Source organism: Metabacillus sp. KJ11-3 (assembly GCF_055808295.1).
In genome coordinates this window covers 403701-461371 of record NZ_CM147865.1, presented here as the reverse complement: position 1 = coordinate 461371, position 57671 = coordinate 403701, and the positions used below count along the sequence as shown (strand labels likewise).

At 36.7% G+C, this 57671-nt stretch carries 59 protein-coding genes, 5 pseudogenes and 3 riboswitches (1 of these 67 only partly in view); of the genes and pseudogenes, 14 read left to right on the top strand and 50 right to left on the bottom strand.

Translation table 11 applies throughout. The features are described from left to right. Positions 1-329: the 5' portion of a DUF86 domain-containing protein gene (locus AC0L8O_RS02415; RefSeq protein ID WP_473446456.1), read on the bottom strand. 118 nt of this gene lie to the left of the window's left edge; 329 of the gene's 447 nt are visible here — the first part of the coding sequence; it begins with the start codon at positions 327-329; the stop codon falls past the left edge of the window. A gap of 12 nt (positions 330-341) precedes the next feature. Beyond that, positions 342-1592, bottom strand: coding sequence for an EAL domain-containing protein (locus AC0L8O_RS02410; RefSeq protein WP_473446455.1), 1251 nt, complete (start codon positions 1590-1592; stop codon positions 342-344). A gap of 241 nt (positions 1593-1833) precedes the next feature. Between AC0L8O_RS02410 and AC0L8O_RS02405 the strand changes: the two are divergent. Then, positions 1834-2085 (top strand): annotated as a pseudogene (locus AC0L8O_RS02405) (DUF3055 domain-containing protein); the annotation flags it as partial. A gap of 78 nt (positions 2086-2163) precedes the next feature. On the opposite strand, the gene AC0L8O_RS02400 reads toward AC0L8O_RS02405, so the two are convergent. After that, positions 2164-2439, bottom strand: coding sequence for a YutD family protein (locus tag AC0L8O_RS02400; protein ID WP_216776582.1), 276 nt, complete (start codon positions 2437-2439; stop codon positions 2164-2166). A 116-nt stretch (positions 2440-2555) separates the two neighbouring features. Here AC0L8O_RS02400 and AC0L8O_RS02395 point away from each other — a divergent pair, with 116 nt between their 5' ends. Further along, positions 2556-3242 (top strand): YhcN/YlaJ family sporulation lipoprotein, encoded by a 687-nt coding sequence (locus tag AC0L8O_RS02395; protein WP_473446454.1) that lies wholly within the window; start codon positions 2556-2558, stop codon positions 3240-3242. A 210-nt stretch (positions 3243-3452) separates the two neighbouring features. Here AC0L8O_RS02395 and lipA read toward each other — a convergent pair whose 3' ends face one another. Continuing rightward, on the bottom strand, positions 3453-4349 hold the full coding sequence (gene lipA / locus AC0L8O_RS02390; protein ID WP_026559041.1) for a lipoyl synthase: 897 nt from the start codon (positions 4347-4349) through the stop codon (positions 3453-3455). Positions 4350-4629: 280 nt separating this feature from the next. On the opposite strand from lipA, the pseudogene AC0L8O_RS02385 reads away from it, so the two are divergent. After that, positions 4630-5625: pseudogene (locus AC0L8O_RS02385) on the top strand (M23 family metallopeptidase); the annotation flags it as partial. Positions 5626-5664: 39 nt separating this feature from the next. Here the strand turns inward: AC0L8O_RS02385 and AC0L8O_RS02380 are convergent. From AC0L8O_RS02380 to AC0L8O_RS02250, 27 genes and pseudogenes are all read right to left on the bottom strand, one after another. Continuing rightward, positions 5665-5733, bottom strand: coding sequence for a MetS family NSS transporter small subunit (locus tag AC0L8O_RS02380; RefSeq protein WP_473448600.1), 69 nt, complete (start codon positions 5731-5733; stop codon positions 5665-5667). A 41-nt stretch (positions 5734-5774) separates the two neighbouring features. Next, a complete protein-coding gene (locus AC0L8O_RS02375) occupies positions 5775-7289 on the bottom strand; it encodes a sodium-dependent transporter (RefSeq protein WP_226529104.1) in 1515 nt (504 codons plus the stop codon). Between the two features lie 384 nt (positions 7290-7673). Further along, positions 7674-9227 (bottom strand): Na+/H+ antiporter NhaC family protein, encoded by a 1554-nt coding sequence (locus AC0L8O_RS02370; protein WP_473446453.1) that lies wholly within the window; start codon positions 9225-9227, stop codon positions 7674-7676. Positions 9228-9350: 123 nt separating this feature from the next. After that, positions 9351-9529: riboswitch (Lysine riboswitch) on the bottom strand. A 71-nt stretch (positions 9530-9600) separates the two neighbouring features. Continuing rightward, positions 9601-10338 (bottom strand): sporulation protein YunB, encoded by a 738-nt coding sequence (yunB, locus tag AC0L8O_RS02365; protein ID WP_473446452.1) that lies wholly within the window; start codon positions 10336-10338, stop codon positions 9601-9603. A gap of 87 nt (positions 10339-10425) precedes the next feature. Next, a complete protein-coding gene (locus AC0L8O_RS02360) occupies positions 10426-10728 on the bottom strand; it encodes a YunC family protein (protein WP_026559046.1) in 303 nt (100 codons plus the stop codon). A gap of 66 nt (positions 10729-10794) precedes the next feature. Beyond that, a pseudogene (locus AC0L8O_RS02355) lies at positions 10795-12193 on the bottom strand (bifunctional metallophosphatase/5'-nucleotidase). A gap of 53 nt (positions 12194-12246) precedes the next feature. Further along, on the bottom strand, positions 12247-13110 hold the full coding sequence (locus AC0L8O_RS02350; protein WP_473446451.1) for a DUF72 domain-containing protein: 864 nt from the start codon (positions 13108-13110) through the stop codon (positions 12247-12249). 260 nt (positions 13111-13370) lie between these two features. Then, positions 13371-14768 (bottom strand): Fe-S cluster assembly protein SufB, encoded by a 1398-nt coding sequence (gene sufB, locus AC0L8O_RS02345; RefSeq protein ID WP_102228598.1) that lies wholly within the window; start codon positions 14766-14768, stop codon positions 13371-13373. Between the two features lie 40 nt (positions 14769-14808). Then, a complete protein-coding gene (gene sufU / locus AC0L8O_RS02340) occupies positions 14809-15246 on the bottom strand; it encodes a Fe-S cluster assembly sulfur transfer protein SufU (protein WP_473446450.1) in 438 nt (145 codons plus the stop codon). Continuing rightward, positions 15239-16456, bottom strand: a complete 1218-nt coding sequence (locus AC0L8O_RS02335) for a cysteine desulfurase (RefSeq protein ID WP_473446449.1) — start codon at positions 16454-16456, stop codon at positions 15239-15241. The genes sufU and AC0L8O_RS02335 overlap by 8 nt, the downstream gene beginning before the upstream one ends. After that, positions 16456-17766 carry a Fe-S cluster assembly protein SufD gene (gene sufD / locus AC0L8O_RS02330; RefSeq protein WP_473446448.1) on the bottom strand — a complete coding sequence of 437 codons (1311 nt, stop codon included), beginning with the start codon at positions 17764-17766 and terminating at the stop codon, positions 16456-16458. The genes AC0L8O_RS02335 and sufD overlap by 1 nt, the downstream gene beginning before the upstream one ends. 14 nt (positions 17767-17780) lie before the next feature. Then, positions 17781-18566 (bottom strand): Fe-S cluster assembly ATPase SufC, encoded by a 786-nt coding sequence (gene sufC, locus AC0L8O_RS02325; RefSeq protein ID WP_473446447.1) that lies wholly within the window; start codon positions 18564-18566, stop codon positions 17781-17783. Positions 18567-18922: 356 nt separating this feature from the next. Then, on the bottom strand, positions 18923-19063 hold the full coding sequence (locus AC0L8O_RS02320) for a YuzK family famiily protein (RefSeq protein WP_198025681.1): 141 nt from the start codon (positions 19061-19063) through the stop codon (positions 18923-18925). Positions 19064-19295: 232 nt separating this feature from the next. After that, entirely contained in the window at positions 19296-19667 is a 372-nt protein-coding gene (locus tag AC0L8O_RS02315) for a carboxymuconolactone decarboxylase family protein (protein WP_473446446.1), read from the bottom strand. Positions 19668-19785: 118 nt separating this feature from the next. Further along, positions 19786-20637: a MetQ/NlpA family ABC transporter substrate-binding protein gene (locus AC0L8O_RS02310; protein WP_473446445.1), complete on the bottom strand. Its 852-nt coding sequence runs from the start codon at positions 20635-20637 to the stop codon at positions 19786-19788. Between the two features lie 12 nt (positions 20638-20649). Then, a complete protein-coding gene (locus AC0L8O_RS02305) occupies positions 20650-21318 on the bottom strand; it encodes a methionine ABC transporter permease (protein ID WP_473446444.1) in 669 nt (222 codons plus the stop codon). Beyond that, on the bottom strand, positions 21311-22336 hold the full coding sequence (locus AC0L8O_RS02300) for a methionine ABC transporter ATP-binding protein (RefSeq protein WP_473446443.1): 1026 nt from the start codon (positions 22334-22336) through the stop codon (positions 21311-21313). The genes AC0L8O_RS02305 and AC0L8O_RS02300 overlap by 8 nt, the downstream gene beginning before the upstream one ends. 94 nt (positions 22337-22430) lie before the next feature. Next, a riboswitch (SAM riboswitch) is annotated at positions 22431-22536 on the bottom strand. 186 nt (positions 22537-22722) lie between these two features. Further along, a complete protein-coding gene (locus AC0L8O_RS02295) occupies positions 22723-24036 on the bottom strand; it encodes an O-acetylhomoserine aminocarboxypropyltransferase/cysteine synthase family protein (protein WP_473446442.1) in 1314 nt (437 codons plus the stop codon). A 138-nt stretch (positions 24037-24174) separates the two neighbouring features. Continuing rightward, the gene (locus AC0L8O_RS02290; protein WP_473446441.1) at positions 24175-24492 is read right to left on the bottom strand and encodes an SCP2 sterol-binding domain-containing protein; all 318 of its coding nucleotides are present in this window, start codon (positions 24490-24492) and stop codon (positions 24175-24177) included. 107 nt (positions 24493-24599) lie between these two features. Further along, positions 24600-24929 carry a thioredoxin family protein gene (locus AC0L8O_RS02285; RefSeq protein WP_473446440.1) on the bottom strand — a complete coding sequence of 110 codons (330 nt, stop codon included), beginning with the start codon at positions 24927-24929 and terminating at the stop codon, positions 24600-24602. Between the two features lie 23 nt (positions 24930-24952). Next, a complete protein-coding gene (locus tag AC0L8O_RS02280) occupies positions 24953-25300 on the bottom strand; it encodes a toprim domain-containing protein (protein ID WP_026559061.1) in 348 nt (115 codons plus the stop codon). A gap of 185 nt (positions 25301-25485) precedes the next feature. After that, the gene (locus tag AC0L8O_RS02275; protein WP_473446439.1) at positions 25486-25722 is read right to left on the bottom strand and encodes a YusG family protein; all 237 of its coding nucleotides are present in this window, start codon (positions 25720-25722) and stop codon (positions 25486-25488) included. A 58-nt stretch (positions 25723-25780) separates the two neighbouring features. Further along, complete coding sequence (gcvH, locus tag AC0L8O_RS02270) at positions 25781-26164, bottom strand: glycine cleavage system protein GcvH (RefSeq protein ID WP_251681670.1); 384 nt, start codon at positions 26162-26164, stop codon at positions 25781-25783. Positions 26165-26289: 125 nt separating this feature from the next. Then, positions 26290-26649, bottom strand: a complete 360-nt coding sequence (locus AC0L8O_RS02265) for an arsenate reductase family protein (protein ID WP_251681668.1) — start codon at positions 26647-26649, stop codon at positions 26290-26292. A gap of 396 nt (positions 26650-27045) precedes the next feature. Then, positions 27046-28830: an acyl-CoA dehydrogenase family protein gene (locus AC0L8O_RS02260; protein ID WP_473446438.1), complete on the bottom strand. Its 1785-nt coding sequence runs from the start codon at positions 28828-28830 to the stop codon at positions 27046-27048. A gap of 62 nt (positions 28831-28892) precedes the next feature. Then, a complete protein-coding gene (locus AC0L8O_RS02255) occupies positions 28893-30068 on the bottom strand; it encodes an acetyl-CoA C-acetyltransferase (RefSeq protein ID WP_473446437.1) in 1176 nt (391 codons plus the stop codon). Between the two features lie 21 nt (positions 30069-30089). Beyond that, positions 30090-32474, bottom strand: coding sequence for a 3-hydroxyacyl-CoA dehydrogenase NAD-binding domain-containing protein (locus AC0L8O_RS02250; protein WP_473446436.1), 2385 nt, complete (start codon positions 32472-32474; stop codon positions 30090-30092). 185 nt (positions 32475-32659) lie between these two features. On the opposite strand from AC0L8O_RS02250, the gene AC0L8O_RS02245 reads away from it, so the two are divergent. Next, entirely contained in the window at positions 32660-32815 is a 156-nt protein-coding gene (locus AC0L8O_RS02245; RefSeq protein WP_078431330.1) for a YuzL family protein, read from the top strand. Between the two features lie 281 nt (positions 32816-33096). Here AC0L8O_RS02245 and AC0L8O_RS02240 read toward each other — a convergent pair whose 3' ends face one another. Beyond that, entirely contained in the window at positions 33097-34014 is a 918-nt protein-coding gene (locus AC0L8O_RS02240) for a proline dehydrogenase family protein (RefSeq protein ID WP_473446434.1), read from the bottom strand. 207 nt (positions 34015-34221) lie between these two features. Here AC0L8O_RS02240 and AC0L8O_RS02235 point away from each other — a divergent pair, with 207 nt between their 5' ends. Both AC0L8O_RS02235 and AC0L8O_RS02230 read left to right on the top strand, forming a co-directional pair. Further along, a complete protein-coding gene (locus AC0L8O_RS02235) occupies positions 34222-34497 on the top strand; it encodes a hypothetical protein (RefSeq protein WP_473446433.1) in 276 nt (91 codons plus the stop codon). A gap of 13 nt (positions 34498-34510) precedes the next feature. Continuing rightward, positions 34511-34840, top strand: a complete 330-nt coding sequence (locus AC0L8O_RS02230; protein WP_473446432.1) for a spore coat protein — start codon at positions 34511-34513, stop codon at positions 34838-34840. A 37-nt stretch (positions 34841-34877) separates the two neighbouring features. Here the strand turns inward: AC0L8O_RS02230 and AC0L8O_RS02225 are convergent, their stop codons facing one another. The 5 genes and pseudogenes from AC0L8O_RS02225 to AC0L8O_RS02205 all read right to left on the bottom strand — a co-directional run bounded on the left by AC0L8O_RS02225 (position 34878) and on the right by AC0L8O_RS02205 (position 38790). Then, positions 34878-35129 (bottom strand): YusU family protein, encoded by a 252-nt coding sequence (locus tag AC0L8O_RS02225; protein ID WP_473446431.1) that lies wholly within the window; start codon positions 35127-35129, stop codon positions 34878-34880. 13 nt (positions 35130-35142) lie between these two features. Next, complete coding sequence (locus AC0L8O_RS02220) at positions 35143-35892, bottom strand: IucA/IucC family C-terminal-domain containing protein (RefSeq protein ID WP_473446430.1); 750 nt, start codon at positions 35890-35892, stop codon at positions 35143-35145. Beyond that, complete coding sequence (locus AC0L8O_RS02215; RefSeq protein WP_216776364.1) at positions 35885-36703, bottom strand: ABC transporter ATP-binding protein; 819 nt, start codon at positions 36701-36703, stop codon at positions 35885-35887. Before AC0L8O_RS02215 ends, AC0L8O_RS02220 begins: the two co-directional genes overlap by 8 nt. A 31-nt stretch (positions 36704-36734) precedes the next feature. Then, on the bottom strand, positions 36735-37790 hold the full coding sequence (locus tag AC0L8O_RS02210) for a FecCD family ABC transporter permease (protein ID WP_473446429.1): 1056 nt from the start codon (positions 37788-37790) through the stop codon (positions 36735-36737). Continuing rightward, a pseudogene (locus AC0L8O_RS02205) lies at positions 37787-38790 on the bottom strand (FecCD family ABC transporter permease). Before AC0L8O_RS02205 ends, AC0L8O_RS02210 begins: the two are co-directional and overlap by 4 nt. 153 nt (positions 38791-38943) lie before the next feature. Here AC0L8O_RS02205 and AC0L8O_RS02200 point away from each other — a divergent pair. Further along, entirely contained in the window at positions 38944-39951 is a 1008-nt protein-coding gene (locus tag AC0L8O_RS02200; protein WP_473446427.1) for an ABC transporter substrate-binding protein, read from the top strand. Positions 39952-40067: 116 nt separating this feature from the next. Continuing rightward, positions 40068-40793 carry a ZIP family metal transporter gene (locus AC0L8O_RS02195; RefSeq protein WP_473446425.1) on the top strand — a complete coding sequence of 242 codons (726 nt, stop codon included), beginning with the start codon at positions 40068-40070 and terminating at the stop codon, positions 40791-40793. A 46-nt stretch (positions 40794-40839) separates the two neighbouring features. Here AC0L8O_RS02195 and AC0L8O_RS02190 read toward each other — a convergent pair whose 3' ends face one another. The 4 genes from AC0L8O_RS02190 to AC0L8O_RS02175 all read right to left on the bottom strand — a co-directional run bounded on the left by AC0L8O_RS02190 (position 40840) and on the right by AC0L8O_RS02175 (position 44830). Continuing rightward, positions 40840-42141, bottom strand: coding sequence for a TrkH family potassium uptake protein (locus AC0L8O_RS02190; protein WP_473448597.1), 1302 nt, complete (start codon positions 42139-42141; stop codon positions 40840-40842). A gap of 19 nt (positions 42142-42160) precedes the next feature. Continuing rightward, entirely contained in the window at positions 42161-42817 is a 657-nt protein-coding gene (locus AC0L8O_RS02185) for a potassium channel family protein (protein WP_026559079.1), read from the bottom strand. A gap of 129 nt (positions 42818-42946) precedes the next feature. Continuing rightward, positions 42947-43104: riboswitch (cyclic di-AMP (ydaO/yuaA leader) on the bottom strand. A gap of 271 nt (positions 43105-43375) precedes the next feature. Further along, the gene (gene tatA, locus AC0L8O_RS02180; RefSeq protein ID WP_026559080.1) at positions 43376-43552 is read right to left on the bottom strand and encodes a twin-arginine translocase TatA/TatE family subunit; all 177 of its coding nucleotides are present in this window, start codon (positions 43550-43552) and stop codon (positions 43376-43378) included. Between the two features lie 81 nt (positions 43553-43633). Beyond that, the gene (locus AC0L8O_RS02175; RefSeq protein ID WP_473446424.1) at positions 43634-44830 is read right to left on the bottom strand and encodes a D-alanyl-D-alanine carboxypeptidase family protein; all 1197 of its coding nucleotides are present in this window, start codon (positions 44828-44830) and stop codon (positions 43634-43636) included. A gap of 184 nt (positions 44831-45014) precedes the next feature. Between AC0L8O_RS02175 and AC0L8O_RS02170 the strand changes: the two genes are divergently transcribed. Genes AC0L8O_RS02170 through AC0L8O_RS02160 form a run of 3 tightly spaced genes read left to right on the top strand, consistent with a single transcriptional unit; the run spans position 45015 to position 46264 of the window. Next, a complete protein-coding gene (locus AC0L8O_RS02170) occupies positions 45015-45608 on the top strand; it encodes a TetR/AcrR family transcriptional regulator (RefSeq protein WP_473446423.1) in 594 nt (197 codons plus the stop codon). After that, positions 45601-45945, top strand: a complete 345-nt coding sequence (locus AC0L8O_RS02165) for a DMT family transporter (protein ID WP_473446422.1) — start codon at positions 45601-45603, stop codon at positions 45943-45945. The genes AC0L8O_RS02170 and AC0L8O_RS02165 overlap by 8 nt, the downstream gene beginning before the upstream one ends. Before the next feature lies 1 nt (position 45946). After that, the gene (locus AC0L8O_RS02160; protein WP_216776356.1) at positions 45947-46264 is read left to right on the top strand and encodes a DMT family transporter; all 318 of its coding nucleotides are present in this window, start codon (positions 45947-45949) and stop codon (positions 46262-46264) included. Positions 46265-46324: 60 nt separating this feature from the next. Here AC0L8O_RS02160 and AC0L8O_RS02155 read toward each other — a convergent pair whose 3' ends face one another. Continuing rightward, positions 46325-47116 (bottom strand): DUF2935 domain-containing protein, encoded by a 792-nt coding sequence (locus AC0L8O_RS02155; RefSeq protein WP_473446421.1) that lies wholly within the window; start codon positions 47114-47116, stop codon positions 46325-46327. Positions 47117-47261: 145 nt separating this feature from the next. Here AC0L8O_RS02155 and AC0L8O_RS02150 point away from each other — a divergent pair, with 145 nt between their 5' ends. Beyond that, complete coding sequence (locus tag AC0L8O_RS02150; protein ID WP_026559085.1) at positions 47262-48086, top strand: manganese catalase; 825 nt, start codon at positions 47262-47264, stop codon at positions 48084-48086. Positions 48087-48222: 136 nt separating this feature from the next. Here AC0L8O_RS02150 and AC0L8O_RS02145 read toward each other — a convergent pair whose 3' ends face one another. The 5 genes from AC0L8O_RS02145 to AC0L8O_RS02125 form a co-directional block, all read right to left on the bottom strand. Next, positions 48223-48663, bottom strand: coding sequence for a GNAT family N-acetyltransferase (locus AC0L8O_RS02145; protein ID WP_473446420.1), 441 nt, complete (start codon positions 48661-48663; stop codon positions 48223-48225). Positions 48664-48672: 9 nt separating this feature from the next. Beyond that, positions 48673-49527 (bottom strand): ATP-binding protein, encoded by an 855-nt coding sequence (locus AC0L8O_RS02140; RefSeq protein WP_473446419.1) that lies wholly within the window; start codon positions 49525-49527, stop codon positions 48673-48675. Positions 49528-49529: 2 nt separating this feature from the next. Continuing rightward, entirely contained in the window at positions 49530-49673 is a 144-nt protein-coding gene (locus tag AC0L8O_RS02135) for a hypothetical protein (RefSeq protein ID WP_473446418.1), read from the bottom strand. Between the two features lie 50 nt (positions 49674-49723). Beyond that, positions 49724-50146 (bottom strand): PAS domain S-box protein, encoded by a 423-nt coding sequence (locus AC0L8O_RS02130; protein WP_473446417.1) that lies wholly within the window; start codon positions 50144-50146, stop codon positions 49724-49726. A gap of 251 nt (positions 50147-50397) precedes the next feature. Next, positions 50398-51630, bottom strand: coding sequence for a S1C family serine protease (locus AC0L8O_RS02125; protein ID WP_473446415.1), 1233 nt, complete (start codon positions 51628-51630; stop codon positions 50398-50400). Positions 51631-51919: 289 nt separating this feature from the next. Between AC0L8O_RS02125 and AC0L8O_RS02120 the strand changes: the two genes are divergently transcribed. Together AC0L8O_RS02120 and AC0L8O_RS02115 are read left to right on the top strand one after the other, a co-directional pair. After that, on the top strand, positions 51920-52594 hold the full coding sequence (locus tag AC0L8O_RS02120; protein ID WP_473446414.1) for a response regulator transcription factor: 675 nt from the start codon (positions 51920-51922) through the stop codon (positions 52592-52594). Then, positions 52591-53925: an ATP-binding protein gene (locus AC0L8O_RS02115; RefSeq protein WP_473446412.1), complete on the top strand. Its 1335-nt coding sequence runs from the start codon at positions 52591-52593 to the stop codon at positions 53923-53925. The genes AC0L8O_RS02120 and AC0L8O_RS02115 overlap by 4 nt, the downstream gene beginning before the upstream one ends. 210 nt (positions 53926-54135) lie before the next feature. On the opposite strand, the gene fumC is transcribed toward AC0L8O_RS02115, so the two are convergent. The 3 genes and pseudogenes from fumC to AC0L8O_RS02100 all read right to left on the bottom strand — a co-directional run bounded on the left by fumC (position 54136) and on the right by AC0L8O_RS02100 (position 57652). Beyond that, a complete protein-coding gene (gene fumC / locus AC0L8O_RS02110) occupies positions 54136-55521 on the bottom strand; it encodes a class II fumarate hydratase (protein WP_473446411.1) in 1386 nt (461 codons plus the stop codon). Positions 55522-55691: 170 nt separating this feature from the next. Further along, on the bottom strand, positions 55692-56189 hold the full coding sequence (locus tag AC0L8O_RS02105; RefSeq protein WP_473446410.1) for a hypothetical protein: 498 nt from the start codon (positions 56187-56189) through the stop codon (positions 55692-55694). Positions 56190-56321: 132 nt separating this feature from the next. Continuing rightward, positions 56322-57652: pseudogene (locus AC0L8O_RS02100) on the bottom strand (FAD-dependent oxidoreductase). Positions 57653-57671: the final 19 nt, after the last annotated feature.

The following is a 57671-nucleotide window of genomic DNA, read 5'->3' as shown; positions in this document are numbered from 1 at the left end:
TCCTGATGATCGATTTCAATGTAATCTTGTACAAGTTTTTTTCTAAGCATAATAACCTGCTTTAAATTATGGGCATTTCCTTCATTCACTACTTTTTCATCCAGCAGAATGTCAATGATATCCTCATAGCTTCCAGGGTCTCTCATAATAAAGCCATCAATCATCGCATTACCAACATCAATGATCGTCTCAATAAACATATGACAAATACGCTCAAGTGCTGCTTTTTCCAAGTCACTGCTCCAAGTGGACTGATGTTCAAACTGTTTAATCTTTTTATTTAAAAAGTCTAGCTTTGCTTCAATCTGTCCCCGATCAACAAAATACAAAATATCACCTTCCTATAATAGAGCAACACGTTCTTTCTCCAAAATACCAGGCTTTGCATAGAAATAGCCTTGTGCCAAGTCTACCTGGTTTCTCTTCAGAACATCCGCTTCTTCCTTCTTTTCAATTCCTTCTGCTACTACAAGCGAACCTGTTTCACGAGCAATTAATATAAGGCCTTTTAACATCGATTCCTTTACCTTGCTCGTGTCAATGTCTTGAATAACTGAGCGGTCAATCTTGATAATATCAGGTAGAATTTCACTTATTGTATGTAAGCTTGAATACCCGGCACCTGTATCATCAACCGCAATTCGAAACCCCTTTTTGCGCAATTGTTTAATATTATCATGGAAAAAGTTTAAACCTTCAATGGAATCTCTTTCTGTTACTTCAAAAATCATCTTTTTAGGATTAATATCAGGATGACGTGTTAACAACTTGTCAAGGCCTGCTATGAATCGTTTATTCCCAAGAGTGATCGGAGTAAAGTTAAGGAATACATCATCCTCACATCCAACAGCATCAATTAATTGAAATGATTTTTCCAACACTAATAACTCAAGGTCATATATTAAATTTGACTGTCTGGCAAGGGAAAATAACTGGAGTGGATTTTCAAGTGCTGTCCCTTTAGGACCTCTTGTTAAAAACTCCCATGCTTTAATTTGATTGCTAGATAAATCAATGATAGGCTGAGCCAACAACGATATATCCCGTTTTTGAATAATCTCCCGCATTTCCAGTAGTGTTTCAATATATCGGGATTGTATTCGTTTTTCCGCCATGGCAACTGCTTGTTGCTGAGCTGTATATAAAGCTTCTTGTGTAGTGGAATATGTTCTTTCGATAAACATATATCCAACTTCAAAGGATTGCTTAAAATATGGATATTTAATAAACATATACTTTTCTAATTTCGGAAGAAGAATTCTAATTAATTTCTCAATATGTATAACACTTTGTTTGTCATCGTTAATTTTAAAAAAGATCGTAAGACCTTCACTATAATAATCATGCACAACTAGAAGATCTTCACGGAAAGGGGAATGCTCAACTACTTCCCTAAATCCTTCCCTAAGCACGCTTTTATATTCTTTAAGCTGTACTGGTTCGAATTGCTGGGAAAATTCACGTAGGTTTGAAATGGTGATCACAACGACAGCAACCTGATTTCCTTGTGTCATTGCTTGATAGACACCTTCTAAGATTGGGTCCCTTAGTACAAATTTTGGTGGATAATACTTTAATTTATTTTGACGCACAAAAAGTTTACTCCACTTTTTCAACCTGCTTATATGCTTATCACAAGACCCACTCATCATATGTACTCAACCCTTCTGGCATTAACCTATACATACGTCATATTTTATCATATTTTTCTGTCTTTCGACTGATTTCCCGGAAAAATTTATTACCTCAGACATTTATGTTAGGAAGAGGATTTGTTATGATAACAATAGTCTTAGGTTAAGATTAAAGGAGAGATACAATGTCTGAACGCTTTTTTTATATGATGATACTGTTGAAACTAAAACACGTTTCGTCAGTTTTATGGGGGATAACCAGCGATTTGATTTAGCAGTTATTCAAAGTGACCGATATTATGGAAAACAACTTGTATTGGATATACAAAGTAACCGTTTTGCCATTATTGGAGAAGATGACCTAAAGGAACCAGGTTATATAGAGCATGCCTTTAACTTAAATGAAGAAAATGCTGAGGAGCTTCGTGATTTCTTATTTGAGATCGTTTAATGTAAGAATAATTTTAAAAGAAAAATGTGAAAAACCCCCAATAAAAACATAAGAGGGGTTTTCACATGCCGAGTATACTTATTTCTTTACTTTTTTCAAAACAAAATATGCACAGCCAAAGTTACAATACTCAAAAATGTACTCCTCAAGGGTACTGATTTTTGTGTCGTATGTAGCTTTTTGGTTTTGATCATCGAAAAAGCCTCTTAGTCTTAACTGATTATATCCCCAATCTCCAACAATAAAATCATATTTATTTAAAATTTCACTGTATCTTTCTTTAAATGCTTCTTCATTAAATCCATCTTTTTCTTCTTTGACTAATTCAAAAAATTGATTCTGAACAGTTATCATGATTTTCACCTCATCCATATTCACTATTCTTATCATAATCGAAACAACCTCAACCATCAATTGCTATGCAATTTTCCTCTTCCTTTGGAAACGATAAAGACGAGGAGGTGCTACTGTTGATAAAAACAAAATTAGCAGCCACTGTTTTAGGTTTATCATTATTAACCGCTTGTCAATATGGCGCAGAAGAAGATACATCTTTCATGCATGAAAATGGAAACACCATTAATGTTAGTGACCGAACTGACTTGTACAATGAAGAGGGAGTTCCGAACAAAAACGACAAAGGGGCAAGCTTTGGATTTGTTCGTCACCAAAAAAGCGGAATTCCTCAAGATGTTGCCTACACACCAACTCCTGGAATGAACCGTGAGCAGGTAGCTAATACAATTAGTAGTCTAAGCGTTCAGCTTCCGAATGTAAATGATGTTGCGACATTGGTGACTGATGAAGAGGTATTAGTCGCTTATGACACGGACTCAAAGGATCGAAATGAAACAGCCGATCAAGTCAAAAAGACAGCATTATCAGTCGTTCCACGATATTATCACGTGTATGTGTCAGATAATCCTAATATGATTCAACAAATACAAGCATATAGTCCACTCGATTCAACAAGCCGTGACATTGATGAAATCCTAAACGATACAATTCACAAAATGCTTGAATCACCACAAGGCCGTGATCTTAATAAAGGGGAAAATGCAAACGGTGAGGGTTATGGAGAACTGAATGAGGATATTGATGACGATATGAAAGATGATTACGAAAAAGTCCGTTATGAAAAGGATAAAATGCAATAGTATCAATTGGTGAACTGCCCTCAGGGTAGTTTACTTTTTTATTTTCGCTGAAAAAACTTAGTATTCGCTGATATATTTACATTTTCGCTGATATATTTTGACATACGCCGATATAATATCAATTTAGCTGATAAATTTAGTGTATCTTCAATATCGGGAAACGAAAAAAGGAGAAAGAAACCAAAATCAGGCTTCTCTCTCCTTTTTCAATTAAGCATGAGCTTGTTTTTGTTTTGCTGCTGAGTTTACTTGCTCATCAGCATGATAGGAAGACCGAACAAGAGGACCCGCTTCACAATGGCTGAAGCCCTTGCTTAGCGCAATTTCACGTAGTTCTGCAAATTCATCCGGATGGTAGTACTTTTGGACTTTTAAGTGCTTTTTCGTTGGTTGTAAATATTGACCAATTGTCATAATGTCAACATCGTGTGCTCTTAAGTCGTCCATTGTTTCAATGATTTGTTCTTTTGTTTCTCCTAACCCGATCATGATACTCGATTTTGTAGGAATGTCCGGCTGCATTTCTTTCGCACGCTTTAAAAATTCCAATGAGCGGTCATATTTCGCACGAGCACGGACTCTTGGAGTAAGCTCACGAACTGTTTCAATATTGTGATTTAAAATGTCAGGCTTGGCGTCCATTAAAATTTTCAGGTTTTCATATACGCCACCCATATCGGAAGGTAATACCTCAATAGATGTGAATGGGCTTTTGCGTCTAATGGCACGAACTGTTTCAGCAAACACATTTGCTCCGCCATCTTTTAAATCATCACGGGCCACAGCTGTCACAACTGCATGCTTCAAATTCATAAGTGCAACAGAATCTGCCACGCGTTCTGGCTCTGCTAAATCAAGCTCTGTTGGAAGACCCGTTTTAACCGCACAAAATCTGCAGGCACGCGTACAAACTGCACCTAATATCATAAATGTTGCTGTACGACGAACTGCCCAACATTCATGGATATTCGGGCATTTCGCTTCTTCACAGACGGTGTGAAGATTTTTTTCTCTCATTAGTTTCTTAAGATCTGTATAGTTTTCGTTAGTATTTAGTTTTATTTTTAACCATTCTGGCTTACGTAAATATTCTTCCTTCTTCGCCATCTGATTCATCTCCAATATGTATTCTATATCGATTTTATTCCTCAAAACATTACCATATACGTTTACCACTTTATCATAAGGTCATGTGTTGGACAAGGAAAAGGAACGTATGTAATTTCTAACATTTTCTATTAATGAAATAGAAAATGAAAACCAAACTATAAAAAGAAACTTTGATATGGGTATTCCTTATTACCAGTATTACCTCTCATTTTCCTACTTAACCAAGAACAGGGTATCGAGCTGTCACCAGAGAATTTAAAGAAAGGAGCTCATTACAGTGAAAAAAGTGGTATCACTCATCATCATCTTTATGGTGATTCAACTTTCAGTCCAGACGAGTGTCTTTGGGGCTGAAAAGACAGATCAACAAAAAGAAAACGAAAAGCTAATGAGCTTATATAGAAAAGTTGAGACAATTACATCTATTCCATGGTATGTATTAGCTGCTGTTGATCAATATGAAAGAAATGTCCGTCACTCAAGAAAGGATATTCCTAAAGCTGATGGATCAATTGAAATATATATTAAACCTGAGGTATGGGCTGGTCCATTAAACCCAAATCCAGATGATAAAAATCCAGCAAGTATAGGTCTTTTTGGTGGAATTGGGGAAGATGGTGATGGTGACAAAATAGCCGATCCAAAAAATGATGAAGATGTTTTGTATTCATTTGCCCATTATCTGCAATCATACGGGACTGATTTAGAAAATCTAAAGATTGGCTTGTGGGATTATTACCAACGCGATAAGTCTGTGGGACTTATTCTAGGGCATATGAAATTGTATAAACATTATGGACGCTTAGATTTAGGAAAACACACTTTCCCTGTTCCGCTAGGTCATAATTTCAGCTATAAGAATACCTGGGGTGATGCACGTGGCTGGGGAGGGCGAAGAATCCATGAAGGAACTGATATCTTTGCAAACTATGGTGTGCCTGTTAAGTCAACATGTTATGGAGTCATCGAAATGAAAGGTTGGAACCGTTTTGGTGGATGGAGAGTTGGAATTAGGGACATTGACAATACCTATCATTATTTTGCCCACCTAAATGGTTTTGCAGATGGCCTTAAGATGGGACAGATTGTTGAACCCGGTCAATTAATCGGATCAGTTGGAAGCTCCGGCTATGGTCCTCCAGGAACAGCAGGGAAATTCCCACCACATTTACATTATGGATTATACAAAGATAACGGGCGAACTGAATGGTCATTTGACCCTTTTCCACATCTTAAGTCATGGGAAAGAGCAGATCGAGCGGAAAGAAGAAAAAATAAGAGGCTGATATCAAGAATATCAGCCTCTTCCTTACTACTTTCGTTTAGCTTTTACAACAGCATTCGCAATACTTGCTGCCATTCCGCCCCAAATAATAACCATACCTATAATCATCATGGCAATTGCGCTTCCACTCATGACGGTTAGACCCCCTTACTCTTACTCTTTGACATTGAAAGTGAATTGTCAGCTGAGTTGCGCTTAATTGTGAATAACACACCCACAAGCATCGCTCCAATTGCTACTGTCCATCCCCAATTAAATAAGAAGCCTAAAGGATAGTCACCGTAAGGAGCAGTTAGGTTATTTCGTAGGTTATCAAACATCATATAACCTAAGACTGCTGGTGTAATAAATCCTAAGCAAATTCTCCACCATGCTCCTACTCGAATATCAGACATTGAATTTGCGTGTGATTGAAGATTCTTAAGCTCTTTTGCAAACCACGCAATAGCAATTACTTCAAATAAACCTGCCATCGCTACTCCGAACTGATTAATAAAGTAATCTACAGAGTCAAGGAAATATAAACCGCCTTTTGTAGCATAAATTAAGGAGATTAATGCAGAAAGTCCACCACCAAATGCAACTGCTTTCGTTCTTGATACATTGAATTTTTCTTGCACACCTGCTACAAATGTTTCAACGATTGAAATTAAAGATGATAAACCTGCCAGCACTAGCGATCCAAAGAATAAGAAACCAAATAATCCATTAAGCGCTGGAAATTCGTTGATAATCTGCGGGAAAACAACGAATGCTAGACCTACTCCCGCTTCTACTACTTCACTAACCGGAACACCTTGTTGTGCTGCCATAAATCCTAATGCACTAAACACTCCGATACCTGCTAACAATTCAAAACCAGAGTTACTAAAGCCTGTAATAAATGCATTGTTTGTAATATCAGATTTCTTCGGTAGGTAGCTTGAATAAGTAATCATAATAGCAAAAGCAATTGATAAACTAAAGAAAATTTGACCATAAGCTGCTACCCATACTTTACCATCAGCAATTTTACTCCAATCAGGTTTAAAGAAAGCATCCAAACCTGCTGCAGCTCCTTCTAGCGTTAATGCACGAATAACGATAATACCGAATAATATAACTAGCGCAGGAATAAAGATCTTGTTCGCCACTTCAATTCCCTTTTTAACACCTGCGAAAAGAACACCTAGAGCTAAAACCCAAACAAGAACTAATGGTATTAATACACCTGGAACTAATCCTCCAAACTGCCCTGGTGTTTCAGCCAGTTTTAGGTAATCACCGAATAAGAAATCGCCTGGTTCTGATCCCCAAGTTAAGTTAAATGAGAACACCGAATAAGACATTGCCCAAGCAATAATAACTGCGTAATAAGTGGAAATGACAAATGAAATTGCAACTTGCCACCACCCGATCCACTCAGAACCCTTGCTCATTCGTCCCAATGACATAGGAGCCGATCCACGATATTTATGACCTATAGTAAATTCCATAACAAGTAATGGGATACCGGCCGTTAATAGTGCGAATAAATATGGAATGAAGAAAGCCCCGCCTCCATTTTCATACGCTGTTGCTGGAAACCTCCAAATATTACCTAAACCTACTGCAGAACCAATGGCTGCTAGAATAAATCCTGCCCTTGTCCCCCACTGTGGGCGATTATCCATCGTTTTTCCTCCTCTTATGTTTATCTTTTTAAAAAGTGGAAACAATTAGAAATTATATAATTTTCTGATTATTTATTATAATCTATACATAGTATAAATGGACTTTATTCCTATGTCTATAAAAAATTTCGAAAAAATACTATTTCAAAATGATATTTTCAGAAATATCAAATAGTTCACAAAACATATGGAAATAATTTATTCATTCTTTCATTTTTTATTATTTCTTTATTTATTTAGTCCATAAAAGCAAGAAAGAAAAATACTCCAAAAAATATTATTACAATTTATAATCATTTCATGCTCATCAAATTTTTATTATGAATAAATATTATTTATTCATAATAAATCACAACAAAGAGAGGGATAATAACACCCTCTCCTTTACTCACTCGTTTTGAATTTTTTTGAGAAAACCACAATAAATGCAGCTAATAAAACAATAATACTAACAAAACCAATAATACTATTTCCTGTTAAACCTAAAACTAAGTAACCAATTGCTGCAATTCCCCCACCTATTAATGCGTAAGGTAGTTGTGTCATAACGTGATCAATATGATGACTTCCTGCACCTGTTGAAGATAGAATTGTTGTATCAGAAATAGGTGAACAATGGTCTCCTAAAACTGAACCTGCTAGGACGGCAGCCATAGCTGGAAGTAACATACTAATATCTGTAGCAGCTGTAATTTCAGCAGCTATCGGTAACATAATACCAAACGTTCCCCAAGATGTTCCTGTCGCAAACGCCATAAATGCTCCTAAAACAAACATAACTACAGGTAAATATGATAAATTCAGATTAGATTTTTCTACTATTCCTGCCAAATATTCACCCGTACTCAGTTGGCCGATCAAATCAACAATAACCCATGCAAATAAAAGAATATAAATGGCCGGTAGCATGGATTTAATTCCTTCTTTCAACGCTAAAGGTAAATAATTAGCCTTTATTCCTTTCGCTAAGAACAGGATGATTGTAATAGCTAACCCAAAAAGCCCGCCAAATAACAGGGATGCAGAAACATCAGTATTTTCAAATATCGTAAAAATTGTTACATCCGCTTTATCTTCAATCGCACTATATCCTGTGTACAACATAGATGAAACTGTTCCAATAATTAGGGATATAATTGGCCAAACAAGATTTCCTATTGTACCTTTGTCACTAGTTGGCAAGTCTTCTTTCACTTCACCAAGTACCTCTTTAGTAGGATCAACAACTTGACCTGTCTCAATTGCCCGATTTTCATGAATTTTCATTGGGCCGATATTAATATTGAATACAGCAACAGCAAAAACTAAAGCTAAAGCTGAGATAACATAATAATTCATCGGAATCATCACCATAAAAGCACCTAATGGCGTATACTCTGATACTCCGTGTGTTGTTAGAATTGTCGCAATCATTGCTATAATATAAGCACCCCAGCTTGATACAGGTGAAACAACACAAACTGGAGCAGAGGTTGAATCAATAATATAAGCAAGCTTTGCTCTGGATACTTTTTGGCGATCGGTAATCGGGCGACTTACCTGCCCAACTGCAAGTGCATTAAAATAATCATCGATAAAAATTAAGATTCCGAGCAATGCTGCTGTTAACTGTGCACCAGCACGTGTTTTCACACGTTTTTTTGCCCACTCACCAAAAGCACGGCTCCCTCCTGAAATAGAGATAAGTGCTGTAACAATTCCTAAAATTAGCAGGAATAAAATAATATAAACATTCCATGTATTCACTTCTCCGTCAGAATAAAAAACACCTTGAATTGCCTTTAATATAATCATTCCTGTACCGGTAATTGAAAATTCTTCAATCAATAACGCCGCTGATATTATCCCTACTCCTAGAGATAATAAAACTCTTCTTGTCAAAATCACCATTAAAATGGCGATAATTGGTGGAATAATAGAAAAAATAGTTCCTGCCATAATGTTAAAAAGCCTCCCATTTATTAATAATGGAAGGCTCTGAATTGATCATAGGATAATTTGTCTTTCTTACATCCTAAAGAATAGAAAATAACAATTTTTCTTACTATGTTATCCTCCATCTCGATCAGTAGCCCTCCATTATAGATTTCTATAATGACAGTATTACCTTTATTTAAAGTAATACCAGCAAATGTAACCTGACTAGCAAACATTTACTTCGGCAAAAAACCCTTTCCAATATGATCTTCGATGTCATACTCACATATTGTACTCTTGTTTTCTGCGCCTCTACCTCATCATGAGATAAGGTGATGTAGGTCAATATTTAGTATTATAAAATTATTCTACCAAAATAGTTGATTAAGAACAACTATGGTTTTTTTGGTAATTCAATAGAATGGTCTGCACCTTCTCCACTGTTATAATATTCAGGTACTTCTCCTTGTTCTGTTTGGATGACAACCGGAATAGTATTTACTGCTTTTACTACATCTGTAGCAAACGGAATCACTACCTGTACACTTACTTCTACGAATATAGCAATTTCATGGACAGCATTATTAATTCCGTATTCCTCTGTTGTTCTTTTAATATCTGTAAATACATCTCCTATTAAATAGTACTCGATTGGTATTCCCGGTCCGAGTGTACTCAATATTGAGTTACCTGTAATTTTCCCTAAAGGAATTTCATAAATAATTCCAGTATTACTACCCTCTTCATTAAGCGTCATTCCATGGAAATTGTTTCTTTCTATTTCCCCAAGCTTTTTTGTTACATTATCAGTTACTCTTTTCTTTGCCATTGTTACAGCTCGTTGATTAAATGTGAATGAATTTACATTTCCGTCAGAATCTTTATCAATTGTAACTAAATTCTCTTGTTCTTCATTAGTTAATATTTCTTCTTCAACTGCATCATGAATGATCGTGGTTGCAACTTTATTTGCTTCTAACCTTGCAATCTTCATCATGGTGGATTCGATCTGAACGTTTACAATCCAAAAGCTTATGGAAGTGATCAATATAAAAATAACAGTTGTTAATAATACAACATAACGAAAAGGTAAAGGCCCTCTACGCGGGCGTCGTCCGCGAAATTTAGCCAAAACAAATCCCTCCTTTACAAGCTATGTTTATGCATGTATGGAGGGATGTACGCTAATTTTTTATGATATTTTTCTTTCCAAGATGCGCTACATCATTTTAAGTAGAGCATCTCTTCCTTTTGTACCGACGGTAATGCCACGCTTTTCAGCCTCATAAGTGACTGATTCTAAAGGGGCCTCGAGAAGTTGCTCAATGGTGCGGACTCCTACCGCACGCCCCGCAATAATTCCCCTATCTTTAAGCTTTTCATTTAATAATGCAACATCAAGCGCGCCGCACATAATATATCCCTTTTCGTTTGTGATTGCCATAAAATTTGTTTTAGGCAACGCAACCGTAATAGCAGTAAATTGGTTTCCATCAATGACGATTGGTGTCATAGTGACCATTATTTCTCTACACTCCTTTCTTGTTATATTTTTATGAACAAAGAAAGGATACGTGTAGATCAATGCCTATAGCTTCGTGGATTTCTTGCCTAATTTCCAGGCTAAAAGATCTCGAAGCAGCTCAGGCATATAAAAGATTTTCTCAGCATAGCCAATTTTCGGATATAATGGTCCAAATGTGAACATATCAATTGTTGCTACAGCATAAATGCGATCTGCTTGAATCTCTTCACCATTTATAAAGATGTCTGTTACATGCTCCTTACCATCCTGTAAAACTTTCATTCGGACATCAATTCCATCAAATACCATTCGTCCCATTACTTTCCCTCTAAATCCTAATCCCTTTAATTTTAATTGTTCCATGTTTTCATCTCTTGACTGGACGATCACTTCTTTTAAAACATCACCTTTTAAGAAAACTTTACATGGGTTAATAGGATGAGGGCATATTCGGTGGAGATCTTTTCTCGTAACGGGACCTTTTGGTAAGGGCTCTAAAATAATCCCGGAATTCACCATAGCTACTTCACCATCACACCATTCTTTAATGGCCTGAACAAGGATCTTCGGAAAAGTAGAGTCTTGAAACCAATCAAGAGATAAATTTTCTCTTGATGTACCTACAACTTCTGAAAGAATTTGATCACTTGCCAAACTCGTTTGCTGCAGCCATTGAATCGTTTCTTCACAAACCTCTTTTTCATGATCCATAGGATAAACACTTGCTTTATGAGTCATTATCTTTTTTTCTTCTGTATCGATTGTTAAGGAAATATGACCGATGTAACGCCCATATTTTCCTGCTCCTGCTATTAGAGTTTGGTTGATCTCTTTTCCCTCTGGTAGTACGTGATGGGTATGCCCCCTATAATAACATCAATATCCGGAAACTCATTTGCAATGATTTCATCATCACTAATTCCTAAATGGGACATAAGAACAACAATATCAACCTGATCCTTAACTTGCTGAATAGTTTCTGTTAAACTTTGAAAAGGATCTTTAACTTTCCAACCTAATAATTCATAAAATTTCTCATAAAAAACAGTTACACCTAATAATGCGATTTTCGTTCCATTATGTAATGTTAAAATATGATATGGCACAACCCATTTAGGTCTCTCTCCTACTTCTGTATAAAGGTTAGAAAGAATGACCGGAAACTGCGCATCCTCATAAAGCATATCAAGATCATCATGTGAAAACGTAATACCTTCGTTGTTTCCAATGGTCACTGCATCATACTGCAAATGATTTAATAAATGAACATTTGCCTTCCCTTTTGTTGCCTCCGTAATTGGATGAAAGCGATCAGCATGGTCACCAATATCGAGTAAAATCATTTGTTCCTGTTGTTCGGCATGATATGTTTTTTTGTCTTTAGAAACTGAACAATGGATGGCCAGTTTTCAAAATGACTATGTAAATCGTTTGTATGATATAGATGAACCGTCTCTAACATATTCCTCTCTCCTTATTTACTGTGCCAACTACATGAGACCATACAAAAATGACCTAGTCTTCATCTGAAAACAAGCTTAACTGTTTTTCAGCAAGTCCGGAATATTGTATTCCTAATAATGATATCATCATCTTTGCATTGTCAGCTGCATCACCACCAGAGTTATTATTAAAAAGCATATAAATTGTTTCTGTGGTGCTTTTGATCTTTGATAGATGTTCTTGCCATTTTTGCAATTCCTGTTCATTATATCTGTATAAATATCGTACATCCCGCCAGTCATCACCATTTGCAGGCTTGTTCCATCCATATACATTACGGCCATGAAGTCGAATCAAGGTCTTATGGGGATTTGTTGGCTGTAGTACAGTAGGAATCGATCTTTCGCCAGCCTGCGGTTCATCAACGATACTATGAATCCACCCCTCAGACTCCATAAAACGTAATGTTTTTTCATAGTAAGTTGGTGAAAACCAGGAACGATTACGAAATTCTAGCGCAACCTCTGTATCTCCCATTATTTCTCGACACCATTTTAAATAAGCGACATTCTCCTTCGTACAAGAAAACCATGGTGGAAATTGAAACAGCACCATTGCAAGTTTATTGGATGCCTTTAACGGTTCGAGTGACTTGAGGTAAGCATTGAACATATCAATTTTATTGTCAAAGGGAATTTCCCCCCGAAGATGACCAGTCATTCCTTGATAGGCTTTTGCAATAAATTGAAAGGTTTCAGGTGTATCTCTGACCCACTTCTTCATATTATACTCTGGTTGAATGGCATAAAATGATGAATCAATTTCTACCGTTGGAAAATGAGCAGAGTATTCTTGTAATTTACTTTTTGTATTTGAATTCACGTAGAGAGAATCATGATCTCCCCAACCGGTTAATCCTATTTGAATGGTTGACATTCAGAATCACCCTGAAATAAAGTTTTGATTTTCTACCCATACTATACCACGTTCATAGATAGAAAGTTTAAGAAAAGCGCAAGCGCCTTGAACAGCCTCGGGCAAACAAAATGTTTTAGAATAGAAGGCATTCTTTGCCTTCTATTCTAAATTGGCTAGGCGCTAGAGCTAGACACCTACACTAAGTACACATTATATCCTTTATTACCTGTTAAAAAAAGGAACCGACATAATTGTCAGTCCCGTTTTGTTCCATTATATTAACCGATAGAACCTTCCATTTCGAACTTGATCAGACGGTTCATTTCTACTGCATATTCCATTGGAAGCTCTTTTGTAAATGGCTCGATAAAGCCCATTACGATCATTTCAGTTGCTTCTTCTTCTGAAATACCACGGCTCATGAGATAGAATAATTGCTCTTCAGATACTTTTGATACTTTTGCTTCGTGCTCCAGTGAGATATTGTCGTTTAAAATCTCATTGTATGGAATGGTATCAGATGTTGATTGGTTATCCATTATTAGTGTATCACATTCAATATTTGATCTTGCTCCTTCAGCTTTACGTCCAAAGTGAACAATACCACGGTATGTTACTTTACCACCTTGTTTTGAGATGGATTTAGATACGATGGTTGATGATGTGTTTGGAGCAAGGTGAATCATTTTGGCCCCTGCATCCTGGTGTTGTCCTTTACCGGCTAAGGCAATTGATAGAGTCATACCTCTTGCACCTTCACCTCTAAGGATAACTGCAGGATATTTCATTGTTAATTTCGAACCAATGTTACCATCAATCCATTCCATTGTTGCATTTGCATCACAAACCGCACGCTTTGTTACAAGATTAAATACATTGTTTGCCCAGTTTTGGATTGTCGTATAACGGCAATATCCTCCGTCTTTTACAATGATTTCAACAACTGCACTATGAAGTGAGTTTGTTGTGTAAACTGGAGCTGTACAACCTTCAACATAGTGAACATGTGCGCCTTCATCAACAATGATTAACGTACGCTCGAATTGACCCATGTTTTCAGAGTTAATACGGAAGTATGCTTGTAAAGGAGTATCCACTTTTACGCCTTTTGGTACATAAATAAATGATCCACCAGACCATACAGCTGAGTTTAATGCAGAGAACTTATTATCTGCCGGTGGAATAACTTTTCCGAAATGCTCGCGGAAAATATCTTCGTTTTCTTTTAGAGCTGTATCCGTATCTTTGAAAACTATTCCAAGCTCTTCAAGATCTTCCTTCATGTTGTGGTAAACAACCTCTGATTCATATTGAGCTGATACACCAGCTAAATACTTTTGTTCAGCTTCTGGAATACCTAATTTATCAAATGTAGCTTTGATTTCTTCAGGTACCTCATCCCAAGAGCGTTCCGATTTCTCAGAAGGTTTTACATAATACGTAATTTCATCGAAATTTAATGACGCCATATCTCCGCCCCATTGCGGCATTGGCATATTATAAAAATGCTCTAGTGATTTCAAACGGAAATCAAGCATCCATTGTGGCTCATTTTTCATACGAGAAATTTCTTCCACTATCTCTTTCGTTAATCCTCGTTCAGAACGGAAGATGGAAACATCCTTGTCAGCAAAACCATACTTGTAATCGCCGATTTCAGGTGCCTTTTTTGCCATCTACATTCACTCCTATCCAGTTAGATTTATAAGCGTAAAGTTATTCGTTGCCTTCTTTCACGCCTTTTTCCATTGCCTTCCAAGCAAGTGTCGCACATTTAATACGAGCAGGGAATTTTGCAACTCCCTGTAATGCTTCAATATCACCTAAGTCGATATCATCATCATATTCTTTACCAAGCATCATATTCGAAAAGATTTCAGAAAGCTTTAGTGCTTCATCTAATTTTTTCCCTTTAATGGCTTGTGTCATCATAGATGCTGATGACATAGAAATGGAACATCCTTCTCCTTCGAACTTCGCATCTTTTACCACATCATCTTCAATATCAAGTGTTAAACGAATGCGATCTCCACAAGTAGGGTTATTCATATCGACCGTTAAACTATTATCTAGAATCCCCTTGTTACGAGGGTTTTTATAATGATCCATAATCACTTGGCGGTAAAGTGTATCTAAGTTTACATGGTTAGACATTACTGAAGTACTCCTTTGTCTTTTTAATACCTGCAACTAATTTATCAACTTCTTCTTCTGTGTTGTACAGGTAAAAACTAGCTCTTGCTGTGGCAGATACCTTTAACCATTTCATTAATGGCTGTGCACAATGGTGACCTGCACGAACAGCAATTCCCTCAGCATCTAAAACTGTGGCAACATCATGTGGATGAACATCATCGATATTAAATGTTACTAACCCGGCACGATGTTTAGGTCCGTAGATAGTCATTCCATCAATCTGACTTAATTGCTCTAAAGCATACTGAGCAAGTTTATGTTCATGTGCTTCAATTGCTTCTAAGCCGATATCCTCAAGAAAATCAATCGCAGCACCGAGACCGATAGCTCCGGCAATAATAGGTGTACCAGCTTCAAACTTCCAAGGAAGCTCTTTCCATGTTGATTCTTGCAGACCAACAAAATCAATCATCTCTCCACCAAATTCGACTGGTTCCATGTTTTCTAATAACTGCTTTTTCCCATAGAGTACACCAATTCCTGTCGGTCCACACATTTTATGTCCTGAAAATGCATAGAAATCACAATCTAAATCTCGTACATCTATTTTCATATGAGGGGTACTTTGAGCACCGTCTACAACCATAACAGCTCCATTTTTATGAGCAATTTCAGTTATTTCCTTAATTGGATTAATCGTTCCAAGCACATTTGAAACAAGCATAACTGAAACGATTTTTGTATTTGAAGTGACTGTTTCTTCAACATCCTTGAGAGCAATCGTTCCATCTTCTTGTAAAGGAATGTATTTTAATGTGGCACCAGTAATTTTAGCTACCTGTTGCCACGGAATGACGTTTGCGTGATGCTCCATATACGTAATGACGATTTCGTCGCCTTCTTTTACATTGGTAAGCCCGTAGCTTTGCGCCACAATATTTAATGCTGTTGTTGCACCACGAGTAAAGATGATTTCCTGCATAGACTTTGCATTAATAAATCTTCTTACCTTTTCACGTGCTCCTTCATATCCATCAGTTGCCTTCGTCCCTAATGTATGAACTCCACGGTGAACATTTGAATTGTATTCTTTATAGTAAGTTGATAAAGCATCTATAACAGCAATTGGCTTCTGAGATGTTGCGGCACTATCTAAATAGACAAGATCGTTGCCGTTTACTTGTTGATTTAGAATCGGAAAATGGGTACGAATATCATGGATATTCATTACTTAACTTTCCTTTCGATAACCTCAACTAACTGCTTCTTCACGCCTTCAATAGGAAGCTCTTTAACAACCGGAGCCAAGAAACCATGAATAACTAAGCGCTCAGCTTCAACTTGAGGAATACCGCGGCTCATTAAATAATAAAGCTGAATTGGATCTACACGTCCAACAGAAGCGGCGTGACCTGCTGTTACATCATCTTCATCGATTAATAAAATTGGGTTTGCATCTCCACGTGCTTTTTCACTTAACATAAGAACACGTGATTCTTGTTCTGCGTTTGATTTTGTCGCACCATGTTCAATTTTACCGATACCATTAAAGATGGAAGAAGCACTGTCCTTCATAACACCGTGCTTTAAGATGTAGCCTTCAGAGTGCTTCCCAAAATGAACAACTTTTGTTGTGAAGTTTTGCTTTTGCTCTCCACGACCTACAACAACTGTTTTCGTATCTCCGAAAGATCCGTCACCCATTAAGTTTGTTACATTCTCAGAAATAGTGTTTCCATCATTCATTAAACCTAATGCCCACTCAATTCGGGAATCACGGCCGGCAACTCCGCGACGGTTAACATAAGTAGTCACACCCTCAGCTAATGTATCAACTGCACCGTAAGTTACACGTGCATTTGTATTAGCAAATACTTCAGAAATAATATTGAACACACCTTCAACCTTTTCAACAGTAGAAATATAGTTTTCTACATAAGTAACAGAACTGTTATCATCTGCTACAACAATAACGTGGTTGAATAATGTTGTATTCGGGTTATCATGTACAAACACCGCTTGAATTGGTTCCGCAACTTCTACATTTTTAGGTACATAAACAAATACTCCACCATTAACAAGAGCAGCATGTAAAGCTGTTAGACGATGTTCGTCAACTTTTACGCCATCTGTCATAAAGTATTTTTGAAGTAATTCAGAATGTTCTTTAGCTGCTGTGTGAATATCCGTTAAAATCACACCTTGATCCTTTAATTCACTAGATACTGAAGTAAATGCAGCTGTGTTGTTTATTTGAACATACAGATTTTTGTTTGCTGATTCAAGATCGATTAAAGATTTCACATCTTCATGCAATTCATTGAGAGAAGATATTTTTTGACTCTCAACAGTATGCTCTTTAAAGTTTGTGAAATTCCATTTATCAATTTTTGTTTTATCTGGTTTTGGCATTGGAAGATCCTCTAGTTTTGCAAGAGCTTGTAAGCGAAGATCTTTTAGCCAATCCGGTTCACCAAGCTTACTAGAAAAGCTTGTGACATAATCCTGATTGATCGTTAATGTTTCCATACGTCTCATACTCCCCCTTACAATTATGCTTCTTGTCCGACAGTTTCGTCTTCAATACCTAATTCTTGCTTAATCCAGTCATATCCTTCTGCTTCCAGACGTTGAGCTAATTCAGGCCCACCTGATTTTACTACACGACCTTGCATCATAACATGGACTTTATCTGGAGTAATGTAGTTTAATAAGCGTTGGTAGTGAGTGATCATTAAGCAGCCGAATTCCTCATTGCGCATTTTGTTGATTCCTTTTGCTACAACTTTTAATGCATCAATATCAAGACCAGAATCGATTTCATCTAAGATCGCAATTTTTGGTTCAATCATCATTAACTGAAGAATTTCGTTACGTTTCTTCTCTCCGCCAGAAAATCCTTCATTTAAATAACGTTGTGCCATATCTTGATCCATTTCAAGCTCTTCCATATTCGCATCCATTTTACGGATAAATTTCATTAATGAAATCTCGTCTCCTTCTTCGCGACGAGCATTAATTGAAGAACGTAAGAAGTCAGCATTTGTAACACCGCTGATTTCACTTGGGTATTGCATTGCTAAGAACAGACCTGCACGAGCACGCTCGTCAACTTCCATTTCAAGTACATCTTCACCATCCAATGTGATGCTTCCTTTTGTCACTTCATATTTAGGGTGACCCATAATTGCTGAAGATAAAGTTGATTTCCCCGTTCCGTTTGGTCCCATAATTGCGTGGAACTCTCCGCCTTTTATTTCAAGATTTACACCTTTAAGAATTTCTTTTCCATCAATTTCTACGTGTAAATCCTTAATGATTAATGTAGAACCTGCCATATTGAAAACCCTCCATGTTATATAAAGTTTACTAATTCTCATTTTATTCTCATTCTAATATTATAACAAATGAAAAGTGAACACAACCTTTATGAAATCTAGTCGAAGATTGTCGTGTGATAAATCCATGTCTTTCATACATTTACACTCCAATAATATGTACATAGAGAAATTAGCCAGTTTCTACTATATAACACATTTCTCTGTGAATCTACCCTTTAGGTACCTTGTTTATTTTCTTCCTTTCTACTAGAAAACATTCTCTTGGGGATAAAATTTATTTAACTTAAAATTTAATGGTCAAAAATAAAAGAAGAATCAGTGTTTCCCACTGATTCTCCGCTCATCTATAAATCCTACCTTTTCATTTTCCGTTCAAGATCTGCATAAATCAACTGACTTTTTCGGTATTCTTCTTCCCGACTCATTTCAACATCCATGCGTTTATCATGCTTTCTAGCATACTCTGCATATCCCATTCCGTGAGACTGATGCATCGCCTTTTCCATTTCCGGAGTAAATTTCAGGTCGAGTGAAGCTTGATTCGAGTGAATAATGAATCAATCCTTTCAGCTTATTATTTATTTCATAATAAGCATAGCAAGAATTTTCACTCAACTCAAAGTTCGTAAGATAATCTCACAAACCATACTGTCTCATTACGAATCATTTTGTCAGATTAGATACACTATCTGTTGTTTTTCTCATTGATTCTCTATTTTACTCAACTTATTGCTTTAATTGATTCAATTCTTGAATACATTCCTGAACAAGTGTAACAGCTTGGCTCATCGCAGCTCCTCCACCAAAAGCTGCTGTAACACCGACTGCTTCCAGGATTTCATCTTCACTTGCCCCGTTATCAAGACATCCTTTTGCATGGTAAATAATACAGTATTCGTCTTGAGTATTAATCGCAATTCCTAAAGCAATTAACTGCTTTTCCTTCTTAGAAAGTTTTCCTTCCTTAAAACATGCCTCTGTAAATGCATTATAAGGTGTTGCAATGTCCGGCATTTTTTGAGTGAACATGCCTAAACCCATTTTATATTCATGTAAAGCAGCTTCAGTAGAGGTCATAAGTTCTTCATTCTGTTCCATTTTACACAGCTCCAATCTAATTTCATCATCAGGCTTAGTATGCATGTTTCCTTTGAATGTATTCAAAAGACTGCATGAAAAAAGAGACCTGCCATTAGACAGATCTCCGGTTCTTTGATTAATCATTCACTGGTAAAACAGAACCAGGATATTTTGTGGTAATGAATTCTTTAATCTCTTCAGATTTTAATACTTCTACTAAAGTTTTAATTTCTTCTTTATCTTTGTCTTCACTTCGGATAGCGATAATATTTGCATAAGGATTATTTTCTCCCGCTTCTAGAGCAACTGCATCTTCCGCCGGATTTAACCCAGCTGCTAATGCATAGTTTCCATTGATAATAACAGCAGCACCCTCATCATTTTCATATGCACTTGCCAACATTTCAGGTGCAACACTATCATCAATTTCCAGATTTTTTTCATTTTCTACAATATCATCTTTTGTTGCGTTAATTTTTTCAACATCCGGATTAAGCTTAATTAACCCTTTTTCTTCAAGTAGAGCTAACACGCGACCCATTTCCGCAACGTTATTGCTCATGATAATTTTTGCACCTTCCGGTAAGTCCTTAAGATCTTTATATTCTTTTGAGTAAATACCAAATGGCTCAATATGGATTGCTCCGGCATTTTCAATTTCAAAACCATTTTCTTTTACTGCATTATCTAAATACGGAACATGTTGGAAATAGTTTGCATCAAGATCACCATTTTCTAGCGCAGGGTTAATTAATGGATAATCAGAAAACTCTTCAATTTTCAATTCAATCCCTTTTTCTTCTAGTAGCGGTTTTGCTTCTTCCAGGATCTCAGCATGCGGAACTGTAGTAGCTCCAACTGTTAGAACTTTTGTTTCTTGTTCTGTGTTGCCTTCAGTTGATTCTTGTGAACCATTATCTTCCCCGCCGCAAGCAACTAAAAGAATGGCAAAAATCGTAAATACAATAGATAGTAAGTACTTTTTCACTTCGTTTTCCTCCTAACGTTTATCAATAGCTTTAACTAATATATCTCCAATAAATTGGATAATAAACACAATAATTAAGATAAAGATTGTCGCAACAATTGTTACTTCAAAATTATTTCTCTGGAAACCTTCACGGTATGCCAGGTCACCTAATCCTCCTGCCCCAACAACACCTGCCATTGCCGTATAGCCAACTAAAGCGATGGCTGTAACAGTTATTCCCGAAACTAGTGCCGGAAGTGATTCAGGTAAAAGGACTTTCCACATGATTGTGGATGTTTTTGCCCCCATAGATTTTGCAGCTTCAATAACCCCTTTATCCACTTCTCTTAAAGCAAGCTCTACCATTCTTGCATAAAAAGGAGCTGCCCCGATAATTAAGGCGGGGAGTGCAGCATTTGCACCAAGGATAGAGCCAACAATCACTTTTGTCATCGGTAAAAGCAAAATAACTAAAATAATAAACGGTATTGAACGAAAGATGTTTACTATTCCGGAAAGAATGGTGTTAAAAACAGTGTTACCCCATATGTTGCCCTTCGATGTTAAAAATAATAGAAGACCTAGGATGATTCCAATGAATAAGGTTGCCACAACTGAAACACCTGTCATATAAGTCGTCTCATATGTTGCTTCCCATACCTTTTCCCAATTCACATTTGGAAGAAACTGTTCAAGCATTCACCAGCACCTCCACTTCAACTTGTTGTTCTTTAATAAATGTGACAGTACGTTCGATTTCTTCTTGTTTTCCATCTACATGTAAAAACAACGAACCATATGATCCACTTTGAGTTTGAGAGATTTTACCTTGAAGAATATTCACTTCGATCTGAAAATTTCGAATGATATTCGTAATTAACGGCCTCTCTGCTCCCTCACCTACAAATGTTAGCTGCAGTACTTTTCCAGAATCATATTTCTTTAACAAATGCTCCACTGCTTCCTTCGTATCGTCCGGTTCGGAAATTTGCTTTACAAATGTTCTTGTAATTGGTTTTTGCGGGTTTTTAAATACATCTAAAACATTTCCTTGTTCCACTACCTCACCATTTTCCATCACTGCAACACGATGACAAATCTTACGGATAACATGCATTTCGTGTGTAATAAGAACAATGGTTAAACCTAAACGTTTATTAATATCGACTAATAACTCCAAAATCGAGTCAGTTGTTTGAGGATCCAGCGCTGAGGTTGCTTCATCACATAATAATACCTTTGGATTATTTGCTAGTGCTCTGGCAATACCCACACGCTGCTTTTGTCCACCACTTAATTGAGAAGGGTAAGCATTTTCACGACCTTCCAATCCGACAAGCTTGATTAATTCATCTACACGTCTTAGTCGTTCAGTTTTTTTCACTCCGGCAATTTCTAATGGAAAGGCAATATTTTCACGGACCGTTCTTGACCATAACAAATTAAAATGTTGAAAGATCATGCTTATTTCTAAACGGGCTTTTCGGAGCTTTGCGCCTGAAACAGAATCAATTCTACTATCAGCTACTATTACTTCCCCGCTTGTTGGCTTTTCCAACCCATTTAGTAGACGAATTAAAGAACTTTTACCTGCTCCACTATAACCAATAATCCCAAAGATCTCACCTTTCTCGATCTCAAGATTCACATTATTCACAGCTCTAACCTGACCTGATTTTGTATCATATATTTTATTGACATTTGATAATGTAATCATGCTGTCACCTTCTTTCTAATGATTTGATTATTTAATAAGAACAAAATAAAAAACCTTTCTACTAAATGAGCAGAAAGGCACTTATAAATCCTTTCTCTCATCTCTCAAAGCATTGCTTTGCGTGAATTGGCACCATTTCAACATATGTTGTTGGTTGCCGGGCTTCGTCGGGCACTTCCCTCCACCTCTCTTGATAAGAGTTTCTTATATTAAATTAAGTAAATGTCGGTTTTTAAATACGAGTGTGATTGTATCATGTGTTAAAAAATCATGTCAATCAAAATCAATTTGTTATAAAATTTTAAAAATTCTGGTTTATCTACAAAAAGCACCCTAATACAAAAAGAAATAGAATGACATAAGCGATCATCCTATTTCTTTTTATTTTATATATTCACTTGTTCTAAACTTCTTATCCCTGTAGCCTTTTCAATAGCTTGTTCAAGGTCCTCAATTAAATCATCAATATGTTCTATTCCCACTGAAAGGCGAATTAAGTCTTTTTTAACTCCTGATTTCTTTAAATCCTCATCATTTAGTTGTTGATGTGTTGTACTTGCCGGATGGATAATTAAGCTTTTGGCATCCCCTACATTTGCTACATGTGACCACAATTCAACAGAGTTTATTAAGGATGCTCCTGCTTCTCTTCCACCTTTAATGCCAAACACGATGACTGCCCCTGCTCCCTTAGGAAGATATTTATCAGCCAAATCTTTTGCTGGATGATTCGGGCTTTCAGGGTATAGCACCCATTCTACAGCTGGATGGTTCTCAAGGTAATCAACCATTTTTCGCGCATTTGATACATGCTCTTTCATTCGAACATGAAGAGTTTCTAATCCTAGTGTAAATTGAAATGCATTGTAAGGGCTAATGGCAGGTCCCATATCTCTTAATAATTGGACTCTCGCTTTGATAATATATGCTTGTGCACCTAAGGCCTCAGAATATACGAGATCATGATAGCTTGGGTCAGGTGTTGTAAACCCTGGGAATTTAGGGCTATTCCAGTCAAACCTCCCACCGTCTACGATCACTCCCCCCATTGTTGTTCCATTTCCTAATAACCATTTGGTGGCAGAGTGAACAACAATATCAGCACCATGTTCAATCGGCTTACACAAATATGGAGTTGCAAATGTATTATCAACAATTAGCGGAATACCAGCTTCATGTGCGATTTCAGCAACAGCTTCAATATCGAGAATATCTAAACTTGGATTACCAATTGTTTCTGCAAAAATCGCTTTCGTTTTTGGAGTGATAGCTGCACGGAAATTCTCAGGGTTTTTCGGATCAACAAAAGTTGTGTTAATTCCATATTTCGGCAAGGTTGCGGCAAACAAATTATACGTTCCACCGTATAGGGTAGATGCTGATACAATTTCATCGCCAGCGCCAGCGATATTCAATACAGATAATGTAATCGCTGCCATTCCACTTGCTACAGCTAAACTGCCAATCCCTCCCTCAAGTTGGGCAATTCTTTCCTCAAATACTGTTGCTGTTGGATTATGTATTCTTGTATAGATATATCCCGGCTCTTTCAAACCAAACAAATTAGCGGCATGTTCAGTATTATCAAACACATAAGCGTTGGACTGATAAATAGGTACAGATCTTGCACCTGTCATTTCATCTTTTTTTAATCCACCGTGAATTGTTAATGTTTCTTGTCGATATTGTTTTTCATTCATTTTTTGATTCCTCCCCTATTGTATTACCTTCCTTGTCTACAAATAGGTGCAAATACTTGATGAAAAAACTCTGTTTTTAGACTCTTCTATTTTAATCTCCCAAGCATATATTCGGCAAGTCTTCAGGGAGGTTTAACCCTATCTTAATTTAATAAGTGCATCAAGCTTTAAAAAATCACGATAAGACCCTTTTATGGATATACTTCCGAAAGATAATAACTGTTTCATGCTAATGCTATTTTTGATCATATCCTCTAAATCTTTCTTTCCACCCTCAATTAAAAAATCAACCTTTTGAGGACAATAAGCCAAAATACTCGATCCTTTTGATGAAAGCTCAAGATAATAACTCTCACTACTTTTGGGCCTGACTTCAACAATAAGTTTTCGATTCATTAATATGGGCTTTATAAAATCAGCTTTATTTAGGCTGGAAATAAAATCAGTCAAGAACATAAAAAATCCTCCCGATCATCAATTAGTTTATTAACTAATTTCATGAATGATCGGAAGAATCCTTTAAATAAAACTCGACAGTTTCTGCCCTTCTTGTGGAAACAGCACTATTTCCCAAGAAATATGTCATCTTTTCCATTATATTGTTTTAAAAGGTCATAAAGGTATCCCACTGACTGAAATGCATATACCTTTTCCTTTAATTTCCCATCTACGAATAAAAGCAAACACGGTACACTTTCAATCCCTAATTCTTTCGCTTCTTCAGGATAATAATTTAAATTAATCGAATAAATATCTAATTCTGGAAGTAACTCATCTACTACATTTAGCATCTTTTTAGCAACCTGACACGTACCACACATTGGTGTAAATAAATACATCACATGAAGGCCTTTATTCATTATCGTAAGCTGCTTTTCATTCCAATCAATCATAGTCCTAACTTTTTTACACCCTTCTAAAGAAATTTTGCATTTACATCTATATTAGCAGTAAGCAGGACTGATGCAACGTGGTGATCAGGCGCTGTTGCAACCTCACGATACGCCCTGTCAATATAGAGGTGGGAGGCTTCTGGAAACTCCCGCTTAAATTGTTTTCGCAAACGATCTCCGGCATCATCTGAATCAACTAAAATATACACATCTTTAAGAAATAACTCTTCAATTAATTCATCCATTTTTGTTAAACTGATCGTTCCATTTGTACAGATGATTTCTATTGGCTCACATATTACATTTAGAACTTTCTTTTTATCTGATTTCCCCTCAACAATTAAAACTTTTTCAACCTCAACTAACGACATAACCATCACCTAATTTTAAATGTAAAAGTCTTTTCTATAACGTATTCGATTTGTCGAGGTTGTTTCCCTTTAATTTCATGTTTTTTCTATTTCATATTGAAAAAACATATAAAGAAAACAGACCATTTAGTATATAAAAGAGGCGAAAGTGCAAAAAAGCAGTGGTGTTAGCCACTGCTTTTCCATTAACACCAGCCATTTTCATCGTCACAGTCGACATATTTTTGATCTGGTCCAGATAACACATCTGCAATTTGATAAAAGTGGCTATTATTAAACTCATAACCAGCATTCAAGTTATAATTGTTTTCTGAGACCATCTGGCCAATTTTTTCATTTTCCAGATAAAGATTTAATTGCCCATCTCCAAATTTCCCGACAACTCGATCAGTGATATCTAATCGTTGTTTTTGAATAGACATATGGACACCCTCCTTTACCTTACTTATAGGATGTCCATATTTTTTCACATCATGCTTATTAGTCTTGATTGGTCTTTTCTGTGTATTGTTCTGCAGTCATTAATTTTTCAACATCTGCAATATCTGAAGGCTCAATAACAATCATCCACGCCTTTTCATATGGTGATTCATTTACAAATTCAGGGCTATCATCAAGATCTTCATTGATTTCAATAATTTTCCCACTAATTGGTGCATAAAGCTCAGAAACAGTCTTTACAGATTCAACACTTCCAAATGGCTCATCCGCTTTTATTTCATCGCCAACTTCCGGTAGTTCGACGAAAACGATATCACCTAGTTCTGATTGAGCAAAATCAGTGATGCCGATTCGAACTTTTTCTCCTTCAACTTTTACCCATTCGTGCTCTTCTGAATAACGAAGTTCTTTTGGTGTGTTCATGTTCTCATACCTCCAGGATTTTTATCATTATGAATGTTATTGGATCCGTTATACTACCTTTATTTTCTAACATAGTAATCACTATTGTTTTAGCAGTTTTTTTACACTGTTGCAAGAAGTTCAGGTTAATTTTCCCACGCTTCAACAAATTGGTCTTCCTTAAAACCTATTGTTACCTTTTGATTTCCAACAGTAAGTGGTCGTTTCACTAACATTCCATTAGACGATAATAGATCGAGCATTTCGTCCTCTGACATTGATGCTAATTTATCTTTAAGACCAAGCTCTCGATATTTTTGTCCACTTGTATTAAAGAATTTTTTTAGTTCTACTCCACTCTTTTGGTAAATGCTTGATAGTTCTTCTTTGGAAGGAGGATTTTCCACAATATGTATTTCATTAAATTCAATGTTATGTTCTTCTAACCATTTTTTCGCTTTTCGACATGTTCCACATTTAGGGTACCAGTAAAAATCTAATGCCATTTGTATCACCTCCAACATCACATAATCAATAAAGTATTATTCCATTTTTGGAGAGGAATATTTTTCTTTATCTTATCATAGATTTTTGACCGCGCCTAATTAGGAATGTCCTGTTTGTGACAAAATTTCTCAAAATTAAAAGGCTGTTTTGGTATACATGGAAATGTTATAGGTGAAAATTAGTTCGTTTCATTGCGCTCCAGACACTCCATGCCTCGGGGAGGAAGCAGATCCTCCTCAGCTTCGCCTGCGGGGTCTCGTCCTTTCCTCTTCTCCCACAGGAGTCGAGTGTCTTCTGCTCCATTCCACTATAGAATAATATTCAACTGCTACAACCTTTAAGAAGATAGCCGTAAAAAAGAGACAATCCCAGTTAAAAAGATTGCCTCTTTCCACTTATGCCAAATAAGCGTTTTTATCAATAATAGCTGCTGCGATTTCTCTTTTCTTGCCGATTACATTGATGGGTGTATGTCTGGTGAATTTTCGTAATGCTGATAACATCATGCGGAGGGAATCACCTGATTCCACTGCAATTAATGACTCTTTGGCATGGGACTCAATTTCATTAAATGCTTCTTGACAGTATACCTGTGTGTAAAGAAGCTTTTGCTTATTTTTTTCTTCACCAGTTTTTGCGATCGCCTTTTCTGTTCGAAGAATCGCTGATTCCATTGCATATACATTGCTCACGATGTCTGCAATATTCACTAATACTTCCTGCTCTTTTTGTAGTTCTTTTCCGTATTTTTGTGCAGCAAGACCTGCAATTAATACGCCGATTTTCTTCGCATTTTTCAAAAGGTTTTTCTCTTGCTCCAATATTCCATCTCCAACTTCCTCAGGCATAAGCATCATCAACTCTTCTTGTAAGCTTTGTGCTTTTTGAAATAAAGGCAATTCTCCTTTAAGCGCTTTTCGTAAATAAGTTCCTGGTACTAATAGACGATTAATTTCATTTGTTCCTTCAAAAATACGATTAATACGGGAATCACGATAAACACGCTCTACTTCATATTCAGCCATAAAACCGTAGCCGCCATGGATTTGGACCGCTTCATCGACAACATAATCTAGTGTTTCCGAACCAAAAACTTTATTCAATGAGCACTCAATTGCGTATTCAGCAATAGATTTGGCTACTTCTTTACCATCTTTGATTTCCTCATCTGTTAGTCTGCTCATACGATCCTCAAAAAGTCCGACTGTCCGATAAACAGAACTTTCCATTGCATATGTTTTCACAGCCATATTGGCAAGTTTTTCTTGAATAAGTGAGAAGCTAGAAATTGGAGTTTTAAATTGTTGACGTTGATTTGCGTATTGAACAGCAACATCGATCAATCTTTTTGAACCGCCAATTGTTCCAACTGCAAGTTTGTAACGGCCGATATTTAATATATTAAAAGCAATGACATGACCTTTTCCAAGCTCACCTAATAAGTTTTCTTTAGGGACAAGTGCATCTTCTAAAATAACCGTTCTTGTTGATGAACCTTTTATCCCCATCTTCTTTTCTTCAGGTCCGGTCGACACTCCCGGGAAATCTCTTTCTACAATAAAGGCTGAAAAATGTTCACCATCTACTTTCGCATATACAATAATAACATCAGCAAAACCGGAGTTTGTGATCCATTGCTTTTCACCATTTAACACATAATGTGTGCCGTCTGCATTTAATCTTGCCGTTGTTTTTGCTCCTAATGCATCAGATCCTGAGCTAGGCTCTGTTAATGCATAGGCAGCAATTTTTTCACCTGTTGCAAGTTCAGGTAAGTACTTCTTTTTTTGCGCCTCATTTCCAAACAGAACGATCGGTAATGAACCAATTCCAACATGGGCACCAAAAGAAAGCGAAAAGCTTCCTGCCCTTGAGATTTTTTCAGTAATAAGTGCAGAGCTTATTTTATCTAATCCGAACCCACCGTATTCTTCAGGAACATCTGCACCTAATAAACCAAGCTCCCCTGCTTGCTTTAACAGTTTCACAGATTTTTCAAATTGATGATTTTCAATGTCTTCTAGATGTGGTAAAACTTCATTTACAGTAAATTCTTCTGTTGTTTTTGCAATCAGCTTCTGCTCATCTGTAAAATCTTCCGGTGTAAACATGCGATCGTACGAGATATCCTCAATTAAGAAGCTGCCACCTTTAATCACCGAATTCGTTGCTTTTGCCATGAAAAATTCCCCCACTCTTTTATTGTCAATTCACGATTTATTCATCTAACAATGGCCCCTGGTTACACTAATTCAAATACTCCTGCAGCACCCATTCCTCCACCGATACACATTGTGACAACACCAAACTGCTGGTTTCTTCGCTTCATTTCATGAATAAGTGAAAGGGTAAGCTTAGCACCTGAGCAGCCTAGTGGGTGACCAAGAGCAATAGCTCCACCATTCACATTGACTTTTTCTTCATCAAGTCCTAGTTCCCGTATAACCTGAATCGATTGAGATGCAAAGGCTTCATTTAATTCAAATAGCCCAATATCTGAAAGCTCCAGTCCTGCATATTTTAATGCCAATGGAACAGCAGCAACTGGACCAATCCCCATTACCTCGGGTGGCACACCTGCCACCGCAAAAGATTTGAATTTTGCCATAGGTTCGTATCCGAGAGATTCAGCTTTTTCTCGATCCATTAGCATAACAGCCGCAGCACCATCACTCGTTTGTGAAGAATTTCCAGCTGTAACAGACCCTTTTATTGAAAAAGCCGGCTTTAAGGTAGCTAATATATCTGTTGTTGTATTCGCGCGAACGCCTTCGTCTTGACTGAATTGAACCACTCTCTCCTGAAGCTTGTGATCAGCTCCCACTGTTCGAACATTCACTTCAACAGGAACAATTTCATCATCAAACTTTCCTTCTTGAATCGCTTTCGCTGCCCGCTTATGACTTCTTACAGCAAAAGCATCTTGTTCCTCACGAGAAATCCCATATTTTGTTGCTACTTGCTCAGCGGTGTGCCCCATTCCCATATAATACTCCGGTGCTTCCTCTGCTAATTTTACATTAGGCCGAACTACATGCCCCATCATTGGCACAAGGCTCATCGATTCAGCTCCTCCGGCTATTGCAGTATCCGAATGACCAAGCATGATCTTCTCCGCTCCATAAGCTATGCTTTGCAGGCCGGAAGAACAGTATCGATTAATAGTAATGGCAGGAACTGAATAAGGAAGTCCAGCTAAGGCCCCTATGTTTCTCGCCATATTTAAGCCCTGTTCTGCTTCGGGCATCGCACATCCGATGATTAAATCATCGATGTTGCCTTCATAATCCCCTGCTCTTTTCAACGTCTCCCTTACAACTAAAGCACCTAAATCGTCCGGACGCATATTAGCTAAAGTCCCTTTTTTTGCTCTACCAACCGGTGTTCTGGCACCAGCAACAATGACTGCTTCCTTCATTCAATTAAAACCTCCCTTTTATTAGTTTCTAAGCGGCTTTCCTTTTACGAGCATATGCTGCATTCTTGCTTGAGATTTTCTTTCCGCTACTAAACTTAAGAACGCTTCTTTTTCTAAATTTAATAAGTATTGTTCATCAACCTCTGTTCCAAATGGAACTTTTCCCCCTGCTATCACAAATGCCAGCTTTTTAGCAATTTTCAAATCATGTTCTGAAATATAGCCCGAAAGGTACATAGACTGTGCACCGAGTAATAACGTAGCATATCCTGTTTCACCAACTACAGGGATCTTCTTTCTAATTGGCGGTTGGTATCCTGCATCATATAGGTCAATGGTACGTTTTTTAGCATCATGGATGAGATGGTCACTGTTTATACTTATATGATCATTTTCATTTAAAAATTGATTTTGTTTCGCTTCTGCTGCAGATGATGATACTTTTGCCATTGCAATTGTTTCAAACACTTTATTTGCAATAGTCTGTAAATCAAAATCAGCACCTTTAGGCATATTGTTTAGCTGCTTAATATAAAGCTCTTTATTTCCTCCTCCACCAGGAATTAATCCAACTCCAACTTCCACTAACCCCATGTATGTTTCACTTGAAGCTTGAATGCTGCTTGCCGGGAGACAAATTTCAGCCCCTCCCCCTAATGTCATTCCAAACGGTGCTGCAACAACAGGTTTTTTGCTATATTTGATTTTCATCATGGCTTGCTGAAATTGGTTAATAACCATATCTATTTCAAACAAGTTATCGTCCTGTGCTTCCATTAAAATCATTCCGAGATTTGCACCAACACAAAAGTTCTTCCCTTGATTTCCAATCACAAGCCCTTTGTAATTTTTCTCGACTTCTGCGATTGAGAAATTAATCATTTGAATAATATCAAATCCAATGGCATTACTTGGTGAATGGAACTCTAATAAAGCAACACCATCACCTAAATCAATTAAGCTTGCACCACTGTTTTTCTTTATTACCCCATGGATTTCTTTATATTGTTTAAGATCTATCACCTTTGAATTTCGTCTTACTTGTCGGTATTCACCATCAGAATAGTAAAATAGTACACCATTTTCTTTTCTATAAAATGTTCCGTAGCCTTTGCCAAGCATATCTTTAACCCAGACAGGTACTTTAGAACCCTGCTGTTCCATTAGCTCAACCGACTTTTCAATCCCTATAGCATCCCATAATTCAAATGGACCTAATTCCCACCCAAATCCCCATTTCATCGCCTGATCAATTGCTACGATATCATCAGCAATATCACCTAGAAGCTCGGCTGAATAAATGAGCGTCGGGATTGTAATTCCTCTTAATAAAGCTCCTGCACGGTCTTCTGCATATATAAGCGCTTTCAATTTATTTTGTAGTCCTTTTGCTTGCTTTGCCTGTTCAACAGATGGTGCCTGCAATTTTTTCCGCTCTTCATATTGGAATGTTTCAGGATTTAATTCAAGAATGTCTTTTCCTGCCTTTTTATAGAAACCTTGGCCGCTTTTACTGCCAAGCCACTTATTATCAAGCATTTTTTGCATAAATACAGGAATATCAAATACTTCTTTTTCTTCTCCATCTACTAGTTCATATACATTTTTTGCGACGTGTGCAAAAGTATCAAGACCTACGACATCAAGGGTTCGGAAGGTTGCACTCTTCGGCCTGCCGATAAGGGGACCTGTTATAGAATCGACTTCACCAACACGATAGCCGCCCTTCATCATTTCCTGAACGGTTACTAATAACCCGTAAGTCCCAATTCTGTTTGCTATAAAGTTTGGTGTGTCTTTTGCTTCAACAACACCTTTACCCAGGACATCTTCGCCGAATGATTTTATGAATGCCAGGACTTCTTGATCGGTGTCTTTTGTTGGAATCACTTCTAAAAGCTTTAAGTATCTAGGGGGATTAAAAAAATGCGTACCTAAAAAGTTCTTTCGGAAGTCTTCTGATCGTCCTTCTGCCATAGCCTCTACTGAAATACCTGATGTATTTGAACTGATAATACTCCCTGGTTTTCTATATTGGTCTACAAGAGCAAAGACCTTTTGCTTTACAGGTAAATTTTCGACAACAACCTCAATGATCCAATCTGCTTCATTAAGAAGATGCATGTCATCTTCAAAGTTACCTACCTTAATACGTTCCATATTACTCTTATCTGTAAGTGGTGCAGGCTTTTGTTTAAGAAGCTTTTGTACAGCTGTTTGTACAAGACGATTTCGAACAGCTTTATCTTCAAGTGTGAGACCTTTTTTTATTTCTTCTTCATTTAATTCTCGAGGCACAATATCTAATAGTAATACAGGGATGCCGATATTTGCTAAGTGTGCTGCGATTCCAGAGCCCATTACCCCTGATCCTAAGACAGCCGCTCTTTTTATACGCTTGACCATATATTCTCCCCCTTATTTGAATGAATACTCATTCATTTTATTTTCAAAAAAATGAACCCTTACGAATGAGTTTCTTTATTATAAATATAAAAGATTTACATCATGACTTCAATAGATTTATCACAATTTTTCCTAAATAATCAAATCAATCATTGGACAAGTTAATCTCTAGGAGGTGATATAATATGGCAAGATTAAAAAAGTCTCCTTCAAAAGCGGGTGTTAGTGCTGCAAGCGTAAAGGGGAATGCGGGTCCTACTAACGAAAAAGCTGGCGGCGGGAAACGCACTAGTCAAAATCAACAATACAAACAACATAATATGGGTAGCGACGATATGTAATGTTGAAAAGCGTAAGCTCCTTGATCAGCCTAGGAGCCTAGGGCAAATAAGACGCAAAGGAATAGAAGACGTTCTTTGTCTTCAATTCCTTTGTGGCATATGACCTCGAGGGGCTACGCGCTGGCAGTCAAAAACGCGACGTCCTGTCGCATTGACTGCACACTTGCACATCCTGTGCTTCGGAGCTAGTCGCAAAACTAATTACACACTTTCATAATATTATCTATCCCAAAAAGGACTGGCACTATAGATGCAGAGTTCCCTTTTTCACTTTATCATCTTTATCGTTTGATCATTCCTCTTATCACAAAGGCTACATTTGCAGGCCTTTCTGCCATTCTTCTCATGAAATACCCGTACCAATCTGTCCCATAAGGAACATATACCCTCATTTTATATCCTTCATTAACAATTTCCAATTGCTTTTCAGGCCGAATTCCATAGAGCATTTGAAATTCAAATTGAGTTTTTGGAATACTATGTTTGTTTACAATTTGTTTGGTATAGTCAATTATCTGGTCGTCATGTGTTGCAATAGCTGTATAGTGACCATTAAGTAAATGCATTTTAATGATCTTTTTAAAATTTAAATCTACATCTTTTTTATCTGGAAATGCAACATCTGCCGATTCCTTGTATGCGCCTTTAACAAGTCTTAAGTTTGCTTGATAAGTACCTAAATCCTCTACATCATCTACCGTTCGATACAAATAAGCTTGAAGAACTGTTCCAACATTGTCATACTCAGATCTGAGGTGTTTAAAAATCTTCAATGTTTTTTCACACCTTGAATAATCTTCCATATCAATGGTTATAAAAACACCATGTTTTTTTGCTTTTGCCATGATGCGGCGCATATTCGATAAGACGACTTCTTCGGAAATATCTAAACCCATCGATGTTAATTTAATGGAAACTTGTGATTTTAATCGCTCATGACCAATGATCTCAATCGCCTTTATACAATGATTGGCTGTTTCCTCAGCTTCATTTTCATCAATAATAAATTCTCCTAAATAATCTAATGTTACATCAAGTCCTTTATTATTTAATTGTTTAATCACATCTTTTGCAACATCAATCGTATTACCGGCAACAAATCTAGCTGCCCCAAAACGCAAGCCGTATTTTTTGGCTAACTTCGTCATCATCTTGTTTCTGGATAAAAACATAAAAGAGTTCCGTAAAAGTTTTTCCATCTTAAACCGCCTCCCTTTCATCCTTATACAGAAGAAAAGCACAATGGAAGAAAACGCATTCAAATTCTGCATCTTTATCAAATCTGTATTCGTCTTATTCCTACTATATGTTGGATGAATAAAACTGTTAAAAAACCACTAGTGACTTGCATAGGGCTATGCGGATTGTGTAATCATAGACAAGAAAGAATTGTGAGGAGGATTAACATGCAACAGCAAAATTATCAACAACAAACTCAACCCGGTATGATGCAACAGCCCCCAAATGTTGTGACGACAAAAGATCAGCTTTACCTTACAGATATGCTTTCCTGGAACCTTTTAGCAATGAAAAAAGCTCATTTTTTTGCTTCTCAATGCCAAAATCAACAGGTAAAAACGCAATTGGAAAAAGTCGGTCAAATGCATGAACAACACTATCAGAAAATTTTAGGGCATTTACAAACCCAACAGCAATCTTCACAGAGCTCACAACTTCAATAGGAGGTAGCACAAGATGGATCAAATAAAAAGTGCATCAATGACACCGGTTCAACAGGGACCACAAATGAATGATCGTGACTTTGCAAATGATCTTTTAGCAACTGAAAAATATTTAACGACCGCATATTCAACTGCTTTAAATGAAGCAAGTCATCAAAATCTTTATCAAGACTTGCAATCCATTCTAACTGAAACACAACAAGCTCAAAGAGATCTATATAACTTCATGTTTCAAAACGGATGGTATACTCTTGAAGCAGCTGATACACAAAAGCTTCAGCAGTCTTATCAAAAATTTTCTTCGTCTATTCAACAAGAATCGCCGTACGGTAAGACCCAATAAAAGGAAAGGGACTGTTCAAAACACAGTCCCTTTCCTTTTATTGATTTTTTGTTTCCCTATGTTTTTCATTTAAAACCTTTATCTCATTGATCATGACCTTCAGGTTGTCTTTTGCATCAGGATAGGATGCATTCCAATGTTTGGTGAGTGGTGGCATTGACTTTGATATGTGAGAATAAAGAGCCCACATTATTACTTTTTCCTTCAATTCATCAGAAGAATCTCCTAATAACAATTCTGTATACTTCTCTATGAGCCCATCAAATTGATCTTTTACCTTTTGATCCATTCATGAACACCTCCTAATTCGGACTTATGCATTCAATTGGACACGTGTTACATCGATCATTATTTTTTGATGTAAGATAAAATAAACAGCAGGTTGATCTTTTTCGTACATCATTATGTTTTTCATGAAAAAATGGAGCTAGAGGATTTTTAGCTTTTACTCTAAAGAGATGAGGAGCTGCCTCCATTACAACATATGAAAAATCATCACGTATTCTTGCTTTGGTTTCTTCCGATAAGTCTTTGTCTTCTAATGTAGACTCGTACATCCAAAAAATATAGAGAGCTACATTCTCCCATAAAATAACCTTTGCAACACGCGATACTTTTGAAATAGTTGTAATCATAAGGGCAATATTTTGTTTAAATAGACCCTCTAAAACTTCATCACGCCATTCATTTCGACTCGAAGCCGGAGTGGTAACTTCCGAGTTTACAAAATGGAAACTCGGTAACCAAAAGGGATCGTCTTCCTCTGTGTATAAAAAAAGGTTGTCAATGGAACTATTTATCCCTTTATTAAATACACTCATACTATATAAAACAAGCGCAGCTAAAAAGGCATAACTCTTTACAAGCATCGAACCTAAAACCTGCTGTTTATCTGTATTGTATTTTATTTGTAAGTTATCATTGAATAATCTTATCAACCGGTCTTCATTTAATAATTCAGAACCTTTGACCATGACCTGTGGTGAAGTGTCTTTTAAACATAAACGATATTTTTCTAATATTTTTTCTTCTACTTTCGATAATTCAGCCATTTAATGCGCCAACTTCCTTTACAATACATCGTCCTTTTCCATGAGGGATACAAAGCGGAGTTCCAAAAATGGGATCAACTGTGACCTCACAGTTCATCTCAAAAACATTTTGCACTAAACTACAATTGATCACTTCTTCAGGCTTTCCTTGTGCAAAAACCTTTTTATCTTTTAATGCTACTAAATTATGAGCATAACGACAAGCTAAGTTCAAATCATGAAGCACCATAACAATTGTGCGATTTTCCCGCTCATTTAATTCAAATAGCAGATCGAGTATTTCAATTTGATGTGTCATGTCTAAATAAGTTGTCGGTTCATCCAACAAAATAATATCTGTTTTTTGTGCCAAAGTCATAGCAATCCATGCACGCTGTCGTTGCCCCCCTGATAAGGAATCAACCGGTCTCTCGGCTAGCTCCTGTAAGCCAGTTGCTTCTAGAGCACTGTTAACTGCTTCTTCGTCCTCTTCAGACCATTGCTTTAACCAGCTTTGATATGGGTAGCGTCCTTGTTTAACGAGCTGCAGGACTGTTAATCCCTCTGGTGCTGTTGGACCTTGCGGAAGAATGGCAAGCTGCTTGGCTACTTCTTTTGTTGATAATTTTGCTATAGCATTCCCTTCCAGTAAAACAGTTCCTTCCTTCGGCTTTAGCAGTCTTGCAATAGACCTAAGCAAAGTTGATTTTCCACAACCATTACTTCCGATAAAAACGGTAATTTCACCTTTAGGAATTTTCACATCTAGCTCATTTATAATAATCGTATCTCCATATGAAAGCGTTAGAGCACTTGTTTCTATGGCTGTCATTTTAAAATCACTCCTTTTGTATGGTCTATTGTTAATTGTTTCTAGTTTTGTATAACAAATAAATAAAATATGGTGCCCCAATTGCTGCAGTAAATACTCCTGCCGGAACCTCCAAAGGAGAAAATAATACTCTTCCTAAAAGATCAGCCAACATGACCAGAATCGCTCCGATTAATGCCGATACTGAAAGGAGGGCTCCGAATGATGATCCCACGAGTCTTCTCCCTATATGTGGAGCCATTAATCCCACAAAACCAATAACACCTGCAAAGGCAACTGCGCTACCTGTTAATGCTGTACTTAACAGTAATAGTAAAAAACGATTTCGTTGAACTGCACTTCCTACCCCTGTTGCAAGCTCATCACCAAGCTCTTGAATATTAACATTCCGAATTGAAATGATGCTTATAAATAGTAAGATAACAACAACGGGTGTTAAAATCCGAACGTGCTCCCATGTTGCTCCATATACGGTTCCGGTAATCCATACATTTGCTTGTGAGGCTTGATAAATCGGACCTTTCACCATAAATAATGTTGTCAGAGATTGAGCAAGCATTGATAAACCAATTCCAATTAACACAAGCCTAATAGAAGAAGCTCCATTTTTCCATGATAACAAATAAACGAGAATCCCGACGATCGCGGCACCTATGAATGCTGCTACAGGCATCCATTTCAAACTTACAAAAAGCGAATTATTTTGATCACTGAACAGCATAAGAAATAAGACAACCCCAACAGATCCTCCCCCTGTTATTCCGATAATATCAGGCGAAGCAAGAGGGTTCCGAATTAATCCTTGTAAAATAGCACCGGCAACCGCTAAACTAATTCCTACTAGTAAAGCAATCATAATTCTGGGCAGCCGAAACGAAAAGATAAATAAATTTTCCATTTCGTTCCCATATCCAAATAAGGTCTTTAGCACATTAAGTGGATGAATGAGTACTTCACCAACTCCTGTACTCGTCAAAAATACAAGACATGTAACGGCAAGGAGAATAACAGAAACGGCAAAAGCTTTTTTATCAATTAAGAATGAGAATTTATTTGAACCAAAGCGAAGCTTATAATATTTTTTCATGATTGATTAAACCCCCTGCGAGCAATGTAAATAAAAAGGGAGTTCCTATAAAAGCAGTCATGACACCAACTGGAATCTCTTCCGGCATAACAATATATCTAGCTAGAATATCAGCAAACACAAGTAAAGAGCCTCCGAGAACAACACAATATGGAAATATCCAGCGATAATCATTTCCTACTATAAACCTTGCAAAATGGGGAATCACAATCCCAATAAACGCAATTGGACCAGCAACTGCTACAGCCCCTCCCCCTAAAATAATCACAAGTAAAGCACCTGTTAACTTTACAAAGCCGGTTCTTTGCCCCAAACCTTTTGCTACATCTTCCCCCATTGTTAATACATTTATCTTTTGAGAAAGAATCAAGCTAATCATGATGGCAGGTAAAATATATGGGAGAACGGTAAATAAACTTTCTAGCTTTCTCCCTTGTATAGAGCCTGCTAACCAAAAAAGAACTTGATCTAATGCAGCTTCATTAACAACTAATAACCCTTGTGTTAAAGATGAAAAGAGTGCAGCCATTGCTGCTCCTGCTAATGTTAGCTTCATAGGTGTTAGACCTTCCCGTCCAAAGGAACCTACAAAATAAACAATAAACGCTGAAAAAGCAGCTCCTGCAAATGCAATAAGTGTAAATCCCTGGTACGTATTAACATAAAAGAAAGTAACCGCAACCACAATAAAAAATCCTGCTCCGGCGTTAATGCCAAACACACTTGGTGATGCCAGAGGATTCTTTGTTAGTGCCTGCATAATGGCCCCTGCCAAAGCTAAACTGGCTCCTACCGTAGCACCTATTAAAGCTCTTGGCAAACGTACCTCGTAGACGATAATATGTTCATTTGTGCCATTAAAACTTGTAAATGCGTCATAAACAGTCTTTAAATTCGTATCTGCATATCCAAACACAAGACTTCCACACATTAAAAGCAAGAGTAATGATAAACCTAAAATAAGACCAATTGATTTTTGATAATTTGATTTTAATATCATATTTTCTCCTTGCAACTATCCATACTTCCTTTTCATAATATCAAATATAGTTGATTTTGAAAATCATTTTCAATTAACTATTGACAACACTTTAACTTCACCTTATCATTCAGTATGTAAATGAAAATCATTATCAACAACGGAGGTCAAAACATGAGCAATACACACAAAAAGTCATGGTTATCATTATTTTTACTAAGCCTTACTCTTTCTATTCTCGCTGCATGTGGAAACAACAATGAAGGAACTACTGATTCTAAAGGTGCAAAAGATGCAAGTGATACACCTGCAGACGAAACATATACAGTTGAACACGCTATGGGTACTACTGAAATTACTGGTACTCCTGAAAAAGTAGTCATCTTAACGAATGAAGGAACGGAAGCCCTTTTGGCAATGGGAGTAACCCCGGTTGGCGCTGTTCAATCTTGGCTTGGTGAGCCTTGGTATGATCATATTTCAGATCAAATGGCTGATGTTGAAGTGGTTGGTACTGAGAGTGAAGTAAATGTGGAAGCCATTGCTGCACTAAAACCTGATTTAATTATCGGCAACAAAATGCGTCAAGAAAAAGTATACGAACAACTAAAGGCTATTGCACCAACTGTTTTCTCTGAGACATTAAGAGGAGACTGGCAGGAAAACTTTCATTTATATGCCAAAGCACTTAATCGTGAAGAAGAAGGCAAAAAGGTCATTTCTGATTTTGAATCAAGAATTACATCTTTGAAGGATTCACTTGGCGATAAAGTAAATCAGGAAGTTTCTGTTGTACGCTTTATGGCAGGTATGACAAGAGTTTATTATACTGATACATTTTCTGGAGTCATTTTTGACAAGCTTGGATTAAAACATTCAAGTTCGGTTCAAGAGTTATTTAAGGATAATCCAGATGATTTATTTATGCGTGAAGTTGGCAAAGAAATTATCCCACAATTAGATGCTGATATTCTCTTCTACTTCACCTACGCACCTCCCGGTGATACTGAAGCAACTAAAACGGAAGAAGAATGGACAAACGATTCTCTATGGAAAAACCTAGAAGTAGTGAAAGCGGAAAAGGCATATAAAGTTGATGATGCAATTTGGAATACTGCCGGTGGGGTCATTGCCGCTAACTTACTTTTAGATGATATAGAAAAAAAATTGATTGCTGAATAAGATAAAAGACGGCTAACAATGTTGGCCGTCTTTAATTATATTTAACTTTTTGTTTTTTCTTAATTAAAAAGGGGAAAATAGCAATATCTTAAACAGAAAATGGGAGATGAGCTATCTTGCTTCAGGCAGCTTTTTGGGGTGCTTTTGCCGGATCACCCATCTTCTTTGGCGCGTTGGTAGGGCTTTTCACCAATCTTCCAAAGAAGATAACCGGACTAATTATGTCATTTGGAACAGGTGTATTAATAGGAGCTGCTTCATTTGAATTGCTGACAGAAGCAGTAAATGAAGGTGGTTTATGGGCAACATCACTTGGATTCCTTTCCGGGGCTTTAGTTTTCACTTTTTCTGAGGCCATTATTTCAAAAAAAGGAGGAAGTGAACGTAAGCGATCAAAAAAGAGGCCTGAAAATCATTCCGGTTTATCAATCTTTATCGGGACAATAATTGACGCCGTTCCGGAGTCAATTATTATTGGAGTAAGTTTACTAGAACAGGGAACGGTTAGCTACTTAATGGTTATTGCTGTTTTAATAAGTAATTTTCCTGAGGGTCTTTCAAGTACTGTTGGACTGAAACATGATGGCTATAAACGTAAGAAAATATTGCTAATGTGGCTAATCGTTGTGTGTCTTTCATCCATTAGCTCTTTATTAGGCTTTGCACTACTTCAACATGCACCAAGTCACGTTGTTTCAATCATTTCAGCTTTTGCAGCTGGCGGAATTTTTGCGATGGTTTCCTCAACAATGATGCCTGAAGCATTTGAGGAAGGTGGTGCAGTTGTAGGCTTCGTTGCTTCCTTAGGACTTTTGGCTTCATTGTTTTTAGCAAGCATATAAACGGTTTAAAGGGGCTTCTCCAAAATGGAGAACCCCTTAGTTTTATTTATCCAGTTAAAATATCTTCTTCCGGATAACGAATCTTTTCTTTTGATGGTGTTGCTAAAGAAAACATTAAGGTTAATGGACCAAGTTTGCCCAAGATCATAATGAAGATAATAAGCTGTTTTCCAACAGATGATAGTGTCACTGTGAGCCCTGCAGAAAGACCGACCGTACCAAAGGCTGATACCACTTCAAACATGATATCAATAAATGAAGCATCTCTTTCTGTTAAATTTAATAGCAAGATACCAAGAATAACAAATACGATACTTATCATTGAAATTGCGAGTGCTTTCAAGAGAAATGTTGTATTTATTGTTCTTTTTAATATAACAATATCATTTTTCCCTCTTAAAAAGCTTATAGTTGCTAGGGCTATGATTAAGGCTGTTGTTAATTTAATTCCTCCGCCGGTAGACCCGCTCCCTGCTCCTATAAACATTAAAATAATGATAAAAAACAATGTTGTTTCGTCCATGCTTCCAATATCAATTGTATTAAATCCGGCCGTTCTTGGTGAAACAGCTTGAAAATAAGATGCCCAAAGCTTATCTTTTAATGTGAAATGACCAAGTGTTTCAGGGTTACTATATTCCAAACAAAAGATAAACAGCATTGCAACAATATTAATAATAAGAGTGCCAATAATCATCAATTTAGTATGAAGAGATAGCTTTTTGAACTTTCTCTTTTTCCACACATCGACTAAAACAGTAAAACCAATTCCTCCAATGATAAATAATATTGATATAACAATATTCACTAAAGGATCTCCTGCATATTGCATAAGATTATCCGACCAAAGTGCAAAACCTGCATTATTAAAAGCTGAGATTGAATGAAAAAAGCTAAAAAACAACCCCTTAGTCCATCCGAATTGCGGCACCCACCGAATAGAAAGGAAGATCATCGCAATCAGTTCAATCGTAATCGAAAAGACAAACAAGTATTTCACCAGCTTAATAATTCCACCAACAGATGTTTGGTTTAAAGCATGTTGCATAAGCAATCTTTCTTTAAGTCCTATCTTCTTTCCCAGCATCATGTAAATTAACACGGCAAATGACATGATTCCAAGGCCGCCAACTTGAATAAGAACGGCAATGATAAACTGACCAAAGGTTGTAAAGGTTGTAGCCGGATCTACTGTTGCAAGACCTGTTACCGTCATCGCTGAGGTACTAATGAATAATGCATCTACCCATTTAATCTCCTCATGAGTAGAAAAAGGTAACTTTAAAACACATGTTCCTACGGCTATCGACACAACAAAAACAAGTACCAGCAACTGTGAGGGATTCATTTTAATGAATTTTTTCACTTTACATACCAGATTCTTCAAAATTAATAATATCTTTATTTTTACCAATTATCAGTAGGACATCACCTACAGTAATCCTTTCATCATCTGAAGGTGATACACAAATGTCTTCTCCTCTTTGAATACCAACAATATTACAGCCATATTTTGAAGGGATATTTAAATCATAAATTGTCTTATTACATAGTTTTTTTGTGGCAACGACTTCTACAAGACTGTACTCCCTTGATAACTCAATATAATCAATCATTTTTTCAGATATAATATGATGGGCAATTCGCTTTGCCATATCCCGCTCAGGATGAATCACTCGGTTTACACCAATTTTATCTAATACCTTTTGATGGTAGTCATTTTGAGCTTTTGCCCATACCTGCGGAATGCCTAGATCTTTTAAAATAAGAGATGTTAAAATACTTGCTTCAATATCATCACCAAATGAAACGAAAGCATGGTCCACATTTCGAACCCCCAGCTGCTTTAAGATCGTTTCATCTATGGCATTTGCTCTAACTGCATGTGTCGCATAAGGAGCATACTGTTGGACCTTTTCCTCACTCTTATCAATCGCAAGAACCTCAATTCCAAGCTCATGAAACTCCTTTACAAGACTTCCACCAAAACGACCTAAGCCAAATACTGCAAATTGCTTCTTCACAAAAATTCCTTCTTTCAATGCATAATGTAGTCAGTTACTTATGTTTTTAAAAACAACGCGTACAAATAGTTTCAAAACAACCCAAAAAGACACAAGGGTAGTGAGTCCCTGTGTCTTTTCATAAGCACATGGTCATCCCTTTAACGCTTGCGGAGTTAGCTGTCGGATTCGGGCAAAAGAGTAGCCCTACAAACCATCTATAAAGATGTTTGATTCACCCCAAGTCTGTTAAGACACTTTCATGGGTCCCCCGCTCCTATTTTTATAGGATTAAGCGATCTTTGATCATCTATTCTTTTTTTGTTTGAAAACGTGCTTTTCTTACTAAGTAGTCGACTAACTTAATCATTCATATTATTTATGAATGTAATCTTACTCCCCTCACCAATCAATCGTAAAGCATGAAAAAGCCCATTTTTTGATAAAATTTGTTCAAAATCACTCAATTAATCGTTTACATCTATTGTTTCCTTATTCAATCGTCTTATTTTATTCTTTTCCTAGGTTATATTTTATAAAACAAAAAAGACACAAGCATCGTCTGCTGTGTCCATATCTTTAGTGATTACTTTTTTTATTCACTGGCTCCTCATCATCCATGAGACCCTTTGTTGCATTTTTAAATTCTCTAAGTGTTTTACCGGCAGCCTTTCCCAATTCCGGTAATTTTTTAGGTCCAAATAATAATAATGCGACAAACAAGATAAGTAAGATTTCTCCGAATCCCAAATTCATGTGTACACACTTCTTTCTTAAAGAGTGATAGACTTTACCTAACATTATAAATGAATCTTATTATTGAATCAAAATAAGTTTTTAGATTTTTCGGATTTGAAAATAAAAAAGAAGTGAAATAAATAAACCGATGATGACTGCTGTTGGGACAATGATAGATAAATGAAGTTCCTCTTTGTTCTGATCTACCACTTCTTCATTTGTAACGATCTCACTTTTCATTTGTTCGTTTTTCTCTTCATTTTCAACTTGATCAAGTTCTACTTCTGTTATAATCCTTTGGTCCTCACCCTTGACGATAAGTTCACCAGATGGAGTTACCTCTTTTTCAATCGTTTCTCCCTTTCGTTTTGTAAACGATGTATCTTCTGTAACCAGGAAGGAATGATCAAATCCATCTGTGAATTTTTCATTTTTTAGTACAAGATCTGTTTCAAAGTGTTCAAAACCATAATCCAATAAGGTGATCGTGTCATCGTAGGATTGCTGACTGTACATTGAATTTAGCGTTACAGCAATCAAACTTATATTCTCTCGTTCAGCTGTTGTGACAAGAGTAAATCCCGCTTCCTGGACAAACCCGTTTTTTCCACCCTTTATTCCTTCATACTCCTTGTCTCGTACCATTTCATGATGATTAATAAGAGTTGTATCCCAGCTCTCTCCATCCCATTTCAATTCACTCGTTTGAAAGATGTCTCTAAATGTTTGATTTTGTATTGCATATTGCGTAATTTTGGCCATATCCTCTGCTGTTGTTAAATGATCTGGTTCATGAAGTCCATGCGGGTTTGAGAAATGGGTATTTTCTACTCCCACTTCTTGTTGTAAAAATTCATTAAAATCTTCGGTAAATTGTTCAACAGAACCACTAAGATGTTCTGCAATAGCAACTCCTGCATCATTTCCGGAATTAATAACTAAGCCTTGGATTAACTTTTTTAATGGAACCTGTTCACCTGCTTCCAGGTATACTCTAGTTCCATCCACATTTCTTGCATTCTCACTAACAGTCACAAGATCATTTATATTCCCTTTTTCAATTGCATAAATAGCTGTAGCAATTTTCGTTATACTTGCCGGTGGAAGCTTCTCTTTACTATTTTTTTCGTAAAGGACCTCTCCTGAATCAGCATCAATCAGAACAACAGCTTCACTATAAAGCTGTAAATTCTTATTCTCCATGTTTGCGGCAGCATCCACTTCCATGGTTTTTGGCAATATAAATGAGCATATGACGAAAGCAATCAGAACATACTTAAGGTAGAATTTTTTCATGATGCTACTCCTATACTTTATCGTTCTTATTCTTTCTTGAATAGAATAACAAGCCCTAACTGAAAAAAGCAATGTCAGTATTTTGAAACTAACCCTACTTATTTCCTACTAGTAATTGAGGGATTGACTCTCACAAAAAGAGAATTTATACTATAGACTGACGAACGTAAGGAAGGTTGATAATATGTCTGCTTCTAAAATTAAAAATGCTGCATTAATTCAATTTGCACAAAATGGTTATGATGGCACATCTCTTGCAACTATTGCCAAAGATGTCGGCATAAAAAAACAATCCATTTATGCACATTTCTCTGGTAAAGACGAATTATATTTCACGATACTCGAAGAAGTAATCATAGATGAAAAACAATATTTACAAGATTATTTTTCAAGTTTTCACACACTATCATTACATGATAAGCTCTTTCAGTTTTTATCTGACTATGGTAAACGCTATGAGACACATCCATCCACCATGTTTTTGTTGCGAAACGCTTTTCTTCCTCCATCCCATTTGTATGAGCAAATGATGGAGAAAGTGTATCAATATTTAGATGGTATCGAACTTCTCTTGCTTCAGTATTTAGAGTCGCAACGAACGGCTTTTCAAGTATCTGCGGAAGAAGTAGCCATTTCCTATATCGCTCTTATTGATTCACTTCAAATAGAACTCCTTTATAGTGGAAGAGATCGATTTCAAAGAAGACTTCATGCTTCCTGGAACATTTTTTGGAGAGGAATTACGGTTCAAAAGGAGGAAGAACACAAAAATGAATAAATATTGGTTTCTTGTCTATATATCAACATTTTTTGAGGTTAGTTGGGTAACAGGTTTAAAACATGCAACAACTGGCTTGGAATGGGCTGGTACCCTAATATGTATTTTCGTAAGTTTTTATTTATTAATTACTGCAACTAAAAAACTTCCGATTAGTACTGTATATGCAGTGTTTACAGGGTTAGGAGCTGCTGGTACTGTCATTGTCGAGCTTGTCCTCTTTTCAAATGAGGTAGACTGGTTAAAGCTTATTTTATGTGCTGTCCTAATTACAGGGGTTGTCGGCCTTAAAATGGTTACGACCGAACCTGGTCAGCCTGTGAAAGGAGAGAACTAAGATGGATTGGTTTTTCCTAATTTTAGCCGGTCTCTGTGAAGTAGCAGGTGTTGCTGCAATTGCCCGTTTCAATGAGAAAAAGAATCTATTAAATGGACTATTTCTAATCTTAGGGTTTGGTACGAGCTTTTTATTGTTAACGTTAGCGTTAGAAACGATTTCAATGGGAACCGCTTATGCTGTTTGGACAGGAATCGGCACAGCTGGTAGTGCATTGTTTGGTATTTTGTTTTTAAAAGAACCTGCCGAATGGAAACGCGTTTTGTTTATTGCTTTAATCATATCCGCGACTGTTGGATTAAAGTTTTTGCCATCTTAAATTTGCATGAAGAATTCATGAGTAGGAAGACAGCGTTTAAACGACTGCCCTCCTACTCTTTTATATTCTAGGTTTTGTCGGATCACAAGATGGCATTTTAGTTTGGGCAGATTCCGCCACCTTCATTAAGTAATAACATTCCTCTCTCATCATATGATCTGCCATCAAAGGTGAAAACGTGCTGAGCATTTCCTTATTCAGCTCCATTTCTTCAACTTCGGCCAAAAATCCTCTAAACAACTCAATTTCAAGCTGAACTTCTTTGTTCATTCTTGTTAAAGCAGGAAATGAATCAATATTAGCTCGTAAGTATCCTGATAACTCGATTGCTTTTATATAAAACTCTTCAAATTCTTTTACATATTCATCACTTTTCCGTTTTAACTTTTTTTCAGTTGCATCTAATTCATCGGAAATAGCTCCTGCATGACCTGCTGCATCTAATAGCCACAATAAGTGATGGTGCAGCTCGTGAAAGATCGGTGGTGCTTCCTTTCTTTTTAAATAAGAGAGAACAAGTAAATATTCTTCGAGCTCATTCACCATATGATTAATAAAAGTTGGTGTGAGATGAATCTTTATTTCCCCTGAAATATGTCTTTTAATGATTGAAAGCTTAAACTCACGAAACTCCTTAGCATACTCCTCAGCTTCTAATGTTAATGCTGTTAGATTAGATTGTTCTCTTGATTTTTTTAATAAGGTATCGAATATATCTTTAAATCTCCTTGCTTTTTCAATATCCTGTGTTTCCATGACAACCAATGATTCCAGAATAAATCTTGCATGGTCACCCAGTACCTGTAGCCAAAATTGATGTTCAAATGCTGCAGCTTCCTCAAATGTTTTCACTTTTTTCCTCCTCTCAACAATCTTCATTTAAATGTATGTTTATAGAGCTTGTATTAGTAAAAGGAGAATGAATGAGGAATAGGACAATTTCATCATGGAATATATATATCCATGTTCACACAATACAAACAAGGAGGGTTTCTTCATGTTTTTTCACATCAAGGAACTTCAATACAACGCGAAACCCGATCGTCCTGATGCTGCTTACGCCAAAAAACTTCAGGAAATCTTAGGTGGTCAATTTGGTGAAATATCAGTTGCCCTACAATACTTATTTCAAGGCTGGGCAACAAGATGTCCAGGAAAGTATAAGGATATGTTATTAGATATAGGAACAGAGGAACTTGCACATATTGAAATGCTTTCGGTCATGATCGGCAGATTACTAGATAATGCCCCTTTAAAAGACCAAGAAGAAGCTGCCAAAAACCCTGTTATCGAAGCTGTACTTGGGGGGATGAATCCACAACATGCGATTGTTTCGGGTTTAGGCGCAATGCCTGCTGATAGTGTTGGTAACCGATGGACAGCAGATTATATTATTGCTAGTGGTAATTTATTAGCTGATTTTCGTGCGAACCTTAATGCCGAGTCACAAGGACGATTACAAGCTGTTCGTTTGTATGAGATGACAGATGACCGCGGAGTAAAAGATATGCTCTCATTTTTAATTGCACGAGATCGCATGCATCAAAACCAGTGGTTAGCAGCCATCGCTGAGCTTGAAGCGAAGGAAGGAAGAACAGTACCAAATACATTCCCAATACAATTAGAGGCACAGGAGTTCTCTTATAAATTTATGAATCTCTCAAGAGGAGAAGAAAGCGCAAGAGGCCGTTGGGCAAGTGGACCAAGTATGGATGGTCAAGGTGTATTTGAATATGTCCAGCACCCACAACCACACGCACCAAAACCAGTTCCACGTCCAGCACCGCCTGAATATCACAACACACCCCCAAGTAGTTGTTAACAAAAAGCGCGGCGTCCTTCTCCTCCTGGCTAGGTGCTATAGCTGGATGCCAACATGCTTATCCATTGTACAAGAATTTTTAATTTCCTATAAACAAAAAGGTCCTCATATCTTCAATAGGAGGACCTTCATTTACTTAATGAAAAATATGTTTTTCCCAATATACCATATGTTCGTCCTGTTCCACCTTATTCATGAACAGTTTTTCTAATACACGTATTGATGCCTCGTTGGTTTTTAAGCATTCTGCCACGATTTTATTTACTTTACCTGTTTGAAAAGCCCAGTTAACTAATGCTTCAACTGCCTCGGTAGCATACCCTTTGTTTTGTTCATCAGGAGAAATTCCGTATCCGACCTCTACAACACCATCAACAGGCTTTCCTTTAAAACCTATATCCCCAATTAATTGTTGATCTGTCTGAGAGAATACGAGCCACACTCCCCATCCAAAAAGTTCTTGATCCGATTCCAGCTCTTCCAAATACAGTTGGATATGAGGCTTTACTTCTTCGTAGCTTTCAAATAAATCTCGTGTACAAGGCTTGATGTTTAATCGTTTCGTCTTAATCTCCATAGGTTTTCCTCACTCTTTTACTATTCTTTCAATAGACTTTATAATTGGAAGTTGAATCGAGATAGTTGTTCCATTAGAATTACTATCAATACTAATAGCTCCATTATGATGTTTCACAATTTCAAAACTAACCATTACCCCAAGACCTGTACCATTTTCTTTTGTTGTAAAAAAAGGTTCTCCTATTTTATCAAGAATCTCCACCGGTATTCCCGGTCCTTGATCTTGAATGTTTATCACAACAAAATAATCATCGTGTTGGTCAATAGTTAGTGTAATGGTCCCTTCATTTTCCATTGCTTCTATTGCATTTTTTATAAAATTAATAAACACCTGTTTGAGTTTATTTTCATCGCATAATACAAATAAAGGGTCTGAATGGAACTTAGTTGTTATATGTACATTATGTAAAATTGCTTGAGATTTGGTAAGGGCAACAACATGTTTTAAAATACTTTGAATCTCTATATGGCGATACCGTTCTAATTGGGGCTTGGCCAATGCCAATAGTTCACTCAGGATTATTTCTATGCGATTTATTTCAGCAGAGATCACCGAAAAAAATTCTTGATTATAGTTTTTTCCGCTATCCATTAACTGCAAAAATCCTTTTATTGCAGTAATCGGATTGCGAATTTCATGAGCAATACCTGCTGCCAATTGTCCGGCAACTGTTAATTTTTCCGAGTTAATCATCATTTCATGTGCCAGTTTTCTTTCTGTAATATCTCTAATAATGAAATAAACTGCTTGATCCTCTAAGAATATGGTAGGAATGGTCTTCACCTCAACATCTAGTTCTTTATTGTTCAGCTGTACCATTTTTACTTCGTGTAAATCCGATGCCTGCCCTTTTTCAGCCATACTTAAATTTTTGATAAGCCTGCCTGAATATTCTCGAAAAATCCGCTTACATCTTTACCCAAAATATCCTTAACATCATTTCCTCCGAGTAACTCCGAAGCTTTTTTGTTAGCAAAAACAACATGTTGCTCCTGGATTATGATCACTCCATCAGGAGAATGCTCTATTAGACTGCGATGGAGCTGTTCACTTTCCTTTAACTTCCTTTTTGCTCATTCGAATTAGTGATATTCTTTGCTATTCCATATACACCGATAATCTCATTATCCACAATGATAGGAGAATTTGTCACTTCCAAATCCACTTTGTTGTTATTTTTAGATATAATTGTACATTCGTATTTTTGAATAGCTCCTGTTATCGAGTACTGAAACTTTGTCACTACATCTTCAAGATGCTTATTAATGATAAGCTCTTTATAAGAGAGACGAATTAATTCATCCTGTGTATATCCCGATATCTTTTCACATGCTTTATTTGCTTTTACATAATTCCCTTCTAGATCCATAGCATAATAAGCTTCAGACTTTGACTCGTCAAACAGTTGTTTAACTAACACACTATCTCTTATAAAGATTTCCAGTTTTTCTCTCTTTTTCTCTATTGTTATGCTATTCATGGTGTTCCCCTTCCTAGTTTTCATATGAATCTAGTTAAATAGATATGTATGTATGAACTAGTACCCATTTTTTATTGTACACTATCTAGTTTTCAAACTCTTCCCTTTTTTCATAATGATTCATTCACATTGATGAAAAAAGCGAAAAAGCTGACAATCAGTAAATGATCCGAAGGGGGATAGATCATTTCATCATGTCAGCTTTATTATATATAAAGAGTAATGGCTTTTCCTATTGCAAGATGTGAGTATTATGCATTTGTTGCTTCACTAGTTGTTAGCTTGATCTGAACAGTAACTTTTTCACCTGCACGGTATAGCGTTACGTCTATTTCATCACCTATTTCTGTCTCGGTATATAGAAACTTTCTTAGGTCACTTGCATTCGTAATTGCCTGATCATTCATAGAAACGATCACATCTTGTTGCTGTAATCCTGCCTCATCAGCCGGGGAGTTTGGTGAGACAGTCCCAACGACCACACCTTCTTTTACATCCGCTGGCAGGTTCATTTGTTCTTGCAAATAATACTGAGGTATTTCACTCATTTCTACCAAACCTACACCTAGAAACGGCCGTTGGATTTTCCCATTATTCATTAACTCTTCAGCAATAGGTAGCACATCATTACTCGGAATAGCAAATCCTAAACCTTCTACACCACTTTCGGTAATCTTTAAACTATTGATTCCAATAACCTGTCCGCTCATATTGATAAGAGGCCCCCCGCTATTACCAGGGTTTATCGCTGCATCTGTTTGCAGAACATCCAGCGCCCAATTTCCTTCAGAAGTTGTGACATCAATGGTTCGATCAACTCCACTTATAATCCCTTGTGTGACAGTTCTTGTGAACTCTTCACCTAGCGGATTTCCAATTGCAATCACATCTTCTCCTGTACGAAGTTCTGAAGAATCACCCATCTCAGCTACGACTGTCACGTGTTCAGCATTAATTTTCAGGACTGCAATATCTGTTAATGCATCTGTCCCCACTAATTCTGCTTCAACTTTATCACCGCTATAAAGTGTGACCTCAATCGATTGTGCACCCTCAATAACATGGTTATTTGTAATAATATAACCTGCGTCTCCCTCTTTCTTAAAGATCACTCCTGAACCTGTTCCACTTTGAACACTTTCACCTGTGGAGTTTTGAAAGATGTCTCCATTTTTTTGCGTTTGTAAATTGGTAATACCTACAATTGTCGGTGAAAGGCTGTCTACTATATCAGCAATTGAATTTGAGCCTGTTGATAGTGTTTGTGTAGCAGCCTGAGAGGTTGAACTTTCATTTTGAGCAGCTGTTTCGACAGCTGGGTTATTTTCTGTGACACTTGGTTGTTGATCGTTAGTAAGTGTCGTTACACCCAGTACAAGTGCTCCACCAACAACACCGCTAATGATGGAAGAAAGAACTGGTTTAAAGCTTCTTCGCGGTTTTTTATATTCACGTGTTATTTCAGTTTCATCATAATATCCCATGTTAACATCCTCCTGTTATTCTTTTTTGAATTTTATATTTAGGCACCCTGTGAACTTACAAATCCACCAATGACGATTAAAAGTAAGAGTAGAGAAATTCCTGTAAAAATTATAGCTCTCATTGTTTTTTAGATCTCCTTTTTGGAATCAACTTTATTTACTTGCTATTTGATTAGCTTAAGTATATGAAAAGAGTTTGGGATAATAATGAGAGAATTATGGGAAATTGTGAAAATAGTGAACGAGAAAGAATGAAGATTGTATAATAGCGTTGAGAGGAAGTGAAACAATGAGTTACAACGTCTATTTAGTCGAAGATGAACAAAATTTAAATGAATTACTGACAATGTACTTAAAGAATGAAAGTTGGTCTGTTACGTCCTGCCTGACAGGTTCTGAAGCCAGAAACTTAATAAACACTCCACCACATTTATGGATATTAGATATCATGCTGCCTGATGTTGATGGTTATCAATTAATTAGAGAAATTAAGGCTGCTACACCCGATGTGCCTGTTATTTTTATTTCAGCAAGGGATGCGGATATTGACCGTGTTTTAGGCTTAGAGCTGGGAAGTGATGATTACATTTCAAAACCATTTCTTCCCAGAGAACTAGTAATTCGTGCTCAAAAACTGCTTTCAAGAACTTATGTAGAGGAAACAAGTACTCAAGGCCACTTAATTCAGCTCGATCCATATGAAATTGATGAACAAGTCCGTATCGTTTATTTTAAAGGAGAAGAAGTTAATCTTACTTCAAAGGAATTTGATCTTCTTCAGCTTTTCCTTCATAACAAAGGGCAGGCTTTTTCCAGAGAACAAATATTAACAAATCTGTGGGGAGAAGATTACTTTGGAACAGATCGGGTCGTTGATGATTTGGTAAGAAGGTTACGGAAAAAAATGCCGGAACTTAAATTAGAAACAATCTACGGCTTTGGATACAGGATGTTAAAGGGATGAGAAACAAACCGTTAGCCTTTCAAATTTGGATTGTTTTCTCAGGCATTCTGCTTGCGATATCCCTATTATTAGTTATATTATTTCCCACTACATTAAGAGGATTTTTCACAAAAGAAATTTATAAAACGATTGAAAATGAACAGCTTGTGGTAATGGAGTACGGAAATCTTGATAATACTCTTGGAATTGAAAAACAAAACGATCGTTCTGTTACCCACTTATTCCTTCCGATTCAACGATCTTTTTACTTTTATAAAAATGAAATTGACCTGCCAGTTGATTTTCTTAGACAAACACAAGAATTAGCAGCTAATCAAAAATCATCAGTTTATCAGTACGAGAAAAACTTAAAAAACCAAACACTGTTTTATGTTATACGCAAAATTTCTGTAAATGGGGAACCTAGCTACCTCCTTTCTTACTCTTGGGATTCCTATCGAAATGATCTTGTCTTTACTCTATATAAGAGATTAATGATTGTAATGGGGATCGTCTTTTTATTTAGCTGGATTCCCTCAATATGGTTAGCACGCTATTTATCAAAACCGATTGTGAAGCTTGAAAAACACGTAAAAAATATCGCTGATCAAGAATGGCATGAGCCTGTTGAAGTTGACCGCAATGATGAAATTGGGAAGTTGGGACAAACCATTGAAAAAATGCGTCAGCATTTAGTGAGAAAGGATGAAGCACAGCAGACTCTGCTCCAAAATATCTCTCATGATTTAAAAACACCTGTCATGGTTATCAGAGGGTATGCAAGGTCTGTGAATGACGGAATCTTTCCAAAGGGTGATCTTTCAAGTACGATGGATGTCATTGAAGATGAGTCAGAAAAGCTTGAGAAGAAAATAAAGGATTTGCTTTATTTAACAAAGCTTGACTTTTTATCTACCAGGAAGCCAAGAAAAAGTGAATTTCGCATTGATACTCTTATTCGCGAAGAAGTTGAACGAATAAAGTGGGCAAAGCCAGAATTAAATTGGAAGCTCTCATTAGAAGAAGAGATGATTGTTGGTGATTCGGAACAATGGGAAAAGCTTTTGGAAAACCTTTTTGAAAATTCGTTAAGGTATGCAGATCAAGTCATTTCCATTTCAATAAAGAAAGATCACTCTAACCTCCGTTTATCAATATGGAACGATGGACCTCAGATTGATGACGATATGTTGGAACAGCTTTTTGAGCCTTTTCAAAAAGGGCAAAGAGGGGAATTTGGAATTGGACTTAGCATTGTAAAACGGATTGCGGATTTACATGATGCTAAGGTTTGGGCAGTTAATGAACGAAATGGTGCTGCATTTTATATAGAGATTCCTAACAGGAAGTAGCCTGGCAAACTCATTGCCAGGCTTCTTTATAAGAGATGAAAGTATAAATATTCATACCAAGTATTGGTGTCTAGCTCCAGTGCCTATCACTTATTAAACTTCAGATCATCTCCCTACATAAGTCAACATCGGTTCGCTTACCGTGTTTCCTAAACCTTTAGTCGATGCTCCTCCAGTTTGTACGGCATGATCAAGGCGCTTTCGCTTTTCTTATTTTGGATAGGTCATTTCCTCTGGCTTAACATACTGCTCAAACTGCTCTGCTGTAAGTAATTGAAGCTTCAGAGCAGCTTCTTTTAAAGTTAACCCTTCTATATGAGCGAGCTTTGCAATTTTCGCTGCATTTTCATAGCCAATATGCGGATTAAGGGCTGTTACAAGCATTAATGAATCTTTCACATACTTTTCAATGACAGGTATATTTGCTTCAATACCTACAGCACAATTGTCATGGAAAGAAATCATACCATCTGATAAAAGTTGAACTGACTGTAAAAAATTATAAATAATGACTGGCTTAAACACATTTAATTCAAAGTTTCCTTGACTTGCAGCAAAGCCAATTGTTGCGTCATTCCCCATCACTTGAACGGCAACCATTGTTAGGGCTTCACTTTGCGTTGGATTGACTTTACCCGGCATAATCGAGCTTCCCGGCTCATTTTCAGGGATTGTAATTTCACCAATTCCACATCTCGGTCCACTCGCAAGCCATCTTACATCATTTGCAATTTTCATTAAATTGGCAGCTAATGCCTTTAACGCTCCATGAGCATAAACGGTCTCATCATGGCTAGTTAGCGCATGGAATTTATTGCGTGATGAGTGGAATTTCTTTTTTGTAAATTTACTAATTTCCTCTGCAACTCGATCGCCAAACTCCGGATGTGCATTTATCCCGGTTCCAACAGCAGTCCCGCCAATTGCTAAGTTTTTCATATAGTGAAGAGCCTGCTCTATCATTTCCTTCGTTTGCGAAAGCATGTGAGTCCAGCCGCTGATTTCCTGACCTAAGGTTAATGGTGTTGCATCTTGCAAATGTGTGCGACCAATTTTTACCACGTCATTAAATTGCTCTACTTTCTTATTTAATGTAGTAGATAGCTTTTCGATAGCCGGTATTAGTTTTGTTTCTACAGCTAACACACCTGCAATATGCATGGCTGTTGGAAACGTATCATTTGAACTTTGACTCATATTTACATCATCATTTGGATGGATAACTTCATCGATTCCTGCTTCCTTTAAAAGTTCATTTCCCCTTCTTGCAATAACCTCATTTACATTCATATTACTTTGTGTACCGCTTCCTGTTTGCCATACTACCAGCGGAAAATGGTCATTTAATCTTCCCTCAATAATCTCAACACATGCCTTAACAATTGCTGCCGCTTTTGATGTATGTAGTTTTCCAAGTGAATCATTAACAATTGCTGCACTTCGTTTTAAGATGGCAAAGCCGATAATCACCTCATTCGGCATTTTCTCTCCACCAATTTTAAAATTCTGCTTGCTTCGTTGTGTCTGTGCTCCCCAATACTTTTCAGCTGGTACTTGAATTTCACCCATTGTGTCTTTCTCTACACGATAATTCAAACCTGCACACCTCCGAAATTGAATGATTTCACTTCTTTAGTGTATATTTTTTCCTTTCTTTTTAAAAGAAATGTGATTTAATGATAGATTCGAGATAAAACAAATGGGTTCGTTTTGAATTAGTAGTTCATCGCAACAATCTTACTTAAACTAAACAAACCATTCTTTTTTTATATTTTCGAGTTATTGAGCGAGTTTTCATTAAGCAGTTTGATTTTATTCTCATACAGATATTGAAACCAATATAGTAAAAATGCTTTTGAAAAGAAATAAAGAAAAAATTGAATATTATTAAATCGGACTAGAGTATAATATCGTAGTTTTTTTGCTAAAAATGTGTAAGGAAATGCAAAAAATGCATGTACTAGTGCATTGATTAAAATAAACTTTTTAAAATGACCGTATGCTACTTTTAATGTCCACAATGAGATAAAAATAAATGGACCCGAATTAAATGGCAATTCACCAAATGAGTATGTGTTTGGCTTATTATAAAAGACCCAGTATTTGCGCTTCTTTCCGATACGAGCATGCAGTATCTCAATGATTCCAATAAGGAATGTAGATGGCAAAAATCTTTTTATATTCCCTTTTCCTAGAAAAGGTAATGCTGACCATGATAGTAGCATCATGAGTATATTCAGCACCCATTGATTTTTTATAGACATAAATAGTAGAACCCCCTCTTTTTTTATTAGGATTCTTTAAATCTTTATTACAATATTCATGACTATACTGTACTTTTGATTTGTTTTATTAAGAACTAAATAGGTGTTGGATGATCCAACACCTATTTTGATTTATTGAATTGTTTGTAACCCTGCTTGATTTAAAAATTCCATGGCTTGTTGTAATGTGGCTGGAAGAAGAAATCTACAAAGCCCAGCTCATCCATTGTCATCTTATTTTGAATGCATACAGACAATGTATTAATAGATTGGGTAACGTCCACCTTAGACATGACTTGAGCTCCGACAATTCGTCTTGTGTCTTCTTCATAGACTACTTTTAAATTGATATCTTCAAAAGTCGGCATGAATTCAGGTCGGTCATGTTCCAATATTGTGATACTTTTCACATTCATACCCATATGAAGTGCTGAAGTTTCTGTTAATCCAGTTGTCGCAATATTTTGGTCATAAATTTTAATACCAGATGTACCTTGGGTTCCCATATAGCGAATAGTAGGTTTAACTAAGTTTTTCGCTACTAATGTGCCCATTCTTACCGCATTTGTTGCCAGAGGGATGTAAGCATACTTACCAGTTGGATTGTAGCGAATAGCACAGCTGTCTCCTGCAGCAAATACATCCTTATTACTTGTTCTCATATAATCATCGACTATAATTGCCCCATTATCAAGCATCTCAATTTGACCTTTTACTAATTGAGTATTCGGCTGAAAACCAATGCAAAGGATAACGAGTTCTGCCTCATACGTTCCTTTCGTTGTTTCCACACGACTTACATGACCATCCTGCCCTACAAAACGAGTGACTGTTTCTCCTAAAGCCAGTTTCACGTCTCTAGCTTGAAAATCCTGTTCAATCACATCAGTAAATGCTTGATCTAAATACTTGCTCAATATTCTTTCTTCTCCATCAATAAGTGTCACCTTCTTACCGCTCATTTCAAATGCTTCTACTAATTCAATCCCTATATAGCCTGCGCCAACAACAACGATGTTTTGTACATCTTTTGCTTTTTCAATAATTGTATTAGCATGATGGAAGTTTTTACATAATAGGACATTTTCCATTTCAATGCCCTCAATTTTGGGGATAACCGGCCAAGAGCCTGTTGTTAAAACGAGTTTATCAAATGTATCATGTACAATTGAATTTGTTGTTAAGTTTTTTGCCGTAATCGTTTTTTCTTCAATATTAATATCATTTACTTCATGCTTCATTCGCATGATTACACCGAGATTTATTAATTCCTGAGGAGTACAATAAAATAAACCATTTGGATCCTCCACAACTCCACTTACATGTAAAGCAATGCCGCAAGATAAAAAGGAAATATTATCATTTTTTTCGTAAACTGTGATTTCTGCCTCCGGGTATTGTTTTACCATATTTGAAACAGCAGCAGTTCCTGCGTGTGTACATCCAATAACAGCAATTTTCATTTTAATTCCTCCTAAGAAT

Bases quoted from the DNA above. Each gene is read 5' to 3' on its own strand.
- AC0L8O_RS02250 (WP_473446436.1), bottom strand. From the start codon at position 32,474: ATGGTCAAGCGTATAAAAAGAGCGGCTGTCTTAGGATCAGGGGTAATG.
- AC0L8O_RS02160 (WP_216776356.1), top strand. From the start codon at position 45,947: ATGGATTGGTTTTTCCTAATTTTAGCCGGTCTCTGTGAAGTAGCAGGT.
- tatA (WP_026559080.1), bottom strand. From the start codon at position 43,552: ATGAATTTGGGATTCGGAGAAATCTTACTTATCTTGTTTGTCGCATTA.
- AC0L8O_RS02165 (WP_473446422.1), top strand. From the start codon at position 45,601: ATGAATAAATATTGGTTTCTTGTCTATATATCAACATTTTTTGAGGTT.
- sufB (WP_102228598.1), bottom strand. From the start codon at position 14,768: ATGGCAAAAAAGGCACCTGAAATCGGCGATTACAAGTATGGTTTTGCT.
- AC0L8O_RS02260 (WP_473446438.1), bottom strand. From the start codon at position 28,830: ATGGCAAAAGCAACGAATTCGGTGATTAAAGGTGGCAGCTTCTTAATT.
- AC0L8O_RS02120 (WP_473446414.1), top strand. From the start codon at position 51,920: ATGAGTTACAACGTCTATTTAGTCGAAGATGAACAAAATTTAAATGAA.
- gcvH (WP_251681670.1), bottom strand. From the start codon at position 26,164: ATGAACACACCAAAAGAACTTCGTTATTCAGAAGAGCACGAATGGGTA.
- AC0L8O_RS02145 (WP_473446420.1), bottom strand. From the start codon at position 48,663: ATGGAGATTAAGACGAAACGATTAAACATCAAGCCTTGTACACGAGAT.
- AC0L8O_RS02235 (WP_473446433.1), top strand. From the start codon at position 34,222: ATGCAACAGCAAAATTATCAACAACAAACTCAACCCGGTATGATGCAA.
- AC0L8O_RS02225 (WP_473446431.1), bottom strand. From the start codon at position 35,129: ATGGATCAAAAGGTAAAAGATCAATTTGATGGGCTCATAGAGAAGTAT.
- AC0L8O_RS02300 (WP_473446443.1), bottom strand. From the start codon at position 22,336: ATGATTACATTATCAAATGTCAATAAAATATATGATACAAAATCAGGT.
- AC0L8O_RS02140 (WP_473446419.1), bottom strand. From the start codon at position 49,527: ATGGCTGAAAAAGGGCAGGCATCGGATTTACACGAAGTAAAAATGGTA.
- AC0L8O_RS02335 (WP_473446449.1), bottom strand. From the start codon at position 16,456: ATGAATATCCATGATATTCGTACCCATTTTCCGATTCTAAATCAACAA.
- sufD (WP_473446448.1), bottom strand. From the start codon at position 17,766: ATGAGACGTATGGAAACATTAACGATCAATCAGGATTATGTCACAAGC.
- AC0L8O_RS02220 (WP_473446430.1), bottom strand. From the start codon at position 35,892: ATGGCTGAATTATCGAAAGTAGAAGAAAAAATATTAGAAAAATATCGT.
- AC0L8O_RS02175 (WP_473446424.1), bottom strand. From the start codon at position 44,830: ATGAAAAAATTCTACCTTAAGTATGTTCTGATTGCTTTCGTCATATGC.
- AC0L8O_RS02130 (WP_473446417.1), bottom strand. From the start codon at position 50,146: ATGAATAGCATAACAATAGAGAAAAAGAGAGAAAAACTGGAAATCTTT.
- AC0L8O_RS02375 (WP_226529104.1), bottom strand. From the start codon at position 7,289: ATGGATAATCGCCCACAGTGGGGGACAAGGGCAGGATTTATTCTAGCA.
- AC0L8O_RS02320 (WP_198025681.1), bottom strand. From the start codon at position 19,063: ATGCATCAGTCTCACGGAATGGGATATGCAGAGTATGCTAGAAAGCAT.
- AC0L8O_RS02200 (WP_473446427.1), top strand. From the start codon at position 38,944: ATGAGCAATACACACAAAAAGTCATGGTTATCATTATTTTTACTAAGC.
- AC0L8O_RS02115 (WP_473446412.1), top strand. From the start codon at position 52,591: ATGAGAAACAAACCGTTAGCCTTTCAAATTTGGATTGTTTTCTCAGGC.
- AC0L8O_RS02285 (WP_473446440.1), bottom strand. From the start codon at position 24,929: ATGATTGATTGGAATGAAAAGCAGCTTACGATAATGAATAAAGGCCTT.
- AC0L8O_RS02230 (WP_473446432.1), top strand. From the start codon at position 34,511: ATGGATCAAATAAAAAGTGCATCAATGACACCGGTTCAACAGGGACCA.
- AC0L8O_RS02170 (WP_473446423.1), top strand. From the start codon at position 45,015: ATGTCTGCTTCTAAAATTAAAAATGCTGCATTAATTCAATTTGCACAA.
- sufC (WP_473446447.1), bottom strand. From the start codon at position 18,566: ATGGCAGGTTCTACATTAATCATTAAGGATTTACACGTAGAAATTGAT.
- AC0L8O_RS02275 (WP_473446439.1), bottom strand. From the start codon at position 25,722: ATGTCTATTCAAAAACAACGATTAGATATCACTGATCGAGTTGTCGGG.
- lipA (WP_026559041.1), bottom strand. From the start codon at position 4,349: ATGGCGAAGAAGGAAGAATATTTACGTAAGCCAGAATGGTTAAAAATA.
- AC0L8O_RS02245 (WP_078431330.1), top strand. From the start codon at position 32,660: ATGGCAAGATTAAAAAAGTCTCCTTCAAAAGCGGGTGTTAGTGCTGCA.
- AC0L8O_RS02360 (WP_026559046.1), bottom strand. From the start codon at position 10,728: ATGGTCACTATGACACCAATCGTCATTGATGGAAACCAATTTACTGCT.
- AC0L8O_RS02290 (WP_473446441.1), bottom strand. From the start codon at position 24,492: ATGTTCTTGACTGATTTTATTTCCAGCCTAAATAAAGCTGATTTTATA.
- AC0L8O_RS02150 (WP_026559085.1), top strand. From the start codon at position 47,262: ATGTTTTTTCACATCAAGGAACTTCAATACAACGCGAAACCCGATCGT.
- AC0L8O_RS02215 (WP_216776364.1), bottom strand. From the start codon at position 36,703: ATGACAGCCATAGAAACAAGTGCTCTAACGCTTTCATATGGAGATACG.
- AC0L8O_RS02295 (WP_473446442.1), bottom strand. From the start codon at position 24,036: ATGAATGAAAAACAATATCGACAAGAAACATTAACAATTCACGGTGGA.
- AC0L8O_RS02105 (WP_473446410.1), bottom strand. From the start codon at position 56,189: ATGTCTATAAAAAATCAATGGGTGCTGAATATACTCATGATGCTACTA.
- AC0L8O_RS02210 (WP_473446429.1), bottom strand. From the start codon at position 37,790: ATGAAAAAATATTATAAGCTTCGCTTTGGTTCAAATAAATTCTCATTC.
- AC0L8O_RS02265 (WP_251681668.1), bottom strand. From the start codon at position 26,649: ATGGCATTAGATTTTTACTGGTACCCTAAATGTGGAACATGTCGAAAA.
- AC0L8O_RS02305 (WP_473446444.1), bottom strand. From the start codon at position 21,318: ATGCTTGAACAGTTTCTTCCAAATGTGAATTGGGAAAAGGTATGGGAA.
- AC0L8O_RS02280 (WP_026559061.1), bottom strand. From the start codon at position 25,300: ATGTCGTTAGTTGAGGTTGAAAAAGTTTTAATTGTTGAGGGGAAATCA.
- AC0L8O_RS02125 (WP_473446415.1), bottom strand. From the start codon at position 51,630: ATGGGATATTATGATGAAACTGAAATAACACGTGAATATAAAAAACCG.
- AC0L8O_RS02350 (WP_473446451.1), bottom strand. From the start codon at position 13,110: ATGTCAACCATTCAAATAGGATTAACCGGTTGGGGAGATCATGATTCT.
- AC0L8O_RS02190 (WP_473448597.1), bottom strand. From the start codon at position 42,141: ATGAATCCCTCACAGTTGCTGGTACTTGTTTTTGTTGTGTCGATAGCC.
- AC0L8O_RS02400 (WP_216776582.1), bottom strand. From the start codon at position 2,439: ATGATAACTGTTCAGAATCAATTTTTTGAATTAGTCAAAGAAGAAAAA.
- AC0L8O_RS02370 (WP_473446453.1), bottom strand. From the start codon at position 9,227: ATGGCAGGAACTATTTTTTCTATTATTCCACCAATTATCGCCATTTTA.
- AC0L8O_RS02255 (WP_473446437.1), bottom strand. From the start codon at position 30,068: ATGAAGGAAGCAGTCATTGTTGCTGGTGCCAGAACACCGGTTGGTAGA.
- AC0L8O_RS02315 (WP_473446446.1), bottom strand. From the start codon at position 19,667: ATGGAACAGAATGAAGAACTTATGACCTCTACTGAAGCTGCTTTACAT.
- sufU (WP_473446450.1), bottom strand. From the start codon at position 15,246: ATGTCTAACCATGTAAACTTAGATACACTTTACCGCCAAGTGATTATG.
- AC0L8O_RS02240 (WP_473446434.1), bottom strand. From the start codon at position 34,014: ATGGAAAAACTTTTACGGAACTCTTTTATGTTTTTATCCAGAAACAAG.